Here is a 57,317-nt window from a genome sequence, read left to right as displayed (position 1 = left end):
TGTCAAAAAATTATCGCTCTGTTACAGAAGTAAATAGTGACGGCGAACATATGGCACTTGTAAAAGTAGGTGCTATGTTTGTTAATAGTATCGAGCTCCTTCATGAAAGAAGTACTGTTCAAAAAGGTGAAGAGATGGCATACTTTACATTTGGCTCAACAGTTGTTTTATTATTTGAAAAAGATATGATTAAAGCAGTGCAGGAATTGACAAGTGGGCAAGAGCTGCGTCTTGGTGAAAAAATTGCAACCCGAGTATCTCATAAGTAAAGAAAAGGTTTTATAATATACTTATGAAGCTCTAATTAAGAAATGTGGACAAAGATGCTTAATGAAGAAATCCCCTAGATGGGAGTACTTGTTTATTCGAGAGCCATCGCAGGATGGCTCTTTTTACAGGTCAATCAGCAATCTATATGTACTCAAGAAGATTTGACGAGCTTGTCCTCTAACGAGCGTCTAATAATTTCTTGTTTTATAAGTAAAATGAAGTCGGGATTTAATTTTAGTTCTTTTGCTTTATAATAAGACTCAGTGAGTAAATCAGTAGATAACTGTTCCATATGTTTTGTTTTCAAGGTGAGTCACCTCCTAATAATATAAGGATTGATTCGTTGTTGCATTTAATGTACCAAAAAAATATGACAGTCACAAACAAGAGGTTATCCACATAACTCAGTGGATAAAATGTGGATAGATTGTTAGTAAATTCCAAATTGACTGAAAAATTAACGTGGAAAGTGTGTACAAGTTTATCCACAGGTTATCTATCGAAAAATGTTGTCGAAAAATTTTATGAAAAATCCTCAAAGAGGTGAAAGAAATTGAAGTTATTTTTACCAAATGAATATGTGAAAAATATATATCATATTCAACCAGAAGATTTGAAAAAACGTGGAATTAAAGGAGTTATTACTGATTTAGATAACACTTTAATTGAATGGGATCGTCCAAACGCAACGCCACAGCTTGAAGAGTGGTTTTTGAAAATGAAAGAAAATGATATTCAAGTAACGGTCGTTTCAAATAACAACGAGCAACGCGTTAAAGACTTCGCTGACCCATTAGGTATTCCGTTTATTCATAGTGCGCGCAAACCGTTTGTTCGCGCATTTAAGCGTGCGATACATGAGATGCACCTGCAGCCAGATGAAGTTGTAGTAATTGGAGATCAGTTACTAACGGATGTGCTCGGCGGGAATCGTGTGGGACTTCATACAATTTTAGTTGTACCGGTAGCGCAAACGGACGGATTGGTGACACGATTTAATCGGAAAATTGAACGAAGAATTATGAGAAACATGAAGAAAAAAGGCTTAATTAACTGGGAGGAATAAAGTTTGACTGAAACAATTAAATGTATTGGTTGCGGTGTAGAAATTCAAACAGAAAATAAAAATGAAGTAGGATACGCTCCTGTATCATCTTTAGAAAAAGAACAAGTAATTTGCCAACGTTGTTTTCGTTTGAAACATTATAACGAAATTCAAGATGTATCTTTAACAGATGATGATTTCCTTCGTATTTTGAACGGAATTGGACAATCAGACGCACTAGTGGTTAAAATCGTAGATATTTTCGATTTCAATGGTAGCTGGTTACCGGGCTTACATCGTTTTGTAGGGAACAATAAAGTATTACTTGTAGGGAATAAGGCTGACTTAATTCCAAAGTCAGTTAAGCATGATAAAGTAAAACATTGGATGCGCTATAGTGCAAAGCAACTTGGTTTAAAACCAGAAGATGTCTTTTTAATTAGTGCAGCTAAAGGACAAGGAATCGCTGAACTTGCTGATGCAATTGAGCATTACCGCGAAGGTAAAGATGTTTATGTTGTTGGATGTACGAATGTTGGTAAATCAACATTTATTAATCGTATGATTAAAGAGTTTAGTGATGAGACTGAGAATGTAATTACAACATCACATTTCCCAGGAACAACGCTTGATTTAATTGATATCCCATTAGACGAAACGTCATCTTTATACGATACACCAGGTATTATTAATCATCATCAAATGGCGCATTATGTTGGGAAACAAAGCTTAAAGCTTATTACACCGACTACAGAAGTTAAGCCAATGGTATTCCAATTAAATGAAGAACAAACATTATTCTTTGGTGGATTAGCACGATTTGATTATGTAAGTGGGGGCCGTCGTGCATTCACTTGTCATTTCTCAAACCGTTTAACAATCCATCGTACAAAGCTTGAAAAGGCTGATGAATTGTACGAAAAACACGCTGGAGAATTATTGAATCCACCGACACCAGAAGAATTAGAAAATATGCCTAAGTTTGTGAAATATGAATTTAATATTCGTGAGCCGAAAACGGATGTTGTATTCTCTGGATTAGGCTGGGTTACTGTAAATGAATCAGGAGCGAAAATTGTTGCTCATGTACCAAAAGGAGTAAGTGTTTCATTACGTAAATCTTTAATTTAATATGGAGAGGGATTTATGAAACAATTATATGGTGTAATCGGAAATCCAATTGGACATTCATTATCACCCGTTATGCATAACGATGCATTTGAACACTTGAATATGGATGCCCATTACCATGCGTTTCTTGTAGAAGAAGAAGCGCTAGGGGAAGCAGTAAAAGGTTTGAAAGCATTAGGTATTTCAGGATTTAATGTAACGACTCCGCACAAAGTTGCAATTATGGAGTACTTGGATGAGATTGCCCCGTTAGCAAGGCAAATCGGTGCGGTAAATACAGTAGTTCATCGAGATGGAAAATTGATTGGGTATAATACAGATGGAATTGGTTTTGTTCGTGCCCTGCAGTCAATTAGTGAAGATCCACTTCAAGAGAAACGTATTTTATTAATCGGTGCAGGTGGTGCTAGCCGAGCTATTTACTTCTCGCTTGCCGATGTAGGTGTGAAAGAAATTGATATTGCTAATCGTACGAGAGATAAGGCGAAAAACCTTATCTCTGGGTGCATGGCAAATGTTAATTCGCATGCTCTATCGTTAGAATGTGCAGCAGAAAATCAAGGGGAATATGATATTATCATCCAAACAACAACGATAGGTATGCATCCACATGTTGAGTATACGCCGCTGGAAATTCGTTCATTGAAACAAGGAACGATTGTTTCTGATATTATTTATAATCCATTTGAGACGAAAATTTTAGGCGATGCGAAAGAACAAGGTGCAATAATTCAAAATGGAATCGATATGTTCGTTTATCAAGGTGCACTTGCGTTTGAAATGTGGACAGGGTGTGTGCCGAATATTGATAGAATGAAACAATTAGTAATGAGAGAGCTTGGAGGCTAATTATATGTTAACAGGAAAACAAAAAAGGTTTTTACGTGCAAAGGCACATCATTTAACACCGATTTTTCAAGTTGGAAAAGGTGGCGTGAATGAAAATATGGTGAAACAAATTGGAGAAGCATTAGAAGTTCGTGAACTATTTAAAGTGAGCGTATTACAAAACTGTGAATTTGATCGTAGTGAAGTTGCAGAAGAGCTTGCACAAGGTGCACGAGCTGAAATCGTTCAAGTAATCGGAAGCACAATTGTTTTATACAAAGAATCAAGAGAAAATAAGCAGATTAAGCTTCCTCGATAAAAGATATACGTGAGTTATTTCGTAATGGACGCTTGATATGTAGAAAGCGAAACCAATTGAACTTTTATTAACAGTGGGCTCTCTTCGAATTTGTATGGGGAGAGTTGCTGTATGTAAAAGGAAGGAGCGTTTCTTTTGAGAAAAATTGGCATTATTGGTGGCACGTTTGATCCACCTCATAATGGGCATTTGTTAATTGCAAATGAAGTGTATCATGCTTTAGGGTTGGAAGAGGTATGGTTTTTGCCGAATCAAGTTCCACCGCACAAGCAAGGACGTAACATTACGAGTGTGAAAAGTCGATTAAACATGCTGCAAATAGCGATTGAGGAAGAAGCATACTTTTCAATTTGTTTAGAAGAGCTAGACAGAGAAGGCCCATCTTATACGTACGATACTATGGTACAATTAACGGAGAAGTATCCGGATGTGCAGTTTCACTTTATTATTGGCGGAGACATGGTTGAGTATTTGCCGAAGTGGTATAACATTGAAAAGTTACTTAAGCTTGTGACTTTCGTTGGAGTTGCAAGACCAGGTTATACATTACATACGCCTTATGATATCGTAAAAGTGGAAATTCCGGAGTTTGCAGTTTCTTCTTCTCTGTTACGTGAGAGATATATGACGAAGAAAACGTGCAAATATTTACTCCCCGAAAAAGTACAGGTATATATCGAGAGGAATGGGTTGTATGAATCGTGAGGAAGCACTTAGTATTGTCAAACAACAAATGCATGAAAAACGTTATATACACACGGTTGGTGTAATGGAAACAGCGATTGAACTTGCTAGGTTATATGGTGTAGATGAGAAAAAGGCAGAGACGGCTGCTATATTTCACGATTATGCAAAATGTAGAGCGATTCCAGAAATGGAAGAGATTATTAAGAGAGAAGCTTTGCCAAAGGATCTACTGCACTATAACAAAGAGTTATGGCATGCACCTGTTGGGGCATACTTAGTAGAAAAAGAAGTAGGCATTACTGATCCTGAAATTCTACAAGCTATTACATATCATACAAGTGGTCATGAAAAAATGACAATGTTAGATAAAGTTATTTATGTAGCAGATTACATTGAACCAGGACGTAAGTTTCCTGGTGTGGAAGAAGCGAGGAAACTCGCATATAAAGATATAAATCAAGCTTTACTGTTTGCTTTAAAGCGAACAATTCAATTTTTAATGGAAAAAGATCAAACGATTTATCCATTAACATTCCAAACATACAATGAAGTTATCAAGGAGGAAATTAATAAATGAAAGATAAAGAGTTATTAGTATTAGCGGCAAAAGCAGCTGATGATAAGAGAGCAGAAGATATGGTTGTACTAAATATGCAAGGTATTTCACCGATTGCAGACTATTTTATTATTTGTCACGGAAATTCAGACAAGCAAGTACAAGCAATTGCACGTGAAATTAAAGCGAAGGCACATGAGTTCGAAATTAACGTACAACGTATGGAAGGCTTTGATGAAGCACGTTGGGTTTTAGTAGACCTTGGTGATGTGGTTGCTCATGTATTCCATAAAGATGAGCGTAATCACTATAATTTAGAGCGTCTATGGGGCGATGTGCCGCGTGAAGATATTGCAGATGAGCTAGATCAATGAAATACGAACAATTTGCTTTGCTGTATGACGAACTGATGAATGATGTCCCTTATGATAAATGGGTGGAATTCACAGAGGAAAGTTTACAACAGGCATCTATGAAAGAGGCAAAAATCCTTGACGTAGCATGTGGAACTGGTAACGTAACACTTCCGCTTGTGCGAAAAGGTTATGACTTAATTGGTGTAGATCTTTCGGAAGAAATGTTAACTGTCGCGCAGCAAAAATTGGGGGGAGAAGGATATTTTATTCCTTTTTACCAACAAGACATGAGAGAGCTCGATGTTCCTGGTGAATTTGATTGTGTGACAATCTTTTGTGACTCATTAAATTACGTATTGCAAGAAGATGGAGTGCAAGAAACATTTAGAAGAGTTTTCCACCATTTACGTCAGGATGGCTTGTTTTTATTCGATGTACACTCTTTATATAAAATACATCACGTATTTCAAAATGAAACATATACAGTGAACGGCGAAGAAATATCACTTATTTGGAACTGCTTCCCTGGAGAAGAATCAGATAGTGTGGAACATGATTTGACATTCTTTGTACAAGATTCAGAAGAAGATGTGTATCATCGTTTTGACGAATGTCACGTGCAACGTGCGTATTCGGTTGAAGTGTTAACAAAATGGCTTGAAGAAGCTGGGTTTACAGTGCTTCGCGTCACAGGTGACTTTGAACGAATTGAAGTGACAGAACAAACAGAGCGCATCTTTTTTATGGCGAAGAAGAATGGATAAAAGAAAAGCAACCGATAAGGTTGCTTTTGTTTTATAGAAAAGATGTAGTTTTAGTTCTAGAAAAATAAAAAGATGATATGTGTAAAGTGTAAAAATGCTAGTTTTAGTGAAAATGTAGCATGAAAAAGATAAGTATTAATAAAAAGGGTTTGGGATTACGATGGCGTATTTATTATGTGTGTTTATTGAATTGCTGCTCAACGCATTTTAAATCTTCATCAAATTTCTCGTGTGTCCGTTCGATTAATTTATGAAACATATCCCCAACGTGCTCTTCTAAAATACGAATACCTTCTCCTGTAACACCGCCTTTAACGCATACCTTTTCTTGTAAAGTAGGTAATGTGAAAATTTCTTTTTCGAGTAATTTCCCCATTCCAATGACCATTTCACTTACTAAAGTAGTGGCTTCTTCATGTGTAATATTTGTTTTATCTACAGCAGCGTTAATGAAACATTGTAATAAATAACTAAAAAAAGCAGGGCCGCAGCTTGCTATATCAGATGAAACGCGTGTTATATCTTCTTCTATAACAAGGGGAGTAGAAATGTTTTTGAATAGACGAAGTAGTTTTTGTTGCCATTCTAGAGAGCAGTTATTTCCAAATGTAAATAGTGATGCGCCGGATAAGGCGCGGTTTGTGATGCTTGGAATGATACGAGCGACGTGGCAAGGTATAAGTGTTTCTAATTGTGATGGAGATATGGGGCTTGTGATAGAAACTAAGCAATCTTCGTCTGAAAAATGGTCAGCGTATTTTTGTAGAATAGGGTATATGTCTATCGGTTTTACGCAAATGAAAATAAGCTGGGATTGTTCGATTACCTCTTGGATTGTTTTGGCTATATGAACAGAAGGGTATTTTTCTTTTATATGATATGCTTTGGCAGGCGTCCGATTAATAATAGTAAGGCACGAAGGTTTGACAGCACGGGTTTCTAAAAATGCATCGATTAGTATACTCCCCATGTTCCCTGTCCCTATAATTCCTATGTTCAATGTTTCATCCCTCCTTCGTAACAGCTTTCTCCTAAACAATATGAATGATGTTATAAATTTATGATTAGAGGTGTAAAATGATGTGGGATTTTCCGAAAAAATGGTTGGGATTAGTGGTTATTATTGGCACTTTGATTTTTCTTTTTTTCTGGAAAACGAATCAGCAAACAGAGCGATCGCTCGTTACAACGGAAGTTCAAGTGAAAGATGTGGAGAAAAAAAGTAAACCGAAAGTATTGGATGCAAAGGAGCAGAAAAAAATAATTATAATTGATGTGAAAGGGGCGGTTTTTAAAGAGGGTGTGTATGAAATGAAGGAAGGGGACCGGGTGAAGGAGGCCGTTGAAAAAGCTGGTGGTTTGTTGCCGGATGCAGATGTGAAGAAAGTGAATTTGGCGCAAATGGTCCAAGACCAAATGCTTCTTTATGTTCCTAACAAGAATGAGCCAGTGCAAGAAGGGGCTACTTTTTCAAAAAGCGAGGGTAAAGTGCAAATAAATACAGCTTCTAAAGAGCAACTTGAAAAAATAACAGGCATTGGTTCTCGGAAAGCGGAAAGTATTTTGAAATATCGAGAAGAACATGGTCTGTTTCAGAAAATAGAAGATTTATTAGAAATTGATGGGATTGGTGCGAAGTCTTTAGAGAAAATAAAAGATCAAATTATTATTCCATAAAAGATTGACGAAGTTTTTCTTTTTTCGCTACACTACAAGTAGACAAAAAAGAAGGTGAAAAATATGGAACGAATTTCATGGGATCAATATTTTATGACGCAGAGCCATCTACTATCTTTACGTAGTACATGTACAAGGCTTGCGGTAGGAGCGACAATCGTTCGTGATAAACGAATTATTGCTGGTGGATATAACGGTTCAATTAAAGGTGGTGTGCATTGTATAGACGATGGTTGCTATGTCATTGATAATCATTGCGTTCGGACAATTCATGCTGAAATGAATGCTTTATTGCAATGTGCGAAATTTGGTGCAAAAACAGAGGAAGCGGAAATTTATGTCACACATTTTCCTTGTTTGCAGTGCTGTAAGGCGATTATTCAAAGTGGTGTTACAGCGGTTTATTATGCACAGGACTATAAAAATCATCCGTATGCCGTAGAGTTATTTGAACAAGCGAGTGTAACGGTAAAGCACGTTCCGCTAGAATACGATATTACATCGCTAGAGGAACAAGAGCGTCATTTACAGCTAAAGGAATTATTCGCAGCTTTAGAAAAAGATAATTTATCAATGGAAGAATTACAGCGTGTATTCACTAAAGCGAAAATGATGCTATAAGGAGTGAGTATGAGTTGAATGGGCAATGGGGCTATGTTGCAATCTCGTTTATAATTGGGATTGCAATTACCTTTTCCGCATCGCATTTGTTGGCTGCTTGTTGTTTCGTTTGTTATGTTTTATTTTGTTTATATCGTACTTCGCGTAAAACCTTCATATTTTGTATAATAGCGTGTTTTAGTGGCGTTATGTACACCACGTATGTTCAGAGTCTAAATAAGCCGCTAGGGGAGTCCTATGAAGTTACACGAGGGGTCGTGCAAAATACACCTCTAATTAATGGGGATCGTCTCTCTTTTCAAATTGAAGATCAGAATAAAAACTTAGTGCAGTTAAATTATAAAATACAATCTGCTTCGGAAAAGAAGCAGTTGCAACAATTACATGTAGGTATATCGTGTACATTTAAAGGGGAGGTGAAAGAACCACAAACTGCCCGGAATTTTCATGTTTTTGATTATCGTAATTATTTATATCAGCAAAAAATACATTTTATATTTGATGTGACATACATTTCTGAATGTCACAAAACATCGTTGTCACTCGTGCAATGGATTTTCCTTCTCAGGCAACAAACAATCTCGAAAGTTACAGAAATGTTCCCGGAACAATCAGGTGCATTTATGAACGCATTATTATTTGGAGATCGACAACAAATGACGTTTGAAGTAGAAGAGCAATATCAACAATTTGGTCTTATACATTTGTTAGCAATTTCAGGATCGCATATCGTACTATTAATGGTTATAATGTATTTTGTTTTGCTAAGAAGTGGTGTGACGAAAGAGACAGCAACAGTATGCCTTATAGTTTGCATTCCTCTGTATATGATCATAGCTGGGGCGTCGCCATCTGTTGTGAGGGCTTCTATAACAGGAGTTTTATTATTGGTAGCTTTCATGTGCTCTGTTCGCTTATCTAGTCTAGACGCCTTAAGTATAACAGCTATATGTATGCTTATATACGATCCGTATCTTATTTTCAACATTGGATTTCAATTCTCATTTGTAGGTAGTTTTTCTTTACTACTATCTGCGCCGATATTATTAGGGCGTAGTAATGGGATAGTTCGAAATTCTATTTACATTTCTATAATTTCACAGCTCGCTAGTACCCCCATCTTGTTATATCATTTTGGTTATTTTTCTCCTTATAGCATTTTCCTCAATTTTATATATGTTCCTTTTCTATCCATTATTGTATTGCCGTGTAGCATCATTATTCTTATATGTATGCCGGTTATTCCATTTTTCGCAAAAGGAATTGCATATGTACTTTCACTATGTTTAACCATTTCTAATGATTTTCTAAGTTACTGTGAAAGTTTCCCTTTCATCCGACTTACTTTTGGTCAAACTCCTTTATTTCTTGTGGCTATATATTGTTTTAGTATCGTTAGTATATTTGTGATTTGGGAAAGGGTAATAACGAAAAAAAATTTGTGCATAGTTGTGGGTGTGTTTCTTTTTATTAGTACTTGTCATTATGTATATCCATATTTTCGCGAAAGTGGGAGTGTTACATTTCTTGATGTTGGACAGGGAGATGCGATATTAATTCGTCTTCCATACGATAAAGAGGTTTATCTTATTGATACAGGAGGAGCCCTTCCTGTCAAGAAGGAAGCGTGGCAACAGAAAAAGCATGAATTTTCTGTTGGGCATGATATTCTTGTTCCTTTTTTACAAAAAGAAGGTATAAAAACGATTGATAAATTAATTGTAACGCACGGAGATGCGGATCATATAGGTGCTGCGCTGGATTTGCTGTCATCTATTATTGTAAAAGAAGTTGTATTTGGGAGAAAGGAACAAGATGCTGTATTGGAAAAAGTGGTGAAGAAAAAGGCGTTAGAAAAGAGCATGAAGATAAGTGTAGTAGGAGAAGGGGACGGTTGGAGGGTAAATGAAGCGGAATTTTTCGTATTAGCTCCAAAGGGGAAAGAAAAGGGAGAAAATGACTCTTCGATTGTACTATGGGCCAGACTAGGGGGACTAACATGGCTATTTACGGGTGATCTAGAAGAAGAAGGAGAAAAGTTTATAGTATCAACATATCCTGATTTGCGGGCTAATATTTTAAAAGTTGCCCACCATGGGAGTAAAACATCGTCTACAGATCCATTTTTAAGCCTTGTACAGCCTGCTGTAGCGATTATTTCTGTGGGGGAGCGTAATAGGTATGGGCACCCGCATAAGGAAGTTATAGAGCGTTTTAAGAAGATGGGTATTGATATATGGCGTACGGATAAGCAAGGTGCTATTTCCTATGTTTTTAATGGAGAAAAAGGAACCTTTCAAAGTAAAATCACATATGATGAAACACATAGAAGATGAAAAAAAGAAGACTGCCGTTAAGCAGCAGCCTTTAAGAACCGATGAATTTAATAACAGTTGCAATAATGAAAAGTGTTGCGAAAAAACCAAATGAGACGATAAATCCTACCCCTGAATCAATAGCGTCATTGCGTTTACTTTGAACGTTTTGTTCAAAATCATTCATTTAGAATCCCTCCCCAACATTCCATTTTAGTATAAAATATTGTCAGAAAAAAATCTACAATTTCCATATGAAGTGAAATAGAGTATTTGTATACTTTTTCTAGTTAGTTAAGTAGCGTGAATTTTTCATTTCCAATCATGTTAACAGTTGGCACTTATACTAAGATTATTATTGTAAATAATAAAGGGAAGGTGATTACCGCACACCAATAAGAAATCCGGGGCTTATTGCGTGGCGTTTTATATAAATAAAGGGGCGGGTTATAAAGACCGTCCCTTTGTACTTGTAAAACAAAAGCTAGGGCATTAGTATAAATATATATTGCTAAGTTAGGGAGTAGGAAAAAATATGAGTGATATACATAAGAAGATTAAAAAGAAACAGTTCGCTCCGTTGTATGTACTGTATGGAACGGAAGCTTATTTTATAAATGAAACGATAAAGCTTATTACAACGGAAGCGCTTGAAGAGGAAGATCGAGAGTTTAATGTTGTGACATACGATTTGGAAGAAGCGTATTTAGAAGATGTAGTTGAGGATGCGCATACGCTTCCTTTTTTTGGAGAGCGTAAAGTTATATTAATAAAATCACCACTATTTTTAACGGCACAAAAAGAAAAATTAGAACAAAATATAAAAATTTTAGAAGAATATATTGGGGAGCCATCTCCTTTTTCTATTCTTGTTTTTGTTGCGCCTTATGAAAAATTAGACGAACGAAAAAAAATTACAAAACTATTAAAGAAAACAGCGGATGTAATAGAAGCAAATGCGATGCAAGTGCAGGATGTTCAGAAGTGGATTGTTTCTCGTGCGGATGAGGTGCATGTGCATATTGATAATGCAGCTGTTAGTTTATTGTTAGAGCTTGTGGGAAGTAATGTAACAATGTTGGCGAAGGAAATGGACAAGTTAACGTTATACGTCGGTATGGGCGGAGAAATTACGCCAAAACTTGTCACGGAACTTGTGCCGAAATCTGTTGAGCAAAACGTGTTTGCTTTAACAGAAAAAGTGGTGAAAAAAGATATCGCTGGTGCGATGCAAATTTTAGACGGATTATTTACACAGCAGGAAGAACCGATTAAACTGCTCGCTTTATTAGTAAGTCAGTTCCGCTTGCTGCATCAAGTGAAAGAGTTGCAACAGCGTGGTTACGGACAAAATCAAATCGCGTCCCATATTGGTGTACATCCGTACCGGGTAAAGTTGGCGATGAATCAAACGAAGTTTTTCTCTTTTGAAGAATTAAAAAAAGTTATTATAGAATTGGCGGAAGCTGATTATAGTATGAAGACTGGAAAGATGGATAAGAAACTTGTGCTTGAGTTTTTCTTAATGCGGTTAAATCATATGTAGTGACACAAAAAAGTTCACGTACTTAGTACGTGAACTTTTTTGTGTATATAAAAAACGATCCGAATGGATCGTTTTTTAAACGCCTTACGCGTTTACTTGTTTCGCTAAGCGAGATTTTTGACGAGCTGCAGCGTTTTGGTGGATAAGACCTTTACGAGCTGCTTTGTCAAGTTTTTTAGAAGCAGTTTTGAAAGCTTCTTTAGCATTTTCAAGATCGTTATTAGTAACTAAAGTTTCTACAGTTTTAACAGCAGTACGCATGTCAGACTTGATAGAAGCGTTATGTGAACGACGCTCTTCGCTAAGTTTAGCGCGTTTGATAGCAGATTTGATGTTTGCCATACTTTTCACCTCCCTGGTGCAATCGAATGACTCGATTCTTACATAGAACAAGTGATATTTTATCAAACGGTGAAGAGAATTGCAATAGTATATCAATGAAATTTCACGTAAAGGAAAGAATGACCTAATATAACTTGGGGAAATCTAACGATATTTACTATGAATTACGGAGGAGATACGATGAAAGAACCATTAGATTTAAGTAAATATAGTGTTAGAACTGACCTTGCTGTAGAGGCGCACCAAATGCTACAAGAGCGCCAAGAAGAACAAAAAGGGATACAGGGAGTTATTGTAAAAGAGAGGGAAGAAGAGGGAGTTACAATTACAAAAGTAACTATTGATGAAATTGCATCTGAGTCGATGGGGAAAAAACCTGGAAGTTATTTAACTCTTGAGGTGCAAGGTATACGACAACAAGATACGGAACTTCAGCAAAAGGTAGAGCGTATTTTTGCAAAAGAATTTTCTTATTTCTTAGAAGAGGTTGGAGTTTCAAAAGAAGCGAGTTGTTTAATCGTAGGTCTTGGGAATTGGAATGTAACGCCGGATGCACTCGGACCGATAGTTGTAGAGAACGTATTGGTGACGAGACATTTGTTTAAATTGCAGCCTGAAAGTGTGGAAGAGGGGTTTAGACCTGTTAGTGCCATTCGTCCAGGGGTAATGGGAATTACAGGGATTGAAACGAGCGATGTCATTTACGGAATTATTGAGAAGACAAAACCAGACTTTGTCATCGCAATTGATGCATTAGCTGCGCGTTCTATTGAACGAGTAAATAGTACGATACAAATTTCTGATACAGGAATTCATCCAGGATCTGGTGTTGGGAATAAGCGTAAGGAACTAAGTAAAGAAACATTAGGTATTCCTGTTATCGCAATTGGTGTGCCAACTGTGGTAGATGCTGTTTCGATTACGAGTGATACAATTGATTTTATTTTGAAACATTTTGGCCGGGAACTGAAAGAAGGAAACAAACCGTCACGCTCTTTATTGCCAGCAGGTTTTACATTTGGAGAAAAGAAAAAATTAACAGAAGAAGATATGCCAGATGAAAAGAGTCGAAATATGTTTTTAGGAGCTATTGGTACGTTAGAAGAAGAAGAAAAGAGAAAGTTAATTTATGAAGTGTTATCTCCTCTTGGTCATAATTTAATGGTAACTCCAAAAGAAGTAGATGCGTTTATTGAGGATATGGCAAATGTAATAGCCAGTGGTTTAAATGCAGCGCTGCATCATCAGATTGATCAGGATAATACAGGGGCATATACACATTGATGGAAAGAGGCAGAAATAGCTTGAGTCAATTTACGCTGTTATGTATATGCGGTACAGTCTTATGTTTGCTTTTGATGATAGCTGGAGTGGGACTCGCTAATCATGGTCTAAAAAGTATGAAGGGATATCGTCAGCTGTCATATGAACAAATTGCTCATATGACAGGAACAGAAGGCACTGGGGCTGAACCCGGAATTTCGGGAGAGACGTTTTCGGCTATTGAAAAACAAAAACAGTTAGAAAGCTTAAGAAGTTTTAATGTTGTAGAAGGTATCGGTATGGCGATAGCAAGTGTTGCTCGTGATATGACAAAGTTTGGAACGGATATAGTTGTTGGGGCAATAAAAGGGATTTTTAGTTAAGGGTAGCGGGAAGGATGGTTGTCTTATGTTTGTAAGAGAGCTGTCTTTTAATTTGAAAAAGGTTTGTCTCTTATGGTTTGTTCGCATAAGATATAGATAGAGTGATTTGTATTGTAAGCAGCACGAGTTTTCATTGAATCTTTGCTGCTCTATTGATATAATCAGTGCTAGTGTATATTGGCGAGACTATTAGGAGTTGAGAACATAGATGAATAAAGAAGAAAGAGCAAAAAGACAGTCCAAAATTCGTAACTTCTCCATCATTGCTCACATTGACCACGGGAAATCAACGTTGGCAGACCGTATTTTGGAGAAAACAAACGCGTTGGCACAGCGCGAAATGAAGGCGCAATTGCTTGACTCTATGGAGTTGGAGCGTGAGCGTGGTATTACAATTAAATTAAATGCAGTACAACTAACGTATAAAGCGAAAGACGGTGAAGAGTATATTCTTCACTTAATCGATACTCCAGGACACGTCGACTTTACGTACGAAGTATCTCGTAGTTTAGCGGCTTGTGAAGGTGCAATTCTTGTAGTGGATGCAGCGCAAGGAATTGAGGCGCAAACATTAGCGAACGTATATTTAGCGCTTGATAATAATTTAGAAATTTTACCAGTTATTAATAAAATCGACTTACCAAGTGCAGACCCAGAACGCGTACGTCAAGAGGTAGAAGATGTAATTGGTTTAGATGCATCGGAAGCTGTACTTGCTTCAGCGAAAGCTGGCATTGGTATTGAAGAAATTTTAGAACAAATCGTTGAAAAGGTACCAGCTCCAACAGGTGATTCAGAAGAGCCGTTACAATGTATGATTTTCGATTCTTTATATGATCCGTACCGTGGTGTAATTGCATATATCCGTGTTGTAAATGGAACGGTAAAAGTTGGCGATAAAGTACGTATGATGGCAACTGGAAAAGAATTTGAAGTAACAGAAGTAGGTGTGTTTACACCGAAAACGACGCAACGTGACGAGTTAACAGTAGGTGATGTAGGTTTCTTGGCAGCATCTATTAAAAATGTAGGTGATACACGCGTAGGTGATACGATCACACATGCGAAACGTCCGGCTGCAGAGCCGTTAAAAGGGTATCGAAAATTAAACCCAATGGTATTCTGTGGTTTATATCCAATCGATTCTGCACGTTATAACGACTTACGTGATGCGTTAGAAAAACTAGAATTGAATGATTCTGCTCTTGAATTTGAGCCTGAAACATCTCAAGCTTTAGGTTTTGGTTTCCGTTGTGGTTTCTTAGGGCTTCTTCACATGGAGATTATTCAAGAACGTATTGAACGTGAATTCAAGATTGACTTAATTACAACAGCGCCAAGTGTTATTTATAAAGTGTATTTAACAAACGGTGAAGATTTTATTGTTGATAATCCATCTAATATGCCAGATCCACAGACTATCGATCGTGTAGAAGAGCCGTTTGTGAAGGCTGCAATTATGGTTCCGAATGACTATGTTGGAGCTGTAATGGAAATTTGCCAAGGGAAACGTGGAACGTTTATTGATATGCAATATTTAGATGAAACACGTGTTACATTGACATATGAAATCCCGTTATCAGAAATCGTATATGATTTCTTCGATCAATTGAAATCAAATACGAAAGGATATGCATCATTTGACTACGAGTTAATTGGTTATAAACCATCTAAACTTGTGAAAATGGATATTCTTTTAAATAATGAACAAGTGGATGCTTTATCATTTATTGTACATCGTGATTCAGCGTATGACCGTGGTAAAGTAATTGTAGAGAAATTAAAGAAATTAATTCCAAGACAACAGTTTGAAGTGCCAATTCAGGCGACTATCGGAAATAAAGTTGTATCTCGTTCTACAATTAAGGCGATGCGTAAAAACGTACTTGCAAAATGTTACGGTGGTGACATTTCTCGTAAGCGTAAACTTCTTGATAAGCAAAAAGAAGGTAAAAAACGTATGAAGTCTGTTGGTTCTGTAGAAGTGCCGCAAGAAGCATTCATGGCTGTACTGAAAATGGATGATAACTAATGGAGTGAACTATAATTAGTGGGGATTTTTCTATTCTTCGCTAATTATTAGCCCGCACCAATCGTGATAAAAGTAGAAGCCGTTCGTTCGGCTTCTTTTTTATATGCTACTTTTTAGACATCTTAGCATCTCTCATTTACAATAGTGAGAGAGCTTTTTAGTGATTGATATAGAGTTAGGAGACTATTAATGTCCGAAAATATTCGAAAAGATATTCGAGAGAAAATACAAAAAGGTAATTTTAATTGCGAAAAGGAACTGACGCTTTCTATAATTAGTGGGAAGTGGAAAGTTGTGATATTGTGGCACTTAGGTGTGGAAGGTCCGCATCGTTTTAGTGAATTGCAACGTCTGTTCCCGAGCATTTCTCATAAAGTGTTGTCAAATCAATTGAAAGAGTTAATGGAGGACGGGATTGTTGATCGAACGGTATACCCGGAAATTCCTCCGCGTGTTGAGTACTATATGACGGAATTAGGTATGTCGCTTTTACCGATCGTTGAAATGATGTATGATTGGGGAAAAATGCGAATGGAACAAATCCGTAATACAGTAGAGAAGTAAAGAATCCTCCGGAGTGCGGAGGTTTTCTTTTTAGAAAGGTAGGAGTTATATTTGGTACAAGCTGCATATATTCATATTCCATTTTGTCAGCATATTTGTCACTATTGTGATTTTAATAAAGTATTTATTGAACGCCAACCGGTTGATCAATACTTACAATATTTAGAGAAAGAAATAATAAATACGGTTCAAAAAGTACCGTTTGAAAGTATGAAAACGATTTTTGTTGGCGGAGGAACTCCGACAGCTTTAAATATGGAGCAAACAAAAAAACTACTCGACATCATTAACCGTCGTTTGCGTCCATTTGCGCCGAATTGTGAATTAACATTTGAAGCGAATCCAGGTGATTTACCGAAAGAGAAGTTGAACGTATTGCTAGAAGGTGGAGTAAACCGAATTAGTTTTGGTGTGCAAACGTTTCGTGATGAGCTACTTGAGAAGATTGGACGCAGGCATACGAGAGAAGATGCATTCGTAGCAATTCGAGAAGCGCAGGAAGTCGGTTTTACAAATATTAATGTAGATTTAATTTATGCTCTGCCAGGACAGACGATAGAAGATGTAAAGGAAACATTAGACATTGCCTTTACGCTTGGTGTACAACATTTCTCGGCATATTCCTTAATTGTGGAACCGAAAACTGTATTTTATAACTTAATGAATAAAGGGAAATTAAGACTACCAGGTGAAGATCATGAAGCGAAAATGTACGAAATGGTAATGGATGAAATGGAGAAACATGGTTATAACCAGTATGAGATTAGTAACTTCTCAAAAGGTAATAATGAAAGTAGACACAATCTCACATACTGGAATAATGAAGAGTATTATGGATTTGGAGCTGGAGCGCATAGCTATGTGAACGGGGAACGAATTCAAAATGTAGGTCCGCTCAAGCAATATTTCACTAAAATTGATGAGACAGGATTTCCATATTTAGATGTTCACCCAGTGACAGAGAAAGAAAAAATGGAAGAAGAGTTGTTCTTAGGACTTCGAAAAACAAAAGGTGTTTCTAAGTTAGAATTCCAAAAGAAATTTAATGTGGAGATGGACCATGTTTTTGCAAAGCAGTTACAAAGTAATCAAGAACAAGGATTACTTGAAAACAGAGATGGACATGTTTGTTTAACGAGGAAAGGGAAACTATTAGGGAATGAAGTATTCCAGTCATTTTTGATTGATTAATTAAATGTGCCATAAGCGCGAAAAATTTTTGTTATTTCGTGACGTTTCCGTTGACAATTGAATGTCAATTTTGGTAAGTTATTAATAGATTTAGCACTCGAAGACAAAGAGTGCTAACAGAGGTGATGATGAGATGCTTACGGAACGTCAGCTCTTAATTTTACAAACAATTGTTGATGACTTTATTGGATCAGCGCAACCAGTTGGTTCGAGGACGTTGGCTAAGAAAGATGAAATTACGTTTAGTTCAGCTACTATTCGAAATGAAATGGCTGATTTAGAAGAACTAGGATTTATTGAAAAAACGCATAGTTCTTCTGGGCGTGTTCCTTCTGAAAAAGGATACCGATTTTATGTAGACCATCTTTTAGCGCCGCAAAACTTACCGACCGATGAAATTGTACAAATTAAAGATTTATTTGCTGAAAGAATTTTTGAAGCAGAAAAAATTGCACAACAATCAGCTCAAATTTTATCAGAGCTTACGAATTATACGGCCATTGTTCTTGGTCCCAAATTGAGCACAAATAAACTTAAAAATGTACAAATCGTACCGCTTGATCGTCAAACAGCAGTCGCTATTATTGTAACAGATACAGGGCATGTGCAAAGTAAAACGATTACCGTTCCGGAATCTGTTGATTTATCAGATTTAGAAAAAATGGTTAATATTTTAAATGAAAAGCTATCTGGTATACCTATGGCAGAACTTCATAATAAAATCTTTAAAGAGATTGTTACAGTCTTGCGTGGGTATGTTCATAATTACGATAGTGCAATAAAAATGTTAGATGGTACATTTCAAGTCCCTTTATCGGAAAAGATATACTTTGGAGGAAAAGCAAATATGCTTTCGCAACCAGAGTTCCATGACATTCACAAAGTAAGATCTTTGCTGACGATGATTGATAATGAGGCTGCGTTTTATGACATTTTGCGTCATAAACAAGTCGGAATTCAAGTGAAAATTGGTAGAGAAAATTCTTCTACGGCAATGGAGGATTGCAGTTTGATTTCTGCAACGTATTCGATTGGAGAAGAGCAACTTGGAACAATTGCAATTTTAGGTCCGACGAGAATGCAATACTCTCGTGTAATTAGTTTACTGCAGTTATTTACAAGACAATTTACAGACGGACTTAAAAAGTAAATGAGAGTAATACATTCGCTCAAGTGATGAAATTTTCATTGCTGTGTGTAATATATAATGCTTAGGTAATCATGCTAAGCATGATACCTAATACCTTTTAAGGAGGTGAAAATTGTGGAAGAGCGTAACGAACAAGTGGTAGAAGAAGTGAAAGAAGCGCAAGTTGAAGAAGCTGTCACGCCAGAAAACAGTGAAAAAACTGTAGAAGAAAAAAGTGAGGCTGCTCTTTTACAAGAAAAAGTAGATGAGTTACAAGCGAAACTAACGGAAACGGAAGGTCGCACATTACGTCTACAAGCTGATTTTGAAAATTATAAGCGCCGTGTCCAAATGGATAAACAGGCTGCTGATAAATATAGAGCACAAAGTCTAGTTTCAGATATTTTGCCAGCTCTTGATAATTTTGAAAGAGCGATGCAAGTGGAAGCGACTGACGAGCAAACGCAATCCTTGTTACAAGGTATGGAAATGGTGCATCGTCAATTGCTAGAAGCGTTGACTAAGGAAGGTGTTGAAGTGATTGAAGCTGTTGGTAAACAGTTTGATCCGAATGAACACCAAGCTATTATGCAAGTGGAAGACAGTGAATTTGAATCAAACGCGGTAGTTGAAGAATTCCAAAAAGGTTATAAACTAAAAGACCGTGTGATTCGCCCATCAATGGTAAAAGTAAATCAATAATTTACATAAAAGTAGGAGGATTCGCCATGAGTAAAATTATCGGTATTGACTTAGGTACAACAAACTCTTGTGTAGCTGTTATGGAAGGTGGAGAACCAAAGGTTATCCCAAATCCAGAAGGAAATCGTACAACACCTTCTGTTGTAGCTTTCAAAAATGAAGAGCGTCAAGTTGGGGAAGTTGCGAAGCGTCAAGCAATTACAAACCCAAATACAATCATGTCTGTTAAACGTCATATGGGTACAGACTACAAAGTAGAAGTTGAAGGTAAAGATTTTACACCTCAAGAAATTTCTGCAATCATTTTACAAAACTTAAAAGCTTCTGCTGAAGCATACTTAGGTGAAACAGTAACGAAAGCTGTTATTACAGTACCTGCATACTTCAACGATGCAGAGCGTCAAGCAACGAAAGATGCTGGTCGTATCGCTGGTTTAGAAGTTGAGCGTATCATTAACGAACCAACAGCCGCAGCACTTGCTTACGGTTTAGAAAAACAAGATGAAGAGCAAAAAATCTTAGTATATGACTTAGGTGGCGGTACATTTGACGTATCTATCCTTGAGTTAGCAGATGGCACATTCGAAGTTATTTCAACTGCTGGTGACAACCGTCTTGGTGGAGATGACTTTGACCAAGTTATCATCGATCATTTAGTAGCTGAATTCAAAAAAGAAAATAGCATTGATTTAAGCCAAGATAAAATGGCACTTCAACGTCTGAAAGATGCAGCTGAAAAAGCGAAGAAAGATCTTTCTGGTGTAACACAAACACAAATTTCATTACCATTCATTAGTGCTGGAGCTGCTGGCCCATTACACTTAGAATTAACGTTAACAAGAGCTAAATTCGAAGAAATTTCAGCTGGTCTTGTTGAAAGAACATTAGAGCCAACTCGTCGTGCATTAAAAGACGCTGGTTTTGCTCCAAGCGAATTAGATAAAGTTATCCTTGTTGGTGGATCTACTCGTATCCCAGCTGTACAAGAAGCAATTAAACGTGAAACTGGTAAAGAGCCATACAAAGGTGTAAACCCAGATGAAGTTGTAGCATTAGGTGCTGCAGTTCAAGGTGGCGTACTTACTGGTGATGTAGAGGGCGTTCTATTATTAGACGTAACTCCACTTTCTTTAGGTATCGAAACTATGGGCGGTGTGTTCACGAAACTAATCGAGCGTAACACTACAATTCCGACAAGTAAGTCACAAGTATTCTCAACAGCTGCTGATAACCAACCAGCGGTAGACATTCACGTACTACAAGGTGAGCGTCCAATGTCAGCTGACAACAAAACGTTAGGTCGTTTCCAATTAACAGACCTTCCGCCAGCACCACGTGGAATTCCACAAATCGAAGTAACATTCGATATTGATGCGAACGGTATCGTTAACGTACGTGCAAAAGACTTAGGTACAAGCAAAGAGCAAACTATTACAATCCAATCTTCTTCAGGTCTTTCTGATGAAGAAGTAGATCGTATGGTACAAGAAGCTGAATCAAATGCTGATGCTGACCAAAAACGTAAGGAAGAAGTTGAACTTCGTAACGAAGCTGACCAACTTGTATTCCAAACAGACAAAGTTGTAAAAGATTTAGAAGGTAAAGTAGATGCAGCTGAAGTAGCGAAAGCAACGGAAGCGAAAGAAGCATTACAAGCGGCAATCGAGAAAAACGAACTTGAAGAAATCCGTGTGAAAAAAGATGCTCTTCAAGAAATCGTACAACAATTAACTGTTAAATTATACGAGCAAGCTCAAGCGGCTGCAGGGCAAGCAGAAGGTGCACAAGGAGCACAAGACGCTGGCGCGAAAAAAGATAATGTAGTAGACGCTGAGTTTGAAGAAGTAAAAGAAGACAAGTAATACAGTGAAATAAAATAAGTAAGATGACAAAAAGTCAAAGTCAAGCGTGCCTTGGCTTTGGCTTTTTTCACGAATAAGAAGAAATGTGTGAGGATCTTAAGTTTTTTATTTTGCATACTGTAAGTGAGGAAACTTTGTTGCAAAGCACTTTCTTTCGGTGTTAAAATTACGTTTATGTGAAAGATTCGGGGGTTGTAAATTTATGAATAAACGAGACTATTATGAGGTCCTTGGACTTAGCCAGGGCGCTTCAAAAGATGAAATTAAAAAAGCGTATCGTCGTTTGGCTAAAAAATATCATCCAGACGTAAGTAAAGAAGAAAATGCAATTGAAAAGTTTAAAGAAGTACAAGAAGCATACGAAGTATTAAGTGACGATCAAAAACGCGCGCAGTATGATCAATTTGGTCACGCTGGTCCGAATCAAGGTTTCGGTGGCGGAGGAGACTTCGGCGGTGGCTTCGGTTTCGAAGATATCTTTAGTTCATTCTTTGGCGGTGGCGGCGGAAGACGTCGTGATCCAAATGCTCCACGTCAAGGTGCTGATTTACAATATCAAGTTACTTTAGAGTTTGAAGAAGCTATTTTTGGTAAAGAATTAAACGTTGAGATTCCAGTGGAGGATCCATGTGATACTTGTAAGGGTAGTGGAGCGAAACCAGGGACTTCAAAAGAAACATGTAAACATTGTTCAGGATCAGGGCAAGTAAGTGTAGAACAAAATACACCATTTGGGCGTATTGTAAACCGTCAAGCTTGTGGACATTGTTCAGGAACAGGTCAAATGATTAAAGAGAAATGTACGACATGCCATGGTTCTGGTAAAGTTCGTAAACGTAAAAAAATCAATGTTAAAATTCCAGCGGGTATCGATAATGGTCAACAAATTCGTGTATCTGGAAAAGGTGAAGCAGGCGTAAATGGCGGACCGGCAGGTGACTTATATGTTGTTGTTCATGTGAGAAATCATGAATTCTTTGAACGCGAAGGGGATCACATTATTTGCGAAATGCCAATAACATTTGCGCAAATGGCACTTGGTGCGGAAGTAGAAGTTCCTACCGTTCATGGCAAAGTGAAGCTGAAAATTCCAGCAGGAACACAAACAGGAACAGAATTCCGCTTAAAAGGAAAAGGTGCTCCGAACGTACGTGGATATGGTCAAGGAGATCAATATGTAGTCGTTCGTGTTGTTGTGCCGACGAAATTAACTTCACATCAAAAAGATTTATTGCGTGAATTTGCAGGGCAAGAAGAGCAGGATGATAGCTTATTCAGAAAGCTTAAACGTGCTTTTAAAGGGGAATAATGGAAATAAAAAATGGAGTTGGTAAATTGTGAAATGGTCAGAAATTAGTATTCATACAACAGAAGAAGCAGTAGAAGCTGTCTCTCATATTTTGCATGAAGCAGGCGCTAGCGGGGTTGCGATTGAGGACCCAGCGGAGTTGACGAAAGAGCGCAAGCAACAATACGGTGAGATTTATGCACTTAACCCAGATGAATATCCAAGTGAGGGTGTTTTGGTAAAAGCATATTTCCCACAAACGGATTCTTTACACGAAACGGTTGCAGGTGTAAAATCATCTATTGATGCACTACCATCTTTCGACATCGAAATTGGTAAAGGAACTATTACAATTAATGAAGTCGATGAGGAAGATTGGGCTACTGCTTGGAAGAAGTATTATCATCCAGTTCAAATTTCTGATACATTCACAATTGTGCCGACGTGGGAAGAGTATACACCGTCTTCTCCAGATGAAAAAATTATTGAATTAGATCCAGGTATGGCGTTTGGTACAGGGACACATCCAACAACGACGATGTGTATTCGTGCGTTAGAAAAAACGGTTCAGCCAGGTGATACTGTGATTGATGTGGGGACAGGTTCGGGGGTACTTAGTATTGCTGCGGCAAAATTAGGTGCGGCTTCTGTTCAAGCGTATGATTTAGACCCAGTTGCAGTTGAAAGTGCAGAAATGAATGTGCGCTTAAATAAAACAGATGACATTGTCAATGTTGGACAGAATAGTCTATTAGAAGGTATTGAAGGTCCGGTTGATTTAATCGTAGCAAATTTACTAGCGGAAATTATTCTTCTATTCCCTGAAGATGCAGCGAGAGTTGTGAAGCCAGGTGGATTATTTATTACATCTGGTATTATTGGGGCGAAAGAAAAAATAATTTCTAAAGCGTTAGAAACAGCTGGATTTTCAATTGAAGAAGTACTTCGAATGGAAGATTGGGTAGCAATTATTGCACGAAATGCGTAATATAGATTTTAGTCTATAAAGAACAGGGGAGTCTCTCACCGTATAAGGTGAGGGACTTGCCGTTTGTTATATGAAAATGATAACGTTTCGTTCTTTTCGTAAGTGTTGACTTACGAAAGGAACGAAACTCTACTAAGGTGATTATATGCAACGTTATTTTGTAGAAGAGAAATATGTAAATGAGACAAGTATTCGCATAATGGGTGATGATGTCCATCACATCGCAAGAGTGATGCGTATGTCAGCTGGTGACCACATTTATTGCTGTGTAAATGGTAAAACAGCAGAGTGTTCAATTGCTGAAATTACCAGTGAATTTGTGGATACCACTATTGTAGAATGGGTAGAGGCGTCAAGCGAACTTCCTGTGTTCGTGACGATTGCAAGTGGACTGCCGAAAGGAGACAAGCTAGAGTTAATTTTTCAAAAAGGAACTGAGCTTGGGGCAGCTGCATTTTTACCATTTCAAGCATCTCGATCTATTGTAAAGTGGGATGCGAAAAAAGCAGATAAAAAAGTTGAGCGTTTGAAAAAAATTGTAAAAGAAGCTGCGGAACAATCGCATAGAAGTGAAATTCCAGAAGTACACGTTCCTTCATCATTTAAACAACTGCTGTCGATGAGTAGCGAGTATGATGTTTGCCTTGTTGCGTATGAAGAAGAAGCGAAACAAGGTGAGAAATCTAATTTTGCGAAAGCTTTAGCGACGATTAAACCAGGCCAAAAGCTGCTGATTGTATTTGGACCAGAAGGCGGTTTAGCGGAGGAAGAGATAACCGCACTTCGTGAACATAAATTTGTACCATGTAGTTTAGGACCAAGAATTTTAAGAACAGAAACGGCTCCGCTTTATGCGTTAAGTGCCGCTTCTTATCATTTTGAATTGATGGGGTGATAATCAATGGCAACTGTTGCGTTCCACACGTTAGGTTGTAAAGTAAACCACTATGAAACAGAAGCGATTTGGCAATTGTTTAAACAAGGTGGTTATGAAAGAACTGAATATGAAAAAAAATCGGATGTATACGTTATTAACACATGTACAGTAACGAATACTGGAGATAAAAAAAGCCGTCAAGTAATTAGACGTGCTGTACGTCAAAATCCAGATGCGGTAATTTGTGTAACTGGATGTTATGCACAAACATCTCCAGCGGAAATTATGGCGATTCCAGGTGTAGATATTGTTGTTGGTACGCAAGATCGTGAGAAGATGTTAGGATACATCGAAGAATTCCGTAAAGAGCGTCAACCGATTAATGCTGTCCGCAATATTATGAAAACACGTGTATATGAAGAGCTCGATGTACCATATTTCACGGACCGTACACGTGCATCTTTAAAAATACAAGAAGGTTGTAATAACTTCTGTACATTTTGCATCATTCCTTGGGCGCGTGGTTTAATGCGTTCTCGTGATGGAAAAGAAGTTATTAAACAAGCGCAGCAATTAGTAGATGCGGGCTATAAAGAAATCGTATTAACAGGTATTCATACAGGTGGATACGGTGAAGATATAAAAGAGTATAACTTAGCTGGATTACTGCGCGATATGGAAGCGGAAGTAGGCGGATTGAAACGCCTTCGTATTTCTTCTATTGAGGCGAGTCAAATTTCTGATGAAGTAATTGAAGTGTTAGATAAATCAGAAGTAGTTGTACGTCACTTGCATATTCCATTACAGTCAGGATCTAATACTGTATTGAAACGTATGCGCCGTAAGTATACGATGGAATTTTTCCAAGAGCGTTTAGATCGTTTGAAAGAAGCGTTACCAGGTCTTGCGATTACATCAGACGTAATTGTTGGATTCCCAGGCGAAACAGAAGAGGAATTCATGGAAACGTACAATTTCATTAAAGAGAATCGTTTCTCTGAATTACACGTTTTCCCTTATTCGAAACGTACAGGTACTCCAGCAGCACGTATGGAAGATCAAGTTCCTGAAGACGTGAAGAACGATCGTGTTCACCGTCTAATTGAGCTATCAAATCAATTAGCGAAAGAGTATGCTTCTAAATTTGAAGGTGAAGTACTTGAAATCATTCCGGAAGAGACATTTAAAGATGGTGACCGTGAAGGTTTATATGTAGGTTATACAGATAACTACTTAAAAATTGTGTTTGAAGGATCTGAAGAATTGATTGGTAAGCTAGTAAAAGTGAAAATTACAAAAGCTGGTTATCCATATAACGAAGCGCAGTTTGTTCGTGTTCTTGAAGATGATGTAAAAAAAGAATCAGCAAGCGCATAAAATGAAACTTTAATCAGTGGGGGGTGTTCATCCCCGCTGATTATCAGCCTGACCCCCGCCTAAGTTCTTTGCTTTCGCTGAATTTTGAGGTGGGGGTCTTACTGTCCTGGCAAATAGCGGGATAAAAAAGCATGCAAACGGAAACGATTTGCATGCTTTCTTTTTTTTTTTTTGTGGAGAAGTTAAGTACTGAAAAGGCAGGTACGTTGAATGAGTAGTTATTTAATGCTTTCTTGTATTAAAAAAGGTGTAATGATAAAAAATATAGTTGTCTTCAGGGGAAAAGGATAATAGCTATCTACATAGCTTTTGAACAGGTAAGGGCATCTATTCTTCTTTTATTCTGCCAAATAGTTGACCTGAAGTGATAAAATGTATTATAATCGTAAAAGACATGCTGAAGAAGGGTTTCTTTTTGCATGCTGAAATTAGTATGTAAGTGTGATGTTTCGGAGGGAGGGAAAGAGAATGTCAAAAACAGTCGTTCGTAAAAACGAGTCTTTGGAGGATGCACTTCGCCGTTTTAAAAGATCGGTTTCTAAAACTGGTACACTTGCTGAAGCAAGAAAGCGCGAGTTTTATGAAAAGCCAAGTGTAAAACGTAAGAAGAAATCTGAAGCGGCAAGAAAGCGTAAGTTCTAAGAGAGGGTGTAAGTTATGAGTCTTCTCGGTCGTTTAAACGATGATATGAAACAAGCGATGAAGAATAAACAAAAAGAAAAATTAACCGTTATTCGTATGGTTAAGGCTGCTTTACAAAATGAAGGTATTAAACTGCAACATACTCTTACTGAAGAAGAGGAATTAACAGTTTTAGCTCGTGAAGTAAAACAGTATAAGGACTCCCTCCTTGAATTTAAAAAAGCTGGTCGTGAAGACCTTGTTGATAAACTGCAAAGTGAAATTCAGATTTTAAGTGCATATTTGCCGGAGCAATTAACAGAAGAAGAACTAGCGGATATAATTAAGCAAGTTATTTCTGAAGTTGGTGCTACATCTAAAGCAGATATGGGTAAAGTGATGACTGCTGTTATGCCGAAAGTAAAAGGTAAAACAGACGGATCACTTGTGAATAAGCTGGTTATCCAGCTATTAGCATAAAAAAGCGTCTCATTTCGTATGAGACGTTTTTTTATGCTTTTTTCAGTTTGGACGTGATATTACAAGCTCTTTTTTCATACATATGGGATGAGAGGGGGTCTTTTGAGATGAAAAAAATAGAACAAATGAAGAATTGGTTAACGAAGCAAATAGACCTGCCAGTGGATGTGTTAATGGATCTACCTCGGATCACGCTTGTTGGGCAAGTACATATCTATATAGAAAATCATCGAGGATTATTAGTGTTTTCAGATAAAGAGGTAAGATTGCTATTGAAACATGGTCAATTATTAATTAAAGGTCAATCCTTTGTTATTAAAACAATCCTTCCAGAAGAACTGTTGCTTGAAGGGATTATTGAACAAGTGACGTTTTTAGAAAATGAAAAGAAAGAGGAGTGAGGAGAAACTTCCGTTTGTGAAGTTTTTCTTCGTTACCTTGTATTAACAGGAGGTAACGTTCTGGCCTCAATATTCGGTTCGTACAAAGAGGATAGGTGGGAATTGAGTTCCACGTAAAAAATTGGCTCGTGAAGGTTAATAATTAGTGAGGATCAAGGAATCTGCTAATTAAAATTTTAGTACGAGCTAGTTTGATAATCGAATTGAAAAGTAGTGTATCTACTTTTAGAAAGGTAGTGGAGATAGTCGATGAAAAATAAATGGTTTATAAAATGGCTTGGGTATGTAAAGGTGCGAATTGAAGGTAGAGGAGCGGAACGCTTTGTTAACGAGTGTGTGCGGAAGAAAGTACTCGTTTGGGATGTAAAGAAGATAGCTGATGAAACGTTAGTTTTTTGTATGTTATTACGAGATGTGAAAAAGATAAAACCAATTTATAGAAAAAATGAATGTAAATTATATTTTATTGGACGTTACGGTTTTCCTTTTTGGAATAAGCGTGTAATTAAAAATAGTGGATTTTTAATTGGGTTTTTAATATTTTTTTTCGGAATGATCGCATTGTCAAATATGGTGTGGAAAATTGAAATTACAGGAGCAAAACCTGAAACAGAGTATATATTGATGAAAGAATTGGACAAAATGGGTATAAAAAAAGGTAAATTACAATTCCAAATGCCGAGTGTAGAAGATGTTCAACGTCATTTGACAGACAATATTAATGCGATTACTTGGGCGGGATTAGAAATAAGAGGGACAACATATCATTTTAAGATTGTTGAAAAAAATGAACCGAAAAAAGAAAGTGAACAACAGCCACAAAACTTAGTAGCAAAAAAAGAAGGGATTATTACAAAAACATTTGTGGAAGTTGGGAAGCCGGTTGTCATGAAAAATGACCATGTAGAAAAGGGGCAACTTCTCGTATCCGGGATGTATGGTAATGAGGAGAATCCGACAGTTGTTTCGGCTAAAGGGATTGTATATGGAGAAACGTGGTATAAATCTGAGGTGAATGTTCCGTTAAAGACACAATTTCAAGTGTATACTGGTAATTCATACAATGAATATTTCCTTAAATTTGGGAGTACTAAAATAAAAATATGGGGATTTCTACAGGATAAGTATAAGCGCTCTCGTACTGAAAGTGTAAAACATGATGTGAAATTATTTGGATTTACATTACCAATTGCATACGAGAAAGATATTGTACGAGAAGAGGAAGAAGCGAACCGAGAATATACCGAAAAACAAGCAATGAAAGTAGCGAAAGAGATGGCAGAAAAAGAACTGAAGAAAAAATTGGATGAACATGCTATGATTGTAAGTGATAACATTTTGAGTAAAGAGGTTGAGGCGGATCACCTAAAGGTCACATTACATTATACAGTGATTGAAAATATTGCAGAGCCACAACCAATATCTGAATCCGATATTCAAGGAGACTGAGTAATGGCAGAACAATTAGTAGAAATGAACCAACAATTGGAAAATCCCAACGAAGCAATCGCTCTTTTTGGGGTAAATGATGCTCATTTAAAAGTAATTGAACGAGAACTTAGTGTATCGATTGTGACTAGAGGAGAATCTGTTCGTGTATCTGGGGCAGATGAAACTGTGGTGCTCGTAGAAAAAATCTTACAACAGTTACTTGTTGTTATCCGTAAAGGTGTATCAATTTCGGAAAGAGATGTTGCGTATGCGATTCAGCTTGGGCAACAAGGGAAAATTGCTCAATTCGAAGAATTATATGAAGAGGAAATTTTTAAAACGGCAAAAGGTAAATCCATTCGTGTGAAAACGATGGGGCAAAGACGATATATTCATGCAATGAAAAAGAATGATATTGTATTTGGGATAGGACCTGCTGGGACAGGAAAAACATACTTAGCCGTAGTAATGGCTGTGAGAGCTTTAAAGCAAGGGTATGTAAAGAAAATTATTTTAACAAGACCTGCTGTAGAAGCTGGAGAGAGCTTAGGGTTTTTACCAGGTGATTTGAAAGAAAAAGTAGATCCGTATTTACGTCCACTATATGATGCGTTACATGATATTCTTGGACAAGAATATACACAACGTATGATGGAACGTGGTGTAATTGAAATTGCACCTCTTGCTTATATGAGAGGGCGTACTCTGGATGATTCATTTGTTATATTAGATGAGGCGCAAAATACAACTGGTGTTCAAATAAAAATGTTTTTAACACGATTAGGTTTTAGTTCTAAAATGGTTATTACGGGGGATCCCTCACAGGTAGACTTGCCAAAAGGGGTAAAGTCAGGTCTTTCTATTGCTGCTAATATTTTATCTGGTGTATCAGGTCTTTCGTTCATAACATTGGAACAAACGGACGTTGTGAGACACCCATTAGTGCAACGTATTATTGAGGCATATGATAAAATGGAATGATCCTATTTGTCAGGATCATTTCTTTTTGTATGATAAGGTTGGCGAATGACATATTTTTTACTATCATTAAAGACGAGGGAAATAAACTATAGGTGATAGTGGATAAAAATGTTGTCCAAAAAGTATCGTTACCTAGAAGAAATGAAAGCTATAAATAGTTTCACTTTATTTCTGGAGAGGAGAAGGTATTGAAATCATGTCAAGATCTCAAGAAATTTCTAAGTGGTTTCGTAATTTACAACATTCGAAAAAACTAAGTTGGATTTCTTACGTTTTATTAGGGGCAGTGCTGTTTTTTGCACTTATGAATAATGTAAAACCAGAGCAATTAGATGTTACAACATATTCTATTGCGAAAAAAACAATCCATTCTCCTATTAAAATTGAAGATAAAGTTACAACGGACAAAAAGAAAAAAGAAGCCGCTACAAAAGTTGAAGATCAATATACATATAAAAGTGAGTATAAACAAAATAAAGTGGATATTGTGAATGACGTCTTTGCTAAAGTAGATGAAGTGATACAAGAGATTAAAGCGGTTGGACCGGATGAGCAAAAAAAGATTACTGATGCTGAAAAAGTGGACAAGTTGAAAAAAAAATTGCCTACTGATTTAACGAAAGAATTATCTGATTCAAACTTACTAAACTTAATTAATGCGGATTCGAACCAATTAGTATTAGCGAAAGATGCAACAGTTACAGCTATTAATAGTATCATGACTGAGCATGTTAAAATGGATGAATTGAAGGATGCGAAGGAACGATATGTAAGTGAGATGAATAGTGTTAATGTTGATAATGGTTTAAAGGAATCTATTAAGGCGTTAGGGAAATATGCGATTTCTGCAAACTATTTTTATGATCCGACCTTAACAAAAGAGAAGAGAAAAGCGGAAGAAGATTTAGTTCCACCTGTTTATATTCTTCAAGGGCAAGTCCTTGTTAGAGAAGGTGAAACGATTTCAAGTGATATGTACAATCAGTTGAAATTAGTTGGCCTGTTAGAAAAAGGGAACAGTTTTCAACCCTATGTTGGGTTAGCGGTACTCATTGGTGTGCTATTGTACTTTATGCATAAGCAGTTTGAAGTGTTTTTACAGCGGAAAAGAGAAGATAGGCCGTATGTCTTAGCGTATATTACAATTTTGTCTATCACGATTGTTTTAATGAAAATCATTAGTTTGTTTCAAAAGCTTGAGTATGCAGGAATCGCGTATGTTGTTCCAGTTGCAATGGGAACAATACTTGTAAAATTAATGATTGGTGATCGATTTGTATTTTTAACGAGTATGATCTTTTCTGTATGCGGAAGTATTATGTTTAATGAAGGTGTAACGAGTACACTGAATTATAGTGTGGGGATTTATGTTTTATTAAGTTCATTATCAGTTAGTATTTTCTTGAGAGAAAAAAATCGTCGTACGATGATTTTACAAGCTGGTATACTCGTTTCTGTATTAAATGTAGTCGTATTAGCGGCTTTGCTATTATTACGTAACGGGAATTTTTCGCCTCTTGAAATTGGGGTGCAATTATTAATGGCTGCTGTTTCGGGTATTATCTCTTCTGTTCTAGCTATGGGGATTTTACCGTATTTAGAAAGTGGTCTTGGGATTGTATCGAGTATGAAATTGATGGAACTTTCAAGTCCGAATCACCCGCTTTTGCGTAAAATTTTATTAGAAGCACCAGGTACATATCACCATAGTGTAATGGTAGCTAATCTCTCAGAAGCTGCTTGTGAAGCAGTTGGAGCAAATGGAGTATTAGCGCGTGTAGGGGCGTATTATCATGATGTAGGGAAAACGGTACAACCACAGTTTTTTATTGAAAACCAAATGGGTATTGAAAACCCGCATGATAGATTAGACCCTGTAACGAGCAAAGATATTATAATTGCTCATGTAACCGATGGGGTGAGAATGTTAGAAGAACACCATATACCTCAAGAAATTATCGATATTGCTGGACAGCATCATGGTACAACGTTACTTAAATATTTTTATTATAATGCGATTAAAGAAGATAAAGAGAAATATACGGAGGAAATGTTCCGCTATCCAGGATCAAAAGCAACTTCTAAAGAGTCGGCGATCGTTGGTATTGCTGATAGTGTGGAAGCGGCGGTACGTTCGATGAACCATCCAACACCAGATCAGATTAATAATTTAGTGCAAAATATTATTAAAGATCGCCTGCAAGATGGTCAATTTAGTGAATGTGATTTGACATTTAAGGAACTACAAATCGTTGGAAAAACGTTATGTGAAACGTTAAATGGTATTTTCCATTCCCGTATTACATATCCGGAACCGCCGGAAGAAAAGGAGAAAGAATGAGTTTATTAATTGATTTTATTGATGAAACAGAAGAAGTGAAAGACGAATATATAAGTTTGATTCGAGGTTTAGTAGAGAAAGCAGCCCAAATGGAGAACATAGAAGAAGGCGCAGAATTATCGGTTACATTTGTAGATAATGAACGTATTCGTGAAATAAACCGTGATTACCGAGATAAGGATCAGCCTACGGACGTTATTTCTTTTGCTATGGAAGAAATGGGAGAAGGCGAAATGGAAATTGTCGGTGCAGAGATGCCGCGTATGTTAGGAGATCTTATTATTTCTATTCCAAGAGCAAAAGAACAAGCTGAAGAATATGGACATTCTTTTGATCGAGAACTTGGGTTTTTAGCACTACATGGTTTTTTGCATTTGCTTGGTTATGATCATATGACAGAAGAAGATGAGAAAGAAATGTTTGGAAGACAAAAAGAAATTTTAGAGGCCTTTGGATTAGGACGATGAAAACAGGAAAACTTTTAGATAGTTTTGGATATGCTATAGCTGGTATATACTTTTGTCTTCGTCATGAACGAAATATGAAAATTCATTATTTAGCCGCAGTCATCGTTATATGCTGCGGCTTTTATTTCCATATTACAACAATGGAATGGATTGTCGTACTTATTGTGATAGGGATTGTAATGAGTTTAGAGATGGTGAATACGGCTATTGAAAAAACAGTAGACTTAGCAACCGTCGATATTCATCCGGTTGCAAAAATTGCAAAGGATGTTGCAGCAGGGGCAGTTTTATTATTTGCAATTATAGCTGCTGTAATTGGTGCTATTATCTTTTTACCGTATATGGTATAGTTGCATTCCGAAGCTTTTATTAAGCTTTGGGAGCGCCGTGAAGGCCTTTAATGAAAGAGTGTATCTATTCACATCTATGAACGGAAAGGATGCGGGAATATGAATAGCAAACAATTAATTCAAGAAGCAACCGAAGCGCGTAAACGAGCGTACGTACCATATTCTAAATTTCAAGTAGGTGCAGCTTTACTAACTCAGGATGGAAAAATATATCGTGGATGTAATGTTGAAAATGCATCATATGGTTTATGTAACTGTGCAGAACGAACAGCGTTATTTAAGGCAATTTCTGAAGGGGATAACGAGTTTGTAGCTATTGCAGTCGTAGCGGATACAAAGCGTCCAGTACCTCCTTGTGGAGCATGTCGACAAGTTATGATAGAATTATGTAAACAGGATACGAAAGTATACCTATCAAACTTACATGGTGATGTTCAAGAGACAACAGTCGGAGAATTGTTACCAGGAGCATTTTTAGCGGAGGATTTACATGAATAGAAAAGGTTATAAATCAGGTTTTGTCTCTATTATTGGCAGACCGAATGTTGGGAAATCTACATTTTTAAATCGTATTATTGGCCAAAAAATTGCCATTATGAGCGATAAGCCACAAACAACTCGTAATAAAATTCAAGGTGTATATACAGAAAATGATTCACAAGTAGTTTTCATTGATACACCAGGAATACATAAACCTAAACATAAACTAGGCGATTTTATGGTGAAGATGGCTCAAACGACATTAAAAGAAGTTGATATTGTTTTGTTTATGGTCAATGCAACTGAAGGATATGGTCGTGGTGAGGAATTTATTATTGAGAAATTACAAGAAACGAAACAACCGGTATTTTTGGTAATTAATAAAATTGACCAACTTCATCCAGAGCAATTGCTGGAGTTGATTGATCAATATCGTAAATTATATGAGTTCGCGGAGATTGTGCCAATTTCTGCATTGGACGGTAATAACGTTGAAGCGTTAATCGGAGCAATTAAAAAGTATTTACCAGAAGGACCGCAATATTACCCGGATAATCAAGTAACGGATCATCCAGAGCGATTTATTATTTCAGAGCTTATTCGTGAAAAAGTATTACATTTAACACGTGAAGAAGTACCACATTCTGTAGCGGTTGTTATTGATGCAATTCAAAAGCGTGAGGGCGGAGCGGTTTATATAAACGCAACGATTGTTGTTGAACGTGCATCGCAAAAAGGAATTATTATAGGTAAGCAAGGGAAGATGTTAAAAGAAGTCGGTAAGAGAGCTCGTTTTGACATTGAAGCACTTCTTGGTTCTAAAGTATTTTTAGAAGTATGGGTGAAAGTGCAAAAAGATTGGCGTAATAAGATGTCACAGCTTCGTGACCTTGGTTTCCGTGAAGACGAGTATTAATATGAAGTAAAGTTGTGATCAGTGGATGTTTTGTTCATCCGCTGATTATTGGTTTTTATGAACCTTGATAAATTAGGAAAAATTTTTCTCACATGAAAATGAACAAAATGGGTCAACTTAATAACAACAAAAGAAATTGGTTTATAGGCTACGCTTATTGAGAAAGGTGGATTCTTATGCTAGATTTTACCTGGAAGTTTTTCTCCAAAACAGGAAGCATTGAAACGTATTTGCTTTTGAAAGAAATGGAAAAAGACGTAAACGATGAGATGGATCAACATGAAGAGGAGTTAGCGCATCTAGACTCTCCAATTTCTTGACCCGTTTTGTTCAAACCTTGGATGGTGACGAACATGTTTCAAAAAGTTGAGGGCATTGTTATCCGTACGACAGATTACGGAGAAACAAATAAGATTGTTACAATATACTCACGGGAATTTGGTAAGGTAAGTGCAATGGCAAGAGGGGCGAAAAAGCCGAAGAGTCGGTTAGCAGCTATTTCGCAACTTATGACACATGGTCATTTTCTTATTCAAATGGGATCTGGACTTGGAACTTTGCAACAAGGCGAGATTATTTCATCTATGAAAGAAATTCGCGAGGATATATTTTTAACTGCTTATGCATCATTTATTATTGAATTAACCGATAAAGCAACAGAAGATAAGAAGCATAATCCATATTTATTTGAAATGTTATATCAAACGTTGCATTATATGTGTGAGGGTGTTGATCCAGAAGTATTATCATTAATTTATCAAACGAAAATGCTTCCGGTATTAGGGATGCGCCCGTACTTTGATACATGTGCTATTTGTCATCAAGAAACAGATTTTGTCGCCTTCTCTGTCCGGGAAGGCGGTTTTCTGTGCTCGCGTCATGCGGAGCAAGATCCGTATCGCATTCCGGTGGGAGAGGCTGTTCATAAATTATTACGTCTCTTTTTTCACTTTGATTTACACCGGCTCGGTAATGTATCGGTGAAGGATAGTACAAAAAAACAAATGCGCACAGTATTGAATACATATTATGACGAATATTGTGGGATTTATTTGAAAACAAGGCGTTTCTTGGAACAACTTGATAAGTTTCAAATATAAAAAGGGCCGTATACGGTCCTTTTTACATACTTTCTTTTTCGAATAGCATATTTAGTATATAATATTTAAGAGATAGTATAACTTTTTTCGTTGTGCATTAAAGGTGGTGATTATCATAGAGCTGAATAAACGGCAAGAGCATATCATTCAGATTGTAAAAGATCACGGTCCTATTACAGGGGAGTCAATTGCTGGGCAATTGGGTTTAACACGTGCAACGCTAAGACCAGACTTAGCAATTTTAACGATGGCTGGTTATTTAGAAGCGCGTCCACGTGTAGGTTATTTTTATACGGGTAAAACCGGGGGACAGCTATTATCTGAAGCTGTTAAGAAAATTAAAGTGCAAGATTATCAATCTAGACCGGCTGTAATTGATAAAAATGTATCAGTATACGATGCAATCTGTACTATGTTTCTAGAGGACGTTGGTACATTATTTGTTGTAGATCAAGCTACTTTATTAGTTGGCGTTGTATCTCGTAAAGATTTATTACGAGCTAGCTTAGGAAAGCAGGATTTAACCTCTCTTCCGGTTAATATTATCATGACAAGGATGCCAAACATTGCGATGTGTCGCAGGGAGGATTCTTTATATGATATTGCGATGGAATTAATAGAAAGACAGATTGATGCGATGCCGGTTGTGAAGGATACGAAACAAGGTTTAGAAGTGATTGGACGAATTACAAAAACAAATATTACACGTGCGTTTGTAAATTTAGTAAATAACGAATAAGTGTAATTTGTTTAAAGTGAGGTAATGTAATGGATAATAAAATCGTATATGTCGTATCTGACTCTGTAGGAGAAACGGCTGATTTGGTTGTTAGAGCGGCAATGGGACAGTTCCCATTCGCTCCTGATATTAGGCGTGTACCGTATGTAGAAGATACAGGGACATTAAAAGAAGTAATCTCGATTGCCAAGAGCAATCAAGCGCTTATTTGTTTTACGTTAGTAAAGCCTGATATGCGTCAATATTTATTGACAGAAGCGGCAAAAGAAGGAGTAGAGGCATACGATATTATCGGACCTCTTATCGATCAAATTGAAGAAATTACAGGGCAAGTACCAAGGTATGAGCCAGGTGTCGTTCGAAGATTAGATGAAGAGTACTTTAAAAAAATTGAAGCGATTGAATTTGCAGTTAAGTATGATGATGGTAGAGATGCACGTGGTATTTTAAAAGCTGATATCGTGTTGATTGGAATTTCACGTACATCAAAAACACCACTTTCACAATATTTAGCGCATAACAAACGTTTGAAAGTTGCTAATGTACCACTTGTACCGGAAGTGGATCCGCCTGAGGAATTATATCAAGTGGCAAAAGAGAAATGTTTCGGTTTGAAAATTATACCAGATAAGTTAAATCATATTCGAAAAGAACGATTGAAATCACTTGGATTAAGTGATGGAGCAACATATGCAAATATTAATCGTATTCAAGAAGAAATTGATCATTTTGAGGAAGTAATTAGTAAAATAAATTGTCAAGTGATTGATGTATCAAATAAGGCAATTGAAGAAACAGCAAATATTATTGTGAATGCAGTGCAAAACCAAAAAATGTTTTAGCACATTTACCAAAGGTGAATGTGCTTTTTTCGCTCGTGAGAAGGCGTTAGAGGAAGATGCGAAGTAGAGCATGAACTTTCGGCTTAGTAATAGAATATAGCGGAATGGTTATACTTATATTCTTCTGTTTTTTAATTATGCTAAAGGAACGATTTCGTTATCTTTAAGTGTAAGATGAAAATTAAAGGGATATGTAGCGTAGTTGAAGAAAATATATTATAATAAAAAATTGTGATAAAAACCTATATTTTACGTTTAGACTTTAATTTTTCAGAATAAACTAGGGATAGGATTTTCGAAAAAGACATGTATTTACGTTAAATCGACAAAATCTAGACAAGAAAACGCACATTATGGAAGGATTCACAGAAGGGATGTAGAATACAGAAATATGCAAAACATCAGATAAGATATTATTTGATGCAGATGCGTAATCCCGTGAAGAATGCAATTGTGCAAGTTGGAACAAAATTTTATGTCGAAATTTTGTTTGTCGTATCCTATGCTCATCGTTCAAGAAAACAGCAAGGTAATTGGGTCTATGTAGATTCTGAGCAAGATGAAGTTGATTGTTATATTTATTAACATGCAAAAGCTACAGATCTCATGATCATACAGGCTATAGTGCTTCTTGCTAGTCTTCTTGTGAAAAAGGAGTATATGTATTGTCTCCAGGAGATACATTTGTAACAGATGAGCAAATGTATACAATTTTATATAGTAGTATGTATCTGCGAATTTACGCAGACTGGGGACTTATACGAAAGGTCCAAAATCGTTTACACAATGTGATCGACAGTACTTTCTAACAAATTTAGAAAAATATTGTCGAATTATAAAGGAATCTTTTAATTTATATCGAATACAAAATACGACACGGAGATGGAGTTATGGGGAACAGAATTCCTGAAGAAGTTGTTGAACAGATTCGGACATCATCCGATATTGTAGAAGTGATTGGTGAGTATGTTCAACTTAGAAAGCAGGGGCGTAACTATTTCGGCCTTTGTCCATTTCATGGTGAGAATTCTCCTTCATTCTCTGTTTCATCTGATAAGCAAATTTTTCATTGTTTCGGATGTGGAGAAGGTGGAAATGTATTTTCTTTTCTTATGAAAATGGAAGGACTTGCTTTCACAGAGGCTGTTCAAAAGCTTGGCGAAAGAAATGGAATTGCAGTTGCAGAATATACATCAGGGCAAGGACAACAACAACAAGAAGACATATCTGATGACACTGTCATCATGCAACAGGCTCATGAACTTTTGAAAAAGTATTATCATCATTTATTAGTAAATACAGAAGAAGGAAATGAAGCACTTTCATATTTATTAAAACGTGGTATTACAAAAGAGATGATTGAGAAATTTGAAATTGGTTATGCATCACAAGCTTGGGATGCAGCAACGAAAATTTTACAAAAAAGAGGTTTGTCGCTATCTAGTATGGAACAGGCTGGCCTTCTTGTAAGAAGTGAGAAGGATGGCAGTCATTATGACCGCTTCCGCGGAAGAGTTATGTTTCCGATTTATACTTTACAAGGTAAGGTGATAGCGTTTAGTGGAAGGGCATTAGGAGATGACACTCCGAAATATTTGAATAGTCCTGAAACACCGATTTTTTACAAAAGTAAGCTGTTGTATAATTTCCACCAAGCAAGGCCGTTTATTAGAAAACGTGGGCAGGTTGTCCTTTTTGAAGGTTATGCCGATGTACTAGCCGCGGTGAAAAGTGGTGTGGAAGAAGCTGTTGCGACAATGGGAACAGCTTTAACTGAAGAACAAGCGAAACTTCTGCGACGTAACGTTGAAACTGTTGTTCTTTGCTATGATGGTGATAAAGCAGGGCGAGAAGCGACGATGAAAGCAGGGCAATTACTATTGCAAGTTGGTTGCCAAGTGAAAGTTACATCCTTGCCAGATAAGCTTGACCCTGATGAATATGTGCAACAATATGGGACAACCGCTTTTGAAAATCTTGTGAAATCAAGTATAAGTTTTGTTGGTTTCAAAATAAATTATTTGCGTTTAGGGAAAAATTTGCAAGATGAGTCTGGCAAAGAAGAATATGTAAAAAGTGTTTTAAAAGAGTTATCATTGCTACAGGATGCGATGCAGGCGGAATCATATTTAAAATCATTATCGCAAGAATTTTCGTATTCAATGGAAACACTTTTGAATCAATTGCACCAATATCGCAAAGAACAAAAGGTACAGCAAAAACAAATAAAGCAGGTTTCTAAGCCATCTCAAATTGTTCAAACGAAACCGAAATTAACAGGTTTTGAAAGGGCAGAAAGAGAAATTATTTACCATATGTTGCAAAGTGCAGAAGTGACAGTGCGTATGGAACCACATATAGAAGATTTTTATACAGAAGAACATAAAGGGATTTTATATGAACTATACGCATATTATGAAAAGGGAAATGAACCTTCAGTCGGAACATTTTTAAGTTGGCTCTCTGATGAAAAGTTGAAAAATATTATTACTGATATTTCGACGGATGAATTTATTAATCCAGAGTACACAGAAGAAGCGTTACAAGGTCATTTGGAGGCGCTAAGACGCCATAAAGAAAAACTTGAAAAGATGGAAATTATCTTTAAAGTAAAACAAATGGAAAAAACAGATCCTGTAGAGGCTGCTAAATATTATGTGGCATATTTACAAAGTCAAAAAGCAAGAAAATAGCTTTTTCGATAAAGTTTTAGTATAATGAATGTTTGTATCTCGCGTAAGGAGGGGAACAGATGGCTGATAAACCAGCTCGTTCTAAACAAATTGAAACTGAAATGACCCTTGAGCAAGTGAAAGAACAACTCACTGAGCTCGGAAAAAAACGTGGCGTTCTTACATATGAAGAGATTGCAGAACGCATGAATGGATTTGAAATTGAATCCGATCAAATGGATGAATACTATGAATATTTAGGTGAACAAGGGATTGACTTAGTTGGTGACAATGACAACGACGAAGGTCCTAATAATCGTCAAATTACAAAAACGGAAGAAGAATTTGACCTTAATGATTTAAGTGTGCCGCCAGGTGTGAAAATCAATGACCCTGTTCGTATGTACTTAAAAGAAATTGGTCGTGTAGACTTACTATCTGCTGAAGAAGAAATTCGACTTGCGACACGTATTGAAGAAGGCGATGAAGAAGCAAAACGCCGTCTTGCGGAAGCAAACTTACGTCTTGTAGTAAGTATTGCAAAGCGCTACGTGGGCCGTGGTATGCTTTTCTTAGACTTAATCCAAGAAGGAAATATGGGTCTAATTAAGGCAGTTGAAAAGTTCGACTACCGTAAAGGTTTTAAATTTAGTACGTATGCAACTTGGTGGATTCGCCAAGCTATTACACGTGCGATTGCAGACCAAGCGCGAACAATTCGTATTCCAGTTCATATGGTTGAAACAATTAATAAGTTAATCCGTGTACAACGTCAATTATTACAAGATTTAGGACGCGAACCATCTCCTGAAGAGATTGGTGAAGAAATGGATCTTGCTCCAGAAAAAGTACGCGAAATCTTAAAGATTGCACAGGAGCCAGTTTCTCTTGAAACACCAATTGGTGAAGAAGACGACTCCCATTTAGGTGACTTTATCGAAGACCAAGAAGCAACATCGCCTGCGGACCATGCAGCGTATGAATTGCTAAAAGAACAATTAGAAGATGTGTTAGATACACTAACAGATCGTGAAGAAAATGTTCTGCGTCTTCGTTTTGGTTTAGATGATGGACGAACTCGTACGCTTGAAGAAGTTGGGAAAGTATTCGGCGTAACGAGAGAACGTATTCGTCAAATTGAAGCGAAAGCACTTCGCAAATTAAGACATCCAAGCCGTAGTAAGCGTCTTAAGGATTTCTTAGAATAGGCTACCTTTAAGTTTACTTCACTTTTGTGAAGTAAACTTTTTTATTTTGTTAATTTTTGTTAAAATTTATCTATCGGCAACGATTACAATTTCTTGTAATTTATTTTACAGAATTGTCTTTTGATTTGCAAATGCTCATTTTTCGATTTTTCGATTTATTTTGTTTATTATATACAAAATAATATGTAGAAAAGTAAAAAATATGATGAGAAACGTTAGTAATTATCGAAATAATATGCGATATAATAGTGAAAATCAATAAAATGAATTTACGGAATATTTTTAACAAGTAGTAGTTTACTCTTTTCTGATAGGGCGTTTTCAAGTACAATATAAATGACTGAATCATCTAACTATTTAGTGGTATAGAGGGGGGAGAAGAGATATGAAACGTAATCCGTTGATTCCGTTCGCTCTTATTGCAGCATTAGGTATTATCGTTATGTTTGTATTTTCATTTCAGGGGCTAAATAAATCTAAAGAGTTAGCTGATGCAAAAAATGGTGGGAAACCAGCACAAACAGCATCAAAGCCAGAGGATATTGTAAAGCAAAGCTGTACGAGCTGTCATGGTGATCAGTTACAAGGAGCGGTAGGCCCTAATTTACAAAAAATTGGTGGGAAACTTTCAAAAGATGAAATTAAAGAAGTTCTGTCAAAAGGAAAAGGAAATATGCCAGCTAATTTAATTCCAGCTGATCAAGCAACGAAAGTAGCTGATTGGTTATCGAAGAAAAAATAAAGTATAGAAAAACAAGTCTTTTGCTTTTTGCAAAAGGCTTGTTTTTCTATACTATCTAAAATACGATTAGTAATAGAGAATTGAAGTATTGTTATGGACTTGCAACAACTACTATAAATTCATTATCATGGAGACAGACTGAGAAGAGAAGGAGTAATGGAAATACATGAATGAAGTAAAGCTTTCGAAACGATTAGAAGAAGTTGTGAGGGAGATTCCGGTAGGCTCTACAGTAGCTGATATTGGATCGGATCATGCGTATTTACCGTGTTATACAATTATAAATAATATTGCTACAAAAGCAGTTGCAGGAGAGGTTGTAGATGGACCGTTTCGCTCTGCACAAGCAACTGTAGCTGAAAGTGGCTTACAAGATAAAGTAGACGTTCGTAAAGGGAATGGATTAGCTGTTATAGTGCCAGGAGAAGTAGATGTTATTACGATTGCTGGTATGGGTGGAGCGTTAATTCGTGACATTTTAGAAAGTGGTAAAGAAAAATTAGAAGGTGTAACACGTTTAATCTTACAGCCGAATATTGCAGCACACCATATCCGTGAATGGTTTATTGAAAATGGATGGGAGCTTATCCGTGAGAAAATTGTAATAGAAGACGGAAAGATTTACGAGATTTTAGTCGGAGAGCGAGGAGATACAGCAGTACCTTACTCTGAAAATAAACAAGCTGAATTGTTTATGGGTCCATTTTTAATAAAAGAAAAAAGTGAAGCTTTTATTGAAAAGTGGGAAGGGGAATTGAAAAACTTCCAAAATATTTTAAAACAGTTAGAACGTGCAGCAGAGTCTGAAGAGACAAAAGCGAAGCGTGCAGAAGTAGAAGCGAAAATGAAAATGATAGGAGAGGTTTTATCATGAGTAAAATTCCGAATGGTCATGAAATTATTTCTTTGTTTGAAGGTATGTATCCGAAGCATTTAGCGATGGAAGGGGATAAGATTGGCTTACAGATTGGAGCGCTTAATAAACCTGTCCAGCACGTATTAATCGCGTTAGATGTAACTGAGGAAGTTGTGGACGAGGCGATCCAATTAGGAGCGAATATCATTATAGCGCACCATCCTTTAATCTTTAATCCATTAAAAGCGATTCATACAGATAAGGCGTACGGAAGAATTATTGAAATGTGTATTAAAAATGATATTGCGGTTTATGCCGCACATACAAATGTAGATATTGCTAAGGGCGGGGTAAATGATTTACTTGCTGATGCGTTAGGGTTACAAAATACAGAAGTATTAGCTCCTACATATGCAGAAGAAATGAAAAAAATTGTTGTATTTGTTCCAGTAACCCATGCAGAAGAAGTGCGCAAAGCTCTTGGAGATGCGGATGCAGGTCATATCGGTAATTATAGCCACTGTACGTTCGGTAGCGAAGGGGTAGGTACGTTTATCCCTCAAGAAGGTACAAATCCTTATATCGGAGAAACTGGGCAGTTAGAACGTGTGGAAGAGATACGTGTCGAAACGATTATTCCAGCTTCATTACAAAGAAAAGTTATTAAAGCGATGTTGGCAGCCCATCCATATGAAGAAGTGGCATATGATGTATATCCGCTTGATAATAAAGGTGAAACATTAGGTCTTGGTAAAATAGGGTATTTACAAGAAGAAATGACGCTTGAGCAGTTTGCTTTACATGTGAAACAATCATTACATGTAAAGGGTGCAAGAGTTGTTGGAAAGTTAGATGATAAGGTGCGTAAAGTAGCTGTACTTGGTGGTGACGGTAATAAATATATAAACCAAGCGAAATTTAAAGGAGCAGATGTATATGTAACAGGTGATATGTATTATCATGTTGCTCACGATGCGATGATGATTGGTTTAAATATAGTCGATCCAGGACATAACGTTGAAAAAGTAATGAAGCAAGGTGTACAAAAACAATTGCAAGAAAAAGTAGATGTGAAAAAATTCAATGTACACATTCACGCTTCGCAGTTACATACAGATCCATTCACATTTGTATAAGAAAAATAAAAACCGTTGCTCATGTAGGCAACGGTTTTTATTATTGTTCTTTTTTCACTTTTACACGAGGTAGTATCTTTTGAAGTGGTACTTTTCGAATTCTGTCCCATGTAGCTGGATTCATTGGGTCATATTGATCTAAGAAAGCAATAACTTCTTTTGTAATTGGCGTTGGAGTAGAAGCACCTGCTGTAACAGCTACGTTTTCTACACCTTGTAGCCATTCTAATTGGATTTCACTTACGTCTGCAACGCGGTATGCTGTCGTACCAGCGATTTCTTGTGATACTTGTGCTAAACGGTTTGAGTTGTTACTTTTCGGATCACCGACAACAATTGTTAAATCTGCAACATCAGCTTGTTTAGCGACAGCTTCTTGGCGAACTTGAGTTGCTAAACAAATTTCCTTGTGGAATTCTGCTGTTGGAAATTTTTTCTGAATGTCCTCCATTAAATGTTGAACATCCCATTGACTCATTGTTGTTTGATTCGTAACTAAAATTTTATCCGTTGGAATTTCTAGTGTTTTTAAATCATCAGCTTTTTCGATAAGATGAACGATATCAGGTGCGATACCAACTGCGCCTTCTGGTTCTGGATGATTTTTTTTGCCGATATAAATGACATGGTATCCTTCAGCTTTCTTTGCTTCGATAAGGTCATGTGTTTTTGTAACATCTGGACAAGTTGCATCAATTGTCGTTAAACCTTTTTCTTTTGCACGTTGTTTAACTTCTGGAGAAACACCGTGTGCAGTGAAAATAACAGTACCAGAATCGATTTTGTCTAAAATTTCTAATCGACTTGGACCGTCTAATGTAATGATGCCATCCTCTTCGAAAGCATCTGTGACATGCTTATTGTGAACAATCATACCTAAAATATAAATGGGTCTCGGTAATGATTTATCTAATGCGGCGTTACGTGCAATAACCATTGCGTCAACAACACCATAGCAATAACCACGAGGGGAAATTTTAACAATCTTCATGTGAGTAATCCTCTCCTTCTAAACAAGGGATACTTTTGTGCATAGTCCATTACATTATAAAGGAGGAGTGGATAGAAAACAAAGGATTGTTACACATATAGTTTTGGTTTTGTTGCGGATTGTTGAACGGGTTCTTTCGGAACCTCTTTTTCTATTACCGGTTCAAGCACTATTTTTTTTCGTTTCCTTTTTGGAGGTGGAGGAGGTGGAGTTGCTACCTCAACCTGTTCTGTTGCATCTTCAGTTTGATTTTCTTCCGTACTTTTTCCAGAGGTGAGGATTTTAACAATGCTTGGTAGACTACGCATAATGGGACCGTACTGTTCGACAACAGGACCGACAGATTGCACGACTTGAGATACTTTTTCGATATTATTTATCATATTAGTTGGGTTCGAAATTAAATTTGAAAAAAAACTACCGATGCCGCTGCTAGATGCCGCTGCAGTTGTAGCTGACGCAGCACCACGTGTATCATTTGATTCATACATTTGAGGTGGTATCATCTGCTCTGGATATTGCTGCATGTATGGCTGATATTGTTGTGTATATTGTTGTTGGTATGGCTGTTGGTATGACTGTTGCTGTTGATATTGGGGCGGCGGTTGTTGGTGCATCATCGGTGGCCCTTCCATTTGTCGATAAGGAGGGACCATTTGCATGAAAGGTTCGGTTGGATCGTGTTTTTTAAAGAGTTTAGCAAGGAAACCTTTCTTTTTTTGAGCCATCGGTGGTAGTTGTGGAATCGGATATGGTGTGTAAGATTGTTGTCCTCGATTCGGATACATTTGTCTTATAGGGGATTTCGGAAACATGTGGGAAATCCTCCTTTCTTCAGTTAGGTATATACACATACAATATGCAATGGAAGGAAAGAAGGTTAGTTTTTGAGATAAAAACCTAAACTAAAGATGGATTTTACTTGTAGATTTCGATATAATGTAGACTTGACTGATTTGTGCGCAGTAGAAATTTTAGAAAGAAGGTGTAACTTATGACACTACAAACTTTTACACAGTATGATTTTAAACCATTTTTAATAGATGCAGTTCGTGAACTACGCTTTACAGAGCCAACAGGAATTCAAAAGAAAATTTTCCCGGTCGTGAAAAAAGGTGTGAGTATAATTGGACAATCCCAAACTGGTTCTGGGAAAACACATGCATACTTACTTCCTACATTAAACAGAATTGATGCAAGTCGTGAAGAGGTACAACTTGTTATTACAGCGCCTACTCGTGAGTTAGCACAACAAATTTACGAAGAAATTGTGAAACTAACAAAGTTCTGTGCAGAAGATCAAATGATTACAGCACGCTGTTTAATTGGTGGAACTGATAAACAACGATCAATTGAAAAGTTGAAAAAACAACCTCATATTGTAGTTGGAACGCCAGGACGTATTAAAGATTTAGTAGAAGAAAAGGCGCTATTTGTTTATAAAGCGGATACTATTATTGTCGATGAAGCGGACTTAATGCTTGATATGGGATTCATTCAAGATGTAGATAAAATTGCGGCACGTATGCCTAAAAATCTGCAAATGTTAGTTTTCTCTGCAACAATTCCTCAAAAATTAAAACCATTTTTGAAGAAATATATGGAGAATCCAGAACATATTCATATTAATCCGAAGCAAGTTGCAGCAGGAAATATTGATCATTACCTTGTGCCTTCAAGACACCGTAATAAAACTGAATTAGTGAAAAATATGCTACTTCAATTTAAACCATATTTAGCAATTGTCTTTACAAACACAAAGAAGAAGGCTGACGAAGTAGCCGATGGATTAGCAGAACGTGGATTAAAAGTAGGGCGTATACACGGTGATTTATCACCACGTGATCGTAGAAAAATGATGAAACAAGTTCGTGATTTAGAGTTCCAATACATTGTCGCAACAGATTTGGCGGCACGCGGTATTGATATTGAAGGAATTAGCCATGTTATTAACTATGAACTTCCACCAGATTTAGATTTCTTCGTTCACCGTGTTGGAAGAACTGCACGTGCGGGTCATTCAGGTATTGCAGTGACGATTTATGATCCAGCAAATGAAGAAGCGTTAGATAGTTTGGAAAAACAACGTCATATCGAGTTTAAACATGTAGATTTACGCGGAGATGAATGGGCGGATTTAGGTGACCGTCGTCGTCGTAAGAGCCGTAAAAAACCAAGTGATGGACTAGATGTTATGGCGACAAAAGTTGTTAAGAAGCCGAAAAAAGTAAAACCAAACTATAAACGAAAACTTGCAACAGAACGTGACAAAGTGAAGAAAAAATATAGCAATAAAAAAAGATAAGGGATTTCCCTTATTTTTTTTTATCTCACTGCTTGAGAGAAAGTCGTTTAATGTAGACTAATAATTAGTGAGGGGTAGAAAAAACGTTGACTAAAGTTTCGCTTTATTGGGTTAATTTTAGTATAGAGTTCAGATTGTTTGAATAGTCCGTTTAATTTATGTAGTGCCTTTTGTGTGAACAAACAATTCGCTACATATTTCTACAAATTATGCTATCATTATATCTATTGTATATTGAAGAGGTGATTGTATGTTAAAGATTGGATCTCATGTTTCTATGAGTGGTAAGAAAATGTTATTAGCAGCAAGTGAAGAGGCTGTTTCATACGGTGCAACGACGTTTATGATTTATACAGGTGCACCGCAAAATACACGAAGAAAACCAATTGAAGAATTGAACATAGAAGCAGGAAGAAAACATATGGAACTAAACGGTATTGAAGAAATTATCGTACATGCGCCATACATTATTAATCTTGGGAATACGACGAAGCCAGAAACATTCCAATTAGGTGTAGACTTCCTTCGCATGGAAATTGAAAGAACATCGGCATTAGGTGTAGCGAAACAAATCGTTCTTCACCCAGGTGCGCACGTTGGTGCAGGAGCGGATGCTGGTATTCAACAAATTATTAAAGGGCTTAATGAAGTATTAACGCCAGAGCAGACGGTTAACATTGCGTTAGAAACGATGGCAGGAAAGGGAACGGAATGCGGTCGTAGCTTTGAAGAAATTGCGAAAATTATTGATGGTGTGAAATATAATGAAAAACTATCTGTATGTTTTGATACGTGTCATACGCATGATGCAGGTTATGACCTTGTAAATGATTTTGACGGTGTGTTAAACGAATTTGATAAAATTGTTGGGATAAATCGTTTACAAGTACTTCATATTAACGATAGCAAAAATGTACGCGGAGCTGGAAAAGACCGTCATGAAAATATTGGTTTTGGTCATATTGGCTATAAGGCATTGCATCACATTGTGCATCACCCACAACTTACGCACGTACCAAAAATTCTTGAAACGCCGTATGTAGGTGAAGATAAAAAAGATAAGAAGCCACCATATAAATTAGAAATCGAAATGCTGAAAGATGGTACTTTTGATGAAGGGATTCTTGAAAAAATTAAAGCGCAATAAGGAGGGGATTTTCCCCTCCTTATTTTAATAGCTGCTGAAATAAAATATTTACTTGTTGGGCAGTGGCAGGAGTAGTTACTTTAGCGATTTGTTTTAACAAATCTAGTCGCTCGGTATTATCGTAAATGTTAATGTTTTTCCCTTTCATAAGTAAAACGATTTTATCAGCTTGTGCAGTTGTGATTGGAACTTCGTATTCTTTACTATATTTCAATAGTTCTTTTGTAGAAATATGATTTAATTTTTTGTTCACAATTTGTTTAATGAGGTTCATCGTGTTGTCCTCCTTCACACGTTCTTCTATCGAAATATATGTACGCATAGCTTGTACATATTCGTATCAAGGTGCATTTTTTCAATGGGGAAAAGAAGCTTATGTTATAATATAAGAACAAAACTATAGATAAAGAGTATAAGGAGGACTTATGGAAAAAAAGCAACATCGAAAAGAAAGTGTTATTCATCTTGTATATCGTTTAGTTATGATTGTCTTTGGGGCAGCGTGTGCGGCGGTAGCGATTGAACTGTTTTTAATGCCAAATAAAATTATTGATGGTGGAATTATTGGTATTTCTCTTATATTAGATTATCTTACTCCTAATATTTGGTGGTTAAGCTTTTCTACTTTAGTTGTTATCCTCAACATTCCTTTTATGTACTCCGGGTATAAGCAAATTGGAAAAACATTCATGTTATCTTCAGCATTTGGAATTGTAGCTTTAGCATTTATTGAATCAACGTTGCATGCTATCCCGCCATTTACAACAGAGCCGATTTTAGCAACAGTTTTCGGCGGTCTTATTTTAGGGATTGGTGTAGGACTTGTTATTCGTCATGGTGGATCGTTAGACGGGACCGAAATTATGGGAATTCTATTAACGAAGAAATTACCGTTTTCTGTTGGTGAATTCGTAATGTTTGTGAACTTATTCATTTTTGCATGGGCAGCATTTGTTTTTGGTGTTGAACAAGCGATGTATTCTGTTATGACGTACTATATCGCATTCAAAACAATTGATACGGTAATTCAAGGATTAGACGAAACGAAAGCAGTTTTAATAGTATCGGATCAATATGAGGAAGTATCAAATGCGATTTTACACCGCCTTGGTCGTGGAACAACAAAACTTGTTGCTAAAGGTGGCTATACAGATAAAGAAAAAGAAGTTATTTATGCAGTTGTAACACGTCTGGAAGTGACGAAGTTAAAATCAATTGTGCATGAAATTGATGAAAACGCATTTGTTACGATTATGAATACACAAGAGACAAATGGTGGTAAGTTTAAATCAGCAATTCACTAAAAAGTTAATTGTAATATCTTTTGAAAGCAGAGAATTCTTCTCTGCTTTTTGTTATAATAATAAGGTTTCTTGAAATAAAGAATATATTTTAGGCAGATTGGTTTACAACTATAATAAGCTGTACTATAATTCAAATAGAGATAAATCGGAATCATTCTGAATTAAAATAGGTGAGATGCTATGAATAATATATTGGAAATAGAAGGATTAACGTTTCGGTATGAAGATCGCAACGTGTTAGAAGATATTAATTTGCAAGTTCCGAAGGGAGCTTTTTTAGGTTTAGTTGGACCGAATGGTTCAGGGAAATCGACTTTACTTAAATGCTTATTGGGTGTTTTAAAACCAAAGCAAGGAAGTATTAGATTGTTTGGCATTGATAGTAAGAAATTTAAAGAGTGGAATAAAGTTGGTTATGTATCCCAAAAGGCAAGTAGCTTTAACTCAGGTTTCCCGGCAACTGTTTTCGAGGTTGTTTCAATGGGGCTCGTTTCGAAAAAAGGGCTTTTTCGCTTTTTTACGAAAGACGATAATGTGAAAGTAGAAAAAGCGATTGCTGATGTAGGTATGAGCGAGTTTCGAGGTCGCAACATTGGAGAACTTTCTGGTGGACAACAACAGCGTGTATTTATTGCTCGTGCACTTGTAAGTGATCCGGAATTGCTTATTTTGGACGAGCCTACTGTTGGGATTGATGTGAAAAATGTGGCAAGTTTTTATGAGATATTAGAGGATTTAAACAAAAGATTGGGAATTACGTTAATTCTTGTTACGCACGATATGGGTGCTGTAACAGAGAAGGTGACGCATGTTGCATGTTTGAATCAGCATTTACATTTCCATGGGAATGTAGAGAAATTCCGAGAGTTAGAAGATGCAGAAATGTCGATTTTATATGGACATCATGTTCATCGCTTAGAACATGAACATGGGCATCACGGGAGGATATAATGATACAGGATTTTTTACAATATGATTTTTTACGTAATTCCTTATACGCTGGTATTTTAATAGGACTTGTCGCACCACTTATCGGCGTGTTCGTTGTAATTCGCCGCATGTCGCTTATTGCGGATGCATTAAGTCATGTGACGTTATCAGGAATTGCAGCAAGTTTATTACTTGAAAAGACAATCTTTACCGGTGGGTTTTTAAACCCTTTATATATGGGGATGTTTTTTTCAATCGGTGGAGCATTGCTAATTGAAAAATTACGTACTGTATATAAACATTATCAAGAGTTAGCAATCCCGATTATACTTTCAGCAGGGATGGGGATTGGAGTTATCTTCATCTCACTTGCTAATGGATTCAATACGGATTTATTTAGTTATTTATTTGGTAGTGTAAGTGCTGTAACAAGTGCGGATTTAATTATTATTGGTATAGTAGCAATTGTTGTTATTGCGACGATTGTTTTATTATACAAAGAGTTGTTTTTACTATCATTTGATGAGGAATACGCTGTATCAACCGGTTTAAGTGCAAAGTGGATTCACTTTATCTTCATTATATTAGTTGCTCTTGTAATTGCGGTATCAATGCGTGTTGTAGGTGTTCTTCTCGTATCATCTTTAATGACGTTACCAGTTGCAGCAAGTATTCGTATTGCAAAAGGATTTAAACAAACAATTTTCTTTTCCATTTTATTTGGTGAAATTGCAGTAATTGGTGGAATGTTTGCTTCGTATCAACTTGATTTAGCTCCAGGTGGTACAATTGTTATGATAGCGGTTCTTATTTTAATTGGTGCAATTTTATGGAAAAAGAAAAAAACTGCATAAAGTAGGGATAGGTATGAATCTAACAGAAGCTTTACGCCTAATGAAGGAAAAGGGATACAAACATACAGGGAAAAGGGAAGAGATGCTGAGATTATTCGCAGCTCATAATCGTTATTTAACTGCGAAAGATGTTTTAGAGCATATGAAGGGTGATTATCCAGGACTTAGTTTTGATACGATTTATCGTAATTTAACGGTTTTTGCTGAAGTCGGTGTTTTAGAGCAAACGGAATTAAATGGTGAAAAGCATTTCCGTTTTACATGCTCCATTATGGAACATCATCATCATTTCATTTGTTTAGATTGTGGTGGTACGAAAGAGATTAATTCCTGCCCGATGGATTTTATGAATAAAGATTTTAAAGGTTATGAGGTAACGGGGCATAAGTTTGAAATATATGGTCGTTGCCCAAAATGTGCAAAATGAGAGGGCTCGTCAGTTATATAACTGACGAGTTTTTAATTTGAATGTAAAAAAAGGTTGCTCACAAAAATTGTGGCAACCTTTTTTTATTGTTCTTGTTTTTCTTTTTCTTTTTCTCGTTCGGCAGCCATTTCAGCAGCGATTACATCAATTTCTTTTTTCAGTTCTTCTACCATTGTTTCTTCTGGTACTTTACGAACGACTTGCCCTTTACGGAATAATAAACCTTCTCCGCGTGCACCGGCAATGCCGATGTCAGCTTCACGAGCTTCACCAGGGCCGTTTACGGCACAGCCGAGTACTGCAACCTTAATTGGAACTTTAAGTGTGGAGATGTATTCTTCGACTTCATTAGCAATGCTAATTAGGTCGATTTCAATACGACCACAAGTTGGACAAGAAATAAGTGTTGCGGCATTAGATGCAAGACCGAATGATTTTAATAGTTCACGTGCAACTTTTACTTCTTCAACTGGATCAGCGCTTAAAGAGATACGAAGTGTATTTCCGATGCCTTTACTTAAAATTGCTCCAAGACCGGCGGCGCTTTTTACAGTCCCAGCAAACAATGTTCCTGATTCTGTAATACCTAAATGTAATGGATAATCAAAAGCGCGAGCAGCTTTTTCGTATGCTTCAATTGCTAAGTTAACATCAGAGGCTTTCATTGATACGATAATATCGTGGAAATCTAAGTCCTCTAAAATTTTAATATGGTGTAGTGCGCTCTCGACCATACCATCGGCAGTTGGATATCCATACTTTTCTAAAATATGACGTTCTAATGAGCCGGCATTTACACCGATACGGATTGGAATGCCACGCTCTTTCGCTGCATTTACAACAGCTTCTACTTTATGGCGACGTCCAATGTTACCTGGATTGATACGTACTTTATCAATGCCGCCTTCGATTGCTTTTAAAGCAAGGCGGTAATCAAAATGAATATCAGCAACAAGTGGAATGTTGATTTGTTTTTTAATATCAGCAATAGCATTTGCTGCGCGTTCGTCTGGAACAGCAACACGAACAACTTGACAGCCAGCTTCTTCTAAACGTTTAATTTCAGCAACTGTAGCCTCAACATCATGCGTTTTTGTTGTCGTCATACTTTGTATAATTAATTCATTGTTACCGCCAATTGTTAAATTACCGACTTTAACTGGACGTGTTTTTGTGCGTTGAGTCATTTCATTCACGAATTGATCGCTCTCCTTATAAAAGAAGTTTCTTATTTTAGTCCCTTACATCAATGATAGTATGTGTGAGAAAGGGCTATAGAAACCAAAGTACTCGGTTTCACTTTTACTATTGTATCAGCGCCTTTATGTAATTGACAAGGATTAAGTGATTGCTTATTGATATAAGGGGAATTTATAAGACTTTCCAACTTGGATTTTTGTAGCAGATGTATTTTTATTTAATTGCTTAAAATCATCAATTACTTTTTCAATAGAAGGAATTTTTTTCTTATTAATCGCTTCTGTAATAGAAAGAACTGTATCACCAGTTTTTACTTCGATTGCTTTATAAGCTATATCCGTTTCTTTTTCTTTTTCTGTTTCTTTCTCTTTATTTTGTTTTGTATCTGTATTTTCTTTTTTTATCGTTTGGGCAGCAGATGTTTTTTTGTATGAACTTAACATCGGTAAAGTACCGATTTTTATGTCGTAATAAAATATATAACCGAGGACAAGCACGAATAAGAGTACACCTAATCTCTTCATATCCTTCACTCCTTTGCTAGGAATATATGCTTGTCCAAAAAAAAAATGCCTATTTAGGCATTTTTTTATAGTTCTTGTTTTTCTTTCGGCTTTGGAACTTCTTTAATTGTTAAGTATAGAACGATTAAAACAACTGCAATGTAAATGAATGTTGCGCCAGGTACGTTTATTTTGAATAAATCCATAATCATAAAGAAGATTGTTGGAATTGTGTAGCTGTAAGCAGTTAATGTCCAAACTTGTTTATAAGATAATTTGCGTTGACCGCTCATCGCAGAACCGATGAAGGCAAGCAATGTAACTCCTACAAAGGTAATAAATAATTGGAACAAGTACAGTAAGAACCCAATAACGAATAATAAGATTGGATAAATACTGTCAAATAACGAAATGAAATCTTGTAAATCTTTTTTCTCAAGAGATGCGCCTAATAAGTCATTATAGGAGTATGTTTGTGTTTGACCATTCCCCATGGAGACTACTTTATCTTTTAAAACAAATAAACCTGTTTTATTTTGATATTTTTCTAAGTCTGTTGAATTTGGATCAAATACGAAAAGGGCATTTCCATCTTCTTTTTCGATAGGTTGATCAATATCAGCTGTTAGCTCGCCATTTTCAATTTTAAAATCAGGTAAATCTTTTTCGATTACTTTATTTACCATGTTAACACCATCTTGAATAACGCTACCGTACAAGAAAGTTCTTGGAATAGTAGTGATTAGGCAAAGAAGCATAATATACAAAATGGTTTTACCGATTTTTTGAAAACGGAAAAGCGCCATATCTTTAGGCGAATATACGCTTTTTGCTAGCTGTGTAAAAATGGACATAGATTCACTTCCTTTATGTATGTATAAAATCATTGTAACGTACGAATCTAGAGAAGCTCAAGATATATTATATTTACATATAGTAGAGAGGACTAAATTCCTTCTTATTAATTTACTTCTTTTAGTAGAGAAAAATACAATTGACACTTTTCTTTCGTATATGGTAAATTTATCTTACATTTTTCAAACGATATACCTGATTGGAATTTAGTTGTTTTTAATGGTACATACATAATCGTGGACCCTTAGCTCAGTTGGTTAGAGCAGACGGCTCATAACCGTCCGGTCGTAGGTTCGAGTCCTACAGGGTCCATATCCATTTCATATGTTTATTATGTCAGCAGGAAGCTTCCTTGTAGAAGGAAGCTTTTTTTCGGAATATATGAGCATTTTAATTGAAAAGAAGTGGGAATTTTGCTACTTTAATGATAGCAAGACAAAGCGATTTATTTGTTTGCACCCTATGGCAATTAGGGTAGAATGAAGTTGTATGTCACTTAAGTGGCAATACATAAACCGGGAGGAATATAACAATGGCAAAACACGAATTACCAAATTTACCTTATGCGTATGATGCTTTAGAACCTCACTTTGATAAAGAAACAATGAACATCCATCATACAAAACATCACAACACGTATATTACAAACTTAAACGCTGCTTTAGAAGGTCATGCAGAATTAGCTGACAAAAGCGTTGAAGAATTAGTTGCAAACTTAAACGAAGTACCTGAAGCAATCCGTACAGCAGTACGTAACAATGGTGGCGGACATGCTAACCATACATTCTTCTGGACAATCCTATCTCCAAACGGCGGGGGACAACCAGTAGGCGAACTTGCAACTGCGATTGAAGCGAAATTCGGTAGCTTCGATGCATTCAAAGCAGAATTCGCAAAAGCTGGCGCAACTCGCTTCGGTTCTGGTTGGGCTTGGTTAGTAGTAAACAATGGTGAGTTAGAAGTAACAAGCACTCCAAACCAAGATTCTCCTCTAACTGAAGGTAAAACTCCAGTTATCGGTTTAGATGTTTGGGAGCATGCTTACTACTTAAATTACCAAAACCGTCGTCCTGACTACATCGGTGCATTCTGGAACGTTGTAGATTGGAACGTTGCTGAAAAACTTTACCAAGAAGCAAAATAATTAAAGTTAATACAGCTAGAAAAAAGCTAGGGGGTTTGAAGTGAACCCCGAAAACGGGACACCTATCAAAACACCTAAACCATCTGTTCCCTAAATTCTTTAGGGGATAGGTGGTTTAATTTTTCTTGAATTCGCACACAATTGTAGTAATGAATGTATTCTAGCACAATCTTTCGCACAGTTGTGTTGGATACTTTTGTTATCTTTTGTGAGTAGAAAGCTTCACTTTTTAAATGACCAAAGAAGCTTTCCATGACGGCATTATCATGGCAATTTCCTCTCCGGGACATGCTGGTGATAATGCCGTTTTCTTTGGCACATGCTTGAAATTCCTTCGCTGTATAAATACTCCCTTGATCTGAGTGAAGGATCACATCTTTTATTTTTCTTCCTCGCATTGCTTGTTTTAATGTCTTCATCGCTAATGTTAGTGTTTGTGACTCACTGATGACATAACTAATAATTTCACGATTAAAGGCATCCATAATCGTCGATAAATACAAGGTACGCTCTCCAAATAATAAGTAAGTCACATCTGTGAACCACTTTTCATTTGGGGCTGATGCTTCAAATTGACGCTCCAATCGATGAGGAGCTACCACTGGTTCCGCACCATTCATATATTTCTTTTTCTTTCGACGCACTTTTGAGAGTATATGATATTGTCTCATAATCCGTAATACTTTTTTATGATTCACACACAGTCCCATTTTTCGAAGAGTGGCGGTCACTCTTCGATATCCATACCGCAATTTATGCCTAAGGCAGATTTTCTTTACTTTCTCTTCTATCTCGTCTTTAGGGCGTTCGGCTATCTGTAACCAACGATAAAATGAGGAACGTGGTAACTCTAATACTTTACACAGTTCTTGTACGGTTATTTTTGTTTTTAATTCATTCCATAGGGTAATAACGGTATGTGGTTTCAGCTCCTTTCGATTTCCAGATACTTTCCCCATACAAGTAATTTTGTTTTTAAATGTTTATTTTCTAATCGTAGCTGTTCCAATTCACTTAGCTCTTTTGACCCTTTTCCATAAGAATATTGTTTTCCTACAGGTTGTTGAAAACGATATGTTTGATCTGTACGATACCATTTCATCCATGTCTTAATTTGGGAAACATTTTTAATGCCGAGTGTCTCCATAATGGTACGATTTGAATAACCATCCTTTTTCATCTCAATCACTTTCCACTTTATTTCTTCTGGGTAATGAACTCTTGTCTTCAAACGAAAAACACCTCCATTGAATTTGCATACTTAGTATGCGAATTCAGGAGGTGTTTTTTTCATGTACCACTATTCGGGTTCACTTCAGTTTTCTCCTAGCTTTTTTCTATGTTCTCCTTTTACATAATTGAGCTTGTCTTTGGAAGACTAGAACATGAAGTAAAGGAGAGTTGTGTATGAAGTGGAAACATGTAATCGGTGATGTTGAAGTGAATCGGGATTTAGTATTATTGCTCGTTATAGGAGGTTTATACACGCTCGCAATTTCTTTATCGAATACGTTTGTAAACATTTATTTATGGAAGCAAACACAAAATTATGTGAATCTGGGCTTGTATAATTTGGCCAGCGTTGTATTGCAGCCTCTAACATTTCTTGTGGGCGGGAAATTAGCGAAACGTATTGATCGCTCGATTTTATTGAGAATCGGTGTAGGCACGTTAGCTGTTTTTTTTATCGTCGTTTTAGTAGCGGGAAAAAGTGCATCTCACTATATTTTATTAATGGGAGCCCTTTTAGGAGTTGGTTATGGTTTTTATTGGCTCGCTTT

Annotated in this window: 65 protein-coding genes and 1 tRNA gene (2 of these 66 only partly in view); 55 read left to right on the top strand and 11 right to left on the bottom strand. The window is 36.7% G+C overall.

Going from position 1 to position 57,317, the window contains the following annotated elements; all coding sequences use genetic code 11:
- Positions 1–269, top strand: the end of a protein-coding gene (locus MKY90_RS22175; RefSeq protein ID WP_002129166.1) for a phosphatidylserine decarboxylase. The gene continues 520 nt to the left of window position 1, outside the view; only the last 269 of its 789 coding nucleotides appear in the window; its start codon lies off the left edge, out of view; the stop codon is at positions 267–269.
- 152 nt (positions 270–421) lie between these two features.
- On the opposite strand, the gene MKY90_RS22170 is transcribed toward MKY90_RS22175, so the two are convergent.
- On the bottom strand, positions 422–577 hold the full coding sequence (locus tag MKY90_RS22170) for a sporulation histidine kinase inhibitor Sda (protein WP_002015226.1): 156 nt from the start codon (positions 575–577) through the stop codon (positions 422–424).
- Positions 578–823: 246 nt separating this feature from the next.
- Here MKY90_RS22170 and MKY90_RS22165 point away from each other — a divergent pair, with 246 nt between their 5' ends.
- The 8 genes from MKY90_RS22165 to MKY90_RS22130 all read left to right on the top strand — a co-directional run bounded on the left by MKY90_RS22165 (position 824) and on the right by MKY90_RS22130 (position 5,956).
- A complete protein-coding gene (locus MKY90_RS22165) occupies positions 824–1,336 on the top strand; it encodes a YqeG family HAD IIIA-type phosphatase (RefSeq protein ID WP_002015225.1) in 513 nt (170 codons plus the stop codon).
- 3 nt (positions 1,337–1,339) lie between these two features.
- Positions 1,340–2,446 (top strand): ribosome biogenesis GTPase YqeH, encoded by a 1,107-nt coding sequence (yqeH, locus tag MKY90_RS22160; protein ID WP_002015224.1) that lies wholly within the window; start codon positions 1,340–1,342, stop codon positions 2,444–2,446.
- A gap of 15 nt (positions 2,447–2,461) precedes the next feature.
- A complete protein-coding gene (gene aroE / locus MKY90_RS22155; protein WP_002015222.1) occupies positions 2,462–3,295 on the top strand; it encodes a shikimate dehydrogenase in 834 nt (277 codons plus the stop codon).
- Between the two features lie 4 nt (positions 3,296–3,299).
- Positions 3,300–3,593 (top strand): ribosome assembly RNA-binding protein YhbY, encoded by a 294-nt coding sequence (yhbY, locus tag MKY90_RS22150; protein ID WP_002015220.1) that lies wholly within the window; start codon positions 3,300–3,302, stop codon positions 3,591–3,593.
- Positions 3,594–3,728: 135 nt separating this feature from the next.
- On the top strand, positions 3,729–4,298 hold the full coding sequence (locus tag MKY90_RS22145; RefSeq protein ID WP_002015218.1) for a nicotinate-nucleotide adenylyltransferase: 570 nt from the start codon (positions 3,729–3,731) through the stop codon (positions 4,296–4,298).
- Positions 4,288–4,857, top strand: a complete 570-nt coding sequence (yqeK, locus tag MKY90_RS22140) for a bis(5'-nucleosyl)-tetraphosphatase (symmetrical) YqeK (protein WP_002143180.1) — start codon at positions 4,288–4,290, stop codon at positions 4,855–4,857. Before MKY90_RS22145 ends, yqeK begins: the two co-directional genes overlap by 11 nt.
- On the top strand, positions 4,854–5,210 hold the full coding sequence (gene rsfS / locus MKY90_RS22135) for a ribosome silencing factor (RefSeq protein WP_000653209.1): 357 nt from the start codon (positions 4,854–4,856) through the stop codon (positions 5,208–5,210). The genes yqeK and rsfS overlap by 4 nt, the downstream gene beginning before the upstream one ends.
- Positions 5,207–5,956, top strand: a complete 750-nt coding sequence (locus tag MKY90_RS22130; RefSeq protein ID WP_002111917.1) for a class I SAM-dependent DNA methyltransferase — start codon at positions 5,207–5,209, stop codon at positions 5,954–5,956. Before rsfS ends, MKY90_RS22130 begins: the two co-directional genes overlap by 4 nt.
- Positions 5,957–6,128: 172 nt before the next feature.
- Here MKY90_RS22130 and comER read toward each other — a convergent pair whose 3' ends face one another.
- Positions 6,129–6,956: a late competence protein ComER gene (comER, locus tag MKY90_RS22125; protein WP_078177914.1), complete on the bottom strand. Its 828-nt coding sequence runs from the start codon at positions 6,954–6,956 to the stop codon at positions 6,129–6,131.
- A 77-nt stretch (positions 6,957–7,033) separates the two neighbouring features.
- On the opposite strand from comER, the gene MKY90_RS22120 reads away from it, so the two are divergent.
- From MKY90_RS22120 to MKY90_RS22110, 3 genes are all read left to right on the top strand, one after another.
- Positions 7,034–7,633: a helix-hairpin-helix domain-containing protein gene (locus tag MKY90_RS22120; protein ID WP_002015211.1), complete on the top strand. Its 600-nt coding sequence runs from the start codon at positions 7,034–7,036 to the stop codon at positions 7,631–7,633.
- 63 nt (positions 7,634–7,696) lie between these two features.
- Complete coding sequence (locus MKY90_RS22115; RefSeq protein WP_002088698.1) at positions 7,697–8,254, top strand: ComE operon protein 2; 558 nt, start codon at positions 7,697–7,699, stop codon at positions 8,252–8,254.
- A 14-nt stretch (positions 8,255–8,268) separates the two neighbouring features.
- Entirely contained in the window at positions 8,269–10,590 is a 2,322-nt protein-coding gene (locus MKY90_RS22110; RefSeq protein WP_098167992.1) for a DNA internalization-related competence protein ComEC/Rec2, read from the top strand.
- Positions 10,591–10,621: 31 nt separating this feature from the next.
- Here the strand turns inward: MKY90_RS22110 and MKY90_RS22105 are convergent, their stop codons facing one another.
- The gene (locus MKY90_RS22105; protein WP_000997609.1) at positions 10,622–10,756 is read right to left on the bottom strand and encodes a YqzM family protein; all 135 of its coding nucleotides are present in this window, start codon (positions 10,754–10,756) and stop codon (positions 10,622–10,624) included.
- Between the two features lie 348 nt (positions 10,757–11,104).
- Between MKY90_RS22105 and holA the strand changes: the two genes are divergently transcribed.
- Positions 11,105–12,115, top strand: a complete 1,011-nt coding sequence (gene holA / locus MKY90_RS22100; RefSeq protein ID WP_002034073.1) for a DNA polymerase III subunit delta — start codon at positions 11,105–11,107, stop codon at positions 12,113–12,115.
- 84 nt (positions 12,116–12,199) lie between these two features.
- On the opposite strand, the gene rpsT is transcribed toward holA, so the two are convergent.
- The gene (gene rpsT / locus MKY90_RS22095; protein ID WP_002088694.1) at positions 12,200–12,457 is read right to left on the bottom strand and encodes a 30S ribosomal protein S20; all 258 of its coding nucleotides are present in this window, start codon (positions 12,455–12,457) and stop codon (positions 12,200–12,202) included.
- Positions 12,458–12,637: 180 nt separating this feature from the next.
- Between rpsT and gpr the strand changes: the two genes are divergently transcribed.
- The 33 genes from gpr to MKY90_RS21930 all read left to right on the top strand — a co-directional run bounded on the left by gpr (position 12,638) and on the right by MKY90_RS21930 (position 43,876).
- Entirely contained in the window at positions 12,638–13,741 is a 1,104-nt protein-coding gene (gpr, locus tag MKY90_RS22090) for a GPR endopeptidase (protein ID WP_002088693.1), read from the top strand.
- Positions 13,741–14,103, top strand: coding sequence for a DUF3679 domain-containing protein (locus MKY90_RS22085; RefSeq protein ID WP_098167993.1), 363 nt, complete (start codon positions 13,741–13,743; stop codon positions 14,101–14,103). Before gpr ends, MKY90_RS22085 begins: the two co-directional genes overlap by 1 nt.
- Before the next feature lie 208 nt (positions 14,104–14,311).
- Complete coding sequence (lepA, locus tag MKY90_RS22080) at positions 14,312–16,135, top strand: elongation factor 4 (RefSeq protein ID WP_002015204.1); 1,824 nt, start codon at positions 14,312–14,314, stop codon at positions 16,133–16,135.
- Positions 16,136–16,324: 189 nt separating this feature from the next.
- Positions 16,325–16,699: a winged helix-turn-helix transcriptional regulator gene (locus MKY90_RS22075; protein WP_002015203.1), complete on the top strand. Its 375-nt coding sequence runs from the start codon at positions 16,325–16,327 to the stop codon at positions 16,697–16,699.
- A 51-nt stretch (positions 16,700–16,750) separates the two neighbouring features.
- Entirely contained in the window at positions 16,751–17,890 is a 1,140-nt protein-coding gene (gene hemW / locus MKY90_RS22070; protein WP_002015202.1) for a radical SAM family heme chaperone HemW, read from the top strand.
- A 133-nt stretch (positions 17,891–18,023) separates the two neighbouring features.
- On the top strand, positions 18,024–19,040 hold the full coding sequence (gene hrcA / locus MKY90_RS22065) for a heat-inducible transcriptional repressor HrcA (RefSeq protein ID WP_002015201.1): 1,017 nt from the start codon (positions 18,024–18,026) through the stop codon (positions 19,038–19,040).
- Positions 19,041–19,154: 114 nt separating this feature from the next.
- Positions 19,155–19,721 (top strand): nucleotide exchange factor GrpE, encoded by a 567-nt coding sequence (gene grpE, locus MKY90_RS22060; protein WP_063218887.1) that lies wholly within the window; start codon positions 19,155–19,157, stop codon positions 19,719–19,721.
- A gap of 26 nt (positions 19,722–19,747) precedes the next feature.
- Complete coding sequence (gene dnaK / locus MKY90_RS22055; RefSeq protein WP_002015198.1) at positions 19,748–21,583, top strand: chaperone protein DnaK; 1,836 nt, start codon at positions 19,748–19,750, stop codon at positions 21,581–21,583.
- A 202-nt stretch (positions 21,584–21,785) separates the two neighbouring features.
- Positions 21,786–22,892 (top strand): chaperone protein DnaJ, encoded by a 1,107-nt coding sequence (dnaJ, locus tag MKY90_RS22050; RefSeq protein ID WP_002015197.1) that lies wholly within the window; start codon positions 21,786–21,788, stop codon positions 22,890–22,892.
- Between the two features lie 28 nt (positions 22,893–22,920).
- The gene (gene prmA / locus MKY90_RS22045; protein WP_002015196.1) at positions 22,921–23,859 is read left to right on the top strand and encodes a 50S ribosomal protein L11 methyltransferase; all 939 of its coding nucleotides are present in this window, start codon (positions 22,921–22,923) and stop codon (positions 23,857–23,859) included.
- Positions 23,860–24,004: 145 nt separating this feature from the next.
- Positions 24,005–24,754, top strand: coding sequence for a 16S rRNA (uracil(1498)-N(3))-methyltransferase (locus MKY90_RS22040; protein ID WP_002015195.1), 750 nt, complete (start codon positions 24,005–24,007; stop codon positions 24,752–24,754).
- Between the two features lie 6 nt (positions 24,755–24,760).
- Positions 24,761–26,113 carry a tRNA (N(6)-L-threonylcarbamoyladenosine(37)-C(2))-methylthiotransferase MtaB gene (gene mtaB / locus MKY90_RS22035; RefSeq protein WP_002067163.1) on the top strand — a complete coding sequence of 451 codons (1,353 nt, stop codon included), beginning with the start codon at positions 24,761–24,763 and terminating at the stop codon, positions 26,111–26,113.
- Between the two features lie 468 nt (positions 26,114–26,581).
- A complete protein-coding gene (gene rpsU, locus MKY90_RS22030; RefSeq protein ID WP_000048061.1) occupies positions 26,582–26,755 on the top strand; it encodes a 30S ribosomal protein S21 in 174 nt (57 codons plus the stop codon).
- A 15-nt stretch (positions 26,756–26,770) separates the two neighbouring features.
- Positions 26,771–27,214, top strand: coding sequence for a GatB/YqeY domain-containing protein (locus MKY90_RS22025; RefSeq protein WP_000054578.1), 444 nt, complete (start codon positions 26,771–26,773; stop codon positions 27,212–27,214).
- A gap of 107 nt (positions 27,215–27,321) precedes the next feature.
- Positions 27,322–27,615, top strand: a complete 294-nt coding sequence (yqfC, locus tag MKY90_RS22020; RefSeq protein ID WP_002067170.1) for a sporulation protein YqfC — start codon at positions 27,322–27,324, stop codon at positions 27,613–27,615.
- A 249-nt stretch (positions 27,616–27,864) separates the two neighbouring features.
- Complete coding sequence (gene yqfD / locus MKY90_RS22015) at positions 27,865–29,064, top strand: sporulation protein YqfD (protein ID WP_098167995.1); 1,200 nt, start codon at positions 27,865–27,867, stop codon at positions 29,062–29,064.
- Between the two features lie 3 nt (positions 29,065–29,067).
- Positions 29,068–30,027, top strand: a complete 960-nt coding sequence (locus MKY90_RS22010; protein WP_002015189.1) for a PhoH family protein — start codon at positions 29,068–29,070, stop codon at positions 30,025–30,027.
- Positions 30,028–30,223: 196 nt separating this feature from the next.
- The gene (locus MKY90_RS22005; RefSeq protein WP_088040160.1) at positions 30,224–32,368 is read left to right on the top strand and encodes an HD family phosphohydrolase; all 2,145 of its coding nucleotides are present in this window, start codon (positions 30,224–30,226) and stop codon (positions 32,366–32,368) included.
- The gene (gene ybeY / locus MKY90_RS22000; protein ID WP_002088675.1) at positions 32,365–32,835 is read left to right on the top strand and encodes an rRNA maturation RNase YbeY; all 471 of its coding nucleotides are present in this window, start codon (positions 32,365–32,367) and stop codon (positions 32,833–32,835) included. Before MKY90_RS22005 ends, ybeY begins: the two co-directional genes overlap by 4 nt.
- The gene (locus MKY90_RS21995) at positions 32,832–33,185 is read left to right on the top strand and encodes a diacylglycerol kinase family protein (protein ID WP_002143170.1); all 354 of its coding nucleotides are present in this window, start codon (positions 32,832–32,834) and stop codon (positions 33,183–33,185) included. The genes ybeY and MKY90_RS21995 overlap by 4 nt, the downstream gene beginning before the upstream one ends.
- Positions 33,186–33,284: 99 nt before the next feature.
- The gene (locus tag MKY90_RS21990) at positions 33,285–33,683 is read left to right on the top strand and encodes a cytidine deaminase (protein ID WP_002015184.1); all 399 of its coding nucleotides are present in this window, start codon (positions 33,285–33,287) and stop codon (positions 33,681–33,683) included.
- Positions 33,676–34,581 (top strand): GTPase Era, encoded by a 906-nt coding sequence (era, locus tag MKY90_RS21985; RefSeq protein WP_002088672.1) that lies wholly within the window; start codon positions 33,676–33,678, stop codon positions 34,579–34,581. Before MKY90_RS21990 ends, era begins: the two co-directional genes overlap by 8 nt.
- Positions 34,582–34,757: 176 nt before the next feature.
- Positions 34,758–34,901 carry a YqzL family protein gene (locus tag MKY90_RS21980; protein ID WP_000883924.1) on the top strand — a complete coding sequence of 48 codons (144 nt, stop codon included), beginning with the start codon at positions 34,758–34,760 and terminating at the stop codon, positions 34,899–34,901.
- A gap of 33 nt (positions 34,902–34,934) precedes the next feature.
- On the top strand, positions 34,935–35,681 hold the full coding sequence (gene recO, locus MKY90_RS21975; RefSeq protein ID WP_002129136.1) for a DNA repair protein RecO: 747 nt from the start codon (positions 34,935–34,937) through the stop codon (positions 35,679–35,681).
- A gap of 106 nt (positions 35,682–35,787) precedes the next feature.
- On the top strand, positions 35,788–36,420 hold the full coding sequence (locus tag MKY90_RS21970) for a helix-turn-helix transcriptional regulator (RefSeq protein ID WP_002015181.1): 633 nt from the start codon (positions 35,788–35,790) through the stop codon (positions 36,418–36,420).
- Between the two features lie 29 nt (positions 36,421–36,449).
- Entirely contained in the window at positions 36,450–37,262 is an 813-nt protein-coding gene (locus MKY90_RS21965; protein ID WP_002015180.1) for a pyruvate, water dikinase regulatory protein, read from the top strand.
- A 420-nt stretch (positions 37,263–37,682) separates the two neighbouring features.
- Complete coding sequence (locus MKY90_RS21960; protein ID WP_341092555.1) at positions 37,683–37,847, top strand: hypothetical protein; 165 nt, start codon at positions 37,683–37,685, stop codon at positions 37,845–37,847.
- 80 nt (positions 37,848–37,927) lie between these two features.
- Positions 37,928–38,071 (top strand): hypothetical protein, encoded by a 144-nt coding sequence (locus tag MKY90_RS21955; RefSeq protein WP_162836445.1) that lies wholly within the window; start codon positions 37,928–37,930, stop codon positions 38,069–38,071.
- Positions 38,072–38,152: 81 nt separating this feature from the next.
- Positions 38,153–39,955 carry a DNA primase gene (gene dnaG / locus MKY90_RS21950; RefSeq protein ID WP_002015179.1) on the top strand — a complete coding sequence of 601 codons (1,803 nt, stop codon included), beginning with the start codon at positions 38,153–38,155 and terminating at the stop codon, positions 39,953–39,955.
- Between the two features lie 59 nt (positions 39,956–40,014).
- Positions 40,015–41,142, top strand: coding sequence for an RNA polymerase sigma factor RpoD (gene rpoD, locus MKY90_RS21945; protein WP_000764062.1), 1,128 nt, complete (start codon positions 40,015–40,017; stop codon positions 41,140–41,142).
- 385 nt (positions 41,143–41,527) lie between these two features.
- The gene (gene cccA / locus MKY90_RS21940; RefSeq protein WP_002015178.1) at positions 41,528–41,884 is read left to right on the top strand and encodes a cytochrome c550; all 357 of its coding nucleotides are present in this window, start codon (positions 41,528–41,530) and stop codon (positions 41,882–41,884) included.
- 166 nt (positions 41,885–42,050) lie between these two features.
- The gene (locus MKY90_RS21935) at positions 42,051–42,758 is read left to right on the top strand and encodes a tRNA (adenine(22)-N(1))-methyltransferase (protein ID WP_002190695.1); all 708 of its coding nucleotides are present in this window, start codon (positions 42,051–42,053) and stop codon (positions 42,756–42,758) included.
- Complete coding sequence (locus MKY90_RS21930; protein ID WP_002190694.1) at positions 42,755–43,876, top strand: Nif3-like dinuclear metal center hexameric protein; 1,122 nt, start codon at positions 42,755–42,757, stop codon at positions 43,874–43,876. The genes MKY90_RS21935 and MKY90_RS21930 overlap by 4 nt, the downstream gene beginning before the upstream one ends.
- A gap of 40 nt (positions 43,877–43,916) precedes the next feature.
- On the opposite strand, the gene MKY90_RS21925 is transcribed toward MKY90_RS21930, so the two are convergent.
- Positions 43,917–44,867: a 4-hydroxy-3-methylbut-2-enyl diphosphate reductase gene (locus tag MKY90_RS21925; protein WP_002015175.1), complete on the bottom strand. Its 951-nt coding sequence runs from the start codon at positions 44,865–44,867 to the stop codon at positions 43,917–43,919.
- A gap of 89 nt (positions 44,868–44,956) precedes the next feature.
- Positions 44,957–45,682: a VrrA/YqfQ family protein gene (gene vrrA, locus MKY90_RS21920; protein ID WP_088040159.1), complete on the bottom strand. Its 726-nt coding sequence runs from the start codon at positions 45,680–45,682 to the stop codon at positions 44,957–44,959.
- Between the two features lie 179 nt (positions 45,683–45,861).
- Between vrrA and MKY90_RS21915 the strand changes: the two genes are divergently transcribed.
- Together MKY90_RS21915 and MKY90_RS21910 are read left to right on the top strand one after the other, a co-directional pair.
- Positions 45,862–47,172: a DEAD/DEAH box helicase gene (locus MKY90_RS21915; RefSeq protein WP_002015172.1), complete on the top strand. Its 1,311-nt coding sequence runs from the start codon at positions 45,862–45,864 to the stop codon at positions 47,170–47,172.
- 250 nt (positions 47,173–47,422) lie between these two features.
- Positions 47,423–48,319, top strand: coding sequence for a deoxyribonuclease IV (locus MKY90_RS21910; protein WP_098167997.1), 897 nt, complete (start codon positions 47,423–47,425; stop codon positions 48,317–48,319).
- A gap of 19 nt (positions 48,320–48,338) precedes the next feature.
- Here MKY90_RS21910 and MKY90_RS21905 read toward each other — a convergent pair whose 3' ends face one another.
- Positions 48,339–48,593 (bottom strand): DUF2624 domain-containing protein, encoded by a 255-nt coding sequence (locus MKY90_RS21905; RefSeq protein WP_002088657.1) that lies wholly within the window; start codon positions 48,591–48,593, stop codon positions 48,339–48,341.
- 151 nt (positions 48,594–48,744) lie between these two features.
- Here MKY90_RS21905 and MKY90_RS21900 point away from each other — a divergent pair, with 151 nt between their 5' ends.
- The 4 genes from MKY90_RS21900 to MKY90_RS21885 all read left to right on the top strand — a co-directional run bounded on the left by MKY90_RS21900 (position 48,745) and on the right by MKY90_RS21885 (position 51,834).
- A complete protein-coding gene (locus MKY90_RS21900; RefSeq protein WP_002015168.1) occupies positions 48,745–49,623 on the top strand; it encodes a YitT family protein in 879 nt (292 codons plus the stop codon).
- 180 nt (positions 49,624–49,803) lie between these two features.
- Positions 49,804–50,574 carry a metal ABC transporter ATP-binding protein gene (locus MKY90_RS21895; RefSeq protein ID WP_098167998.1) on the top strand — a complete coding sequence of 257 codons (771 nt, stop codon included), beginning with the start codon at positions 49,804–49,806 and terminating at the stop codon, positions 50,572–50,574.
- Positions 50,574–51,407: a metal ABC transporter permease gene (locus MKY90_RS21890; protein WP_002015165.1), complete on the top strand. Its 834-nt coding sequence runs from the start codon at positions 50,574–50,576 to the stop codon at positions 51,405–51,407. Before MKY90_RS21895 ends, MKY90_RS21890 begins: the two co-directional genes overlap by 1 nt.
- 13 nt (positions 51,408–51,420) lie before the next feature.
- A complete protein-coding gene (locus tag MKY90_RS21885) occupies positions 51,421–51,834 on the top strand; it encodes a Fur family transcriptional regulator (RefSeq protein WP_002015164.1) in 414 nt (137 codons plus the stop codon).
- Between the two features lie 83 nt (positions 51,835–51,917).
- Here MKY90_RS21885 and ispG read toward each other — a convergent pair whose 3' ends face one another.
- From ispG to yqgB, 3 genes are all read right to left on the bottom strand, one after another.
- Entirely contained in the window at positions 51,918–53,021 is a 1,104-nt protein-coding gene (ispG, locus tag MKY90_RS21880; RefSeq protein WP_161793976.1) for a flavodoxin-dependent (E)-4-hydroxy-3-methylbut-2-enyl-diphosphate synthase, read from the bottom strand.
- A 165-nt stretch (positions 53,022–53,186) separates the two neighbouring features.
- Positions 53,187–53,558, bottom strand: a complete 372-nt coding sequence (locus MKY90_RS21875) for a hypothetical protein (protein ID WP_098167999.1) — start codon at positions 53,556–53,558, stop codon at positions 53,187–53,189.
- Positions 53,559–53,623: 65 nt separating this feature from the next.
- A complete protein-coding gene (gene yqgB / locus MKY90_RS21870) occupies positions 53,624–54,391 on the bottom strand; it encodes a protein YqgB (protein WP_002034056.1) in 768 nt (255 codons plus the stop codon).
- 239 nt (positions 54,392–54,630) lie between these two features.
- Here yqgB and MKY90_RS21865 point away from each other — a divergent pair.
- Positions 54,631–54,704, top strand: a tRNA-Ile gene (locus MKY90_RS21865).
- Between the two features lie 220 nt (positions 54,705–54,924).
- Entirely contained in the window at positions 54,925–55,536 is a 612-nt protein-coding gene (sodA, locus tag MKY90_RS21860; RefSeq protein WP_001052029.1) for a superoxide dismutase [Mn], read from the top strand.
- Positions 55,537–55,610: 74 nt separating this feature from the next.
- Here sodA and MKY90_RS21855 read toward each other — a convergent pair.
- Positions 55,611–56,767, bottom strand: a protein-coding gene (locus MKY90_RS21855; protein WP_215598873.1) for an IS3 family transposase whose coding sequence is annotated in 2 segments (ribosomal slippage) — positions 55,611–56,515 and positions 56,515–56,767 — 1,158 coding nt in all. Because the reading frame shifts where the segments join, the coding sequence is not laid out codon by codon here.
- A gap of 176 nt (positions 56,768–56,943) precedes the next feature.
- On the opposite strand from MKY90_RS21855, the gene MKY90_RS21850 reads away from it, so the two are divergent.
- On the top strand, positions 56,944–57,317 hold the 5' portion of the coding sequence (locus MKY90_RS21850; protein ID WP_002015154.1) for an MFS transporter. 904 nt of this gene lie beyond the right edge of the window; the window shows 374 of its 1,278 coding nt (coding positions 1–374); it begins with the start codon at positions 56,944–56,946; its stop codon lies beyond the right edge, outside the window.

This window comes from Bacillus sp. FSL P2-0099 (assembly GCF_038007445.1).
Lineage (GTDB): Bacteria > Bacillota > Bacilli > Bacillales > Bacillaceae_G > Bacillus_A > Bacillus_A mycoides.
This window is presented reverse-complemented; position numbering and strand designations above follow the sequence as displayed.

What these genes read in the sequence shown, in the direction of transcription:
- MKY90_RS21875 (WP_098167999.1), bottom strand. Translation starts at nt 53,558, where the DNA reads ATGAAGAGATTAGGTGTACTCTTATTCGTGCTTGTCCTCGGTTATATA.
- yqgB (WP_002034056.1), bottom strand. Translation starts at nt 54,391, where the DNA reads ATGTCCATTTTTACACAGCTAGCAAAAAGCGTATATTCGCCTAAAGAT.
- MKY90_RS22105 (WP_000997609.1), bottom strand. Translation starts at nt 10,756, where the DNA reads ATGAATGATTTTGAACAAAACGTTCAAAGTAAACGCAATGACGCTATT.
- MKY90_RS22040 (WP_002015195.1), top strand. Translation starts at nt 24,005, where the DNA reads ATGCAACGTTATTTTGTAGAAGAGAAATATGTAAATGAGACAAGTATT.
- recO (WP_002129136.1), top strand. Translation starts at nt 34,935, where the DNA reads ATGTTTCAAAAAGTTGAGGGCATTGTTATCCGTACGACAGATTACGGA.
- MKY90_RS21980 (WP_000883924.1), top strand. Translation starts at nt 34,758, where the DNA reads ATGCTAGATTTTACCTGGAAGTTTTTCTCCAAAACAGGAAGCATTGAA.
- mtaB (WP_002067163.1), top strand. Translation starts at nt 24,761, where the DNA reads ATGGCAACTGTTGCGTTCCACACGTTAGGTTGTAAAGTAAACCACTAT.
- dnaG (WP_002015179.1), top strand. Translation starts at nt 38,153, where the DNA reads ATGGGGAACAGAATTCCTGAAGAAGTTGTTGAACAGATTCGGACATCA.
- yqfC (WP_002067170.1), top strand. Translation starts at nt 27,322, where the DNA reads ATGAAAAAAATAGAACAAATGAAGAATTGGTTAACGAAGCAAATAGAC.
- ispG (WP_161793976.1), bottom strand. Translation starts at nt 53,021, where the DNA reads ATGACTCAACGCACAAAAACACGTCCAGTTAAAGTCGGTAATTTAACA.
- MKY90_RS21900 (WP_002015168.1), top strand. Translation starts at nt 48,745, where the DNA reads ATGGAAAAAAAGCAACATCGAAAAGAAAGTGTTATTCATCTTGTATAT.
- MKY90_RS22005 (WP_088040160.1), top strand. Translation starts at nt 30,224, where the DNA reads ATGTCAAGATCTCAAGAAATTTCTAAGTGGTTTCGTAATTTACAACAT.
- hrcA (WP_002015201.1), top strand. Translation starts at nt 18,024, where the DNA reads ATGCTTACGGAACGTCAGCTCTTAATTTTACAAACAATTGTTGATGAC.
- MKY90_RS22025 (WP_000054578.1), top strand. Translation starts at nt 26,771, where the DNA reads ATGAGTCTTCTCGGTCGTTTAAACGATGATATGAAACAAGCGATGAAG.
- MKY90_RS22120 (WP_002015211.1), top strand. Translation starts at nt 7,034, where the DNA reads ATGATGTGGGATTTTCCGAAAAAATGGTTGGGATTAGTGGTTATTATT.
- MKY90_RS21990 (WP_002015184.1), top strand. Translation starts at nt 33,285, where the DNA reads ATGAATAGCAAACAATTAATTCAAGAAGCAACCGAAGCGCGTAAACGA.
- MKY90_RS21995 (WP_002143170.1), top strand. Translation starts at nt 32,832, where the DNA reads ATGAAAACAGGAAAACTTTTAGATAGTTTTGGATATGCTATAGCTGGT.
- MKY90_RS21910 (WP_098167997.1), top strand. Translation starts at nt 47,423, where the DNA reads ATGTTAAAGATTGGATCTCATGTTTCTATGAGTGGTAAGAAAATGTTA.
- cccA (WP_002015178.1), top strand. Translation starts at nt 41,528, where the DNA reads ATGAAACGTAATCCGTTGATTCCGTTCGCTCTTATTGCAGCATTAGGT.
- holA (WP_002034073.1), top strand. Translation starts at nt 11,105, where the DNA reads ATGAGTGATATACATAAGAAGATTAAAAAGAAACAGTTCGCTCCGTTG.
- MKY90_RS21960 (WP_341092555.1), top strand. Translation starts at nt 37,683, where the DNA reads ATGCAGATGCGTAATCCCGTGAAGAATGCAATTGTGCAAGTTGGAACA.
- MKY90_RS21965 (WP_002015180.1), top strand. Translation starts at nt 36,450, where the DNA reads ATGGATAATAAAATCGTATATGTCGTATCTGACTCTGTAGGAGAAACG.
- gpr (WP_002088693.1), top strand. Translation starts at nt 12,638, where the DNA reads ATGAAAGAACCATTAGATTTAAGTAAATATAGTGTTAGAACTGACCTT.
- MKY90_RS22075 (WP_002015203.1), top strand. Translation starts at nt 16,325, where the DNA reads ATGTCCGAAAATATTCGAAAAGATATTCGAGAGAAAATACAAAAAGGT.
- MKY90_RS21890 (WP_002015165.1), top strand. Translation starts at nt 50,574, where the DNA reads ATGATACAGGATTTTTTACAATATGATTTTTTACGTAATTCCTTATAC.
- MKY90_RS22010 (WP_002015189.1), top strand. Translation starts at nt 29,068, where the DNA reads ATGGCAGAACAATTAGTAGAAATGAACCAACAATTGGAAAATCCCAAC.
- sodA (WP_001052029.1), top strand. Translation starts at nt 54,925, where the DNA reads ATGGCAAAACACGAATTACCAAATTTACCTTATGCGTATGATGCTTTA.
- lepA (WP_002015204.1), top strand. Translation starts at nt 14,312, where the DNA reads ATGAATAAAGAAGAAAGAGCAAAAAGACAGTCCAAAATTCGTAACTTC.
- ybeY (WP_002088675.1), top strand. Translation starts at nt 32,365, where the DNA reads ATGAGTTTATTAATTGATTTTATTGATGAAACAGAAGAAGTGAAAGAC.
- MKY90_RS21885 (WP_002015164.1), top strand. Translation starts at nt 51,421, where the DNA reads ATGAATCTAACAGAAGCTTTACGCCTAATGAAGGAAAAGGGATACAAA.
- yqeK (WP_002143180.1), top strand. Translation starts at nt 4,288, where the DNA reads ATGAATCGTGAGGAAGCACTTAGTATTGTCAAACAACAAATGCATGAA.
- rpoD (WP_000764062.1), top strand. Translation starts at nt 40,015, where the DNA reads ATGGCTGATAAACCAGCTCGTTCTAAACAAATTGAAACTGAAATGACC.
- MKY90_RS21925 (WP_002015175.1), bottom strand. Translation starts at nt 44,867, where the DNA reads ATGAAGATTGTTAAAATTTCCCCTCGTGGTTATTGCTATGGTGTTGTT.
- aroE (WP_002015222.1), top strand. Translation starts at nt 2,462, where the DNA reads ATGAAACAATTATATGGTGTAATCGGAAATCCAATTGGACATTCATTA.
- rsfS (WP_000653209.1), top strand. Translation starts at nt 4,854, where the DNA reads ATGAAAGATAAAGAGTTATTAGTATTAGCGGCAAAAGCAGCTGATGAT.
- MKY90_RS21895 (WP_098167998.1), top strand. Translation starts at nt 49,804, where the DNA reads ATGAATAATATATTGGAAATAGAAGGATTAACGTTTCGGTATGAAGAT.
- yhbY (WP_002015220.1), top strand. Translation starts at nt 3,300, where the DNA reads ATGTTAACAGGAAAACAAAAAAGGTTTTTACGTGCAAAGGCACATCAT.
- dnaK (WP_002015198.1), top strand. Translation starts at nt 19,748, where the DNA reads ATGAGTAAAATTATCGGTATTGACTTAGGTACAACAAACTCTTGTGTA.
- MKY90_RS21930 (WP_002190694.1), top strand. Translation starts at nt 42,755, where the DNA reads ATGAGTAAAATTCCGAATGGTCATGAAATTATTTCTTTGTTTGAAGGT.
- MKY90_RS21915 (WP_002015172.1), top strand. Translation starts at nt 45,862, where the DNA reads ATGACACTACAAACTTTTACACAGTATGATTTTAAACCATTTTTAATA.
- MKY90_RS22085 (WP_098167993.1), top strand. Translation starts at nt 13,741, where the DNA reads ATGGAAAGAGGCAGAAATAGCTTGAGTCAATTTACGCTGTTATGTATA.
- MKY90_RS22115 (WP_002088698.1), top strand. Translation starts at nt 7,697, where the DNA reads ATGGAACGAATTTCATGGGATCAATATTTTATGACGCAGAGCCATCTA.
- era (WP_002088672.1), top strand. Translation starts at nt 33,676, where the DNA reads ATGAATAGAAAAGGTTATAAATCAGGTTTTGTCTCTATTATTGGCAGA.
- rpsU (WP_000048061.1), top strand. Translation starts at nt 26,582, where the DNA reads ATGTCAAAAACAGTCGTTCGTAAAAACGAGTCTTTGGAGGATGCACTT.
- MKY90_RS21905 (WP_002088657.1), bottom strand. Translation starts at nt 48,593, where the DNA reads ATGAACCTCATTAAACAAATTGTGAACAAAAAATTAAATCATATTTCT.
- yqfD (WP_098167995.1), top strand. Translation starts at nt 27,865, where the DNA reads ATGAAAAATAAATGGTTTATAAAATGGCTTGGGTATGTAAAGGTGCGA.
- rpsT (WP_002088694.1), bottom strand. Translation starts at nt 12,457, where the DNA reads ATGGCAAACATCAAATCTGCTATCAAACGCGCTAAACTTAGCGAAGAG.
- MKY90_RS21935 (WP_002190695.1), top strand. Translation starts at nt 42,051, where the DNA reads ATGAATGAAGTAAAGCTTTCGAAACGATTAGAAGAAGTTGTGAGGGAG.
- vrrA (WP_088040159.1), bottom strand. Translation starts at nt 45,682, where the DNA reads ATGTTTCCGAAATCCCCTATAAGACAAATGTATCCGAATCGAGGACAA.
- MKY90_RS22130 (WP_002111917.1), top strand. Translation starts at nt 5,207, where the DNA reads ATGAAATACGAACAATTTGCTTTGCTGTATGACGAACTGATGAATGAT.
- dnaJ (WP_002015197.1), top strand. Translation starts at nt 21,786, where the DNA reads ATGAATAAACGAGACTATTATGAGGTCCTTGGACTTAGCCAGGGCGCT.